The sequence below is a fragment of the Lachnoclostridium sp. An14 genome (assembly GCF_002160755.1).
Lineage (GTDB): Bacteria > Bacillota > Clostridia > Lachnospirales > Lachnospiraceae > Lachnoclostridium_A.
The window spans coordinates 1-57,671 of sequence record NZ_NFLE01000011.1; the positions used below are offsets into that span (position 1 = coordinate 1).

Annotated in this window: 52 protein-coding genes and 2 pseudogenes (1 of these 54 running past the window's edge); 40 read left to right on the forward strand and 14 right to left on the reverse strand. The window is 51.2% G+C overall.

Annotated elements, in window-relative coordinates:
* Nucleotides 1-237: 237 nt before the first annotated feature.
* Nucleotides 238-1,725: pseudogene (gene lysS, locus B5E84_RS07945) on the forward strand (lysine--tRNA ligase); the annotation flags it as partial.
* Between the two features lie 173 nt (nt 1,726-1,898).
* Here lysS and B5E84_RS07950 read toward each other — a convergent pair.
* Together B5E84_RS07950 and B5E84_RS07955 are read right to left on the reverse strand one after the other, a co-directional pair.
* On the reverse strand, nt 1,899-3,128 hold the full coding sequence (locus B5E84_RS07950) for a site-specific integrase (RefSeq protein ID WP_087221583.1): 1,230 nt from the start codon (nt 3,126-3,128) through the stop codon (nt 1,899-1,901).
* A 57-nt stretch (nt 3,129-3,185) separates the two neighbouring features.
* Complete coding sequence (locus tag B5E84_RS07955) at nt 3,186-3,386, reverse strand: hypothetical protein (RefSeq protein WP_006573960.1); 201 nt, start codon at nt 3,384-3,386, stop codon at nt 3,186-3,188.
* Between the two features lie 933 nt (nt 3,387-4,319).
* On the opposite strand from B5E84_RS07955, the gene B5E84_RS07960 reads away from it, so the two are divergent.
* The 16 genes from B5E84_RS07960 to B5E84_RS08035 all read left to right on the forward strand — a co-directional run bounded on the left by B5E84_RS07960 (nt 4,320) and on the right by B5E84_RS08035 (nt 23,355).
* Entirely contained in the window at nt 4,320-5,384 is a 1,065-nt protein-coding gene (locus tag B5E84_RS07960) for a YqaJ viral recombinase family nuclease (protein WP_087221585.1), read from the forward strand.
* A 16-nt stretch (nt 5,385-5,400) separates the two neighbouring features.
* Nucleotides 5,401-7,674, forward strand: a complete 2,274-nt coding sequence (gene recD2 / locus B5E84_RS07965) for an SF1B family DNA helicase RecD2 (protein ID WP_087221587.1) — start codon at nt 5,401-5,403, stop codon at nt 7,672-7,674.
* A 68-nt stretch (nt 7,675-7,742) separates the two neighbouring features.
* The gene (locus tag B5E84_RS07970; RefSeq protein WP_087221589.1) at nt 7,743-8,831 is read left to right on the forward strand and encodes a hypothetical protein; all 1,089 of its coding nucleotides are present in this window, start codon (nt 7,743-7,745) and stop codon (nt 8,829-8,831) included.
* Nucleotides 8,832-8,869: 38 nt separating this feature from the next.
* Entirely contained in the window at nt 8,870-10,648 is a 1,779-nt protein-coding gene (locus B5E84_RS07975; RefSeq protein WP_087221591.1) for a YodL domain-containing protein, read from the forward strand.
* Between the two features lie 10 nt (nt 10,649-10,658).
* On the forward strand, nt 10,659-10,910 hold the full coding sequence (locus tag B5E84_RS07980) for a hypothetical protein (RefSeq protein WP_058963802.1): 252 nt from the start codon (nt 10,659-10,661) through the stop codon (nt 10,908-10,910).
* Between the two features lie 73 nt (nt 10,911-10,983).
* The gene (locus B5E84_RS07985) at nt 10,984-11,958 is read left to right on the forward strand and encodes a Cas9 inhibitor AcrIIA9 family protein (RefSeq protein ID WP_058963801.1); all 975 of its coding nucleotides are present in this window, start codon (nt 10,984-10,986) and stop codon (nt 11,956-11,958) included.
* Between the two features lie 11 nt (nt 11,959-11,969).
* On the forward strand, nt 11,970-12,515 hold the full coding sequence (locus B5E84_RS07990; protein ID WP_058963800.1) for a DUF7666 domain-containing protein: 546 nt from the start codon (nt 11,970-11,972) through the stop codon (nt 12,513-12,515).
* 1 nt (nt 12,516) lies between these two features.
* Nucleotides 12,517-14,709: a PcfJ domain-containing protein gene (locus B5E84_RS07995; RefSeq protein ID WP_087221593.1), complete on the forward strand. Its 2,193-nt coding sequence runs from the start codon at nt 12,517-12,519 to the stop codon at nt 14,707-14,709.
* 65 nt (nt 14,710-14,774) lie between these two features.
* A complete protein-coding gene (locus tag B5E84_RS08000) occupies nt 14,775-15,257 on the forward strand; it encodes a hypothetical protein (protein WP_087221595.1) in 483 nt (160 codons plus the stop codon).
* Between the two features lie 11 nt (nt 15,258-15,268).
* On the forward strand, nt 15,269-15,487 hold the full coding sequence (locus B5E84_RS08005) for a hypothetical protein (RefSeq protein ID WP_087221597.1): 219 nt from the start codon (nt 15,269-15,271) through the stop codon (nt 15,485-15,487).
* On the forward strand, nt 15,480-15,800 hold the full coding sequence (locus B5E84_RS08010; RefSeq protein ID WP_087221599.1) for a hypothetical protein: 321 nt from the start codon (nt 15,480-15,482) through the stop codon (nt 15,798-15,800). The genes B5E84_RS08005 and B5E84_RS08010 overlap by 8 nt, the downstream gene beginning before the upstream one ends.
* A complete protein-coding gene (ligA, locus tag B5E84_RS08015) occupies nt 15,800-17,821 on the forward strand; it encodes an NAD-dependent DNA ligase LigA (RefSeq protein WP_087221601.1) in 2,022 nt (673 codons plus the stop codon). The genes B5E84_RS08010 and ligA overlap by 1 nt, the downstream gene beginning before the upstream one ends.
* 79 nt (nt 17,822-17,900) lie before the next feature.
* Nucleotides 17,901-18,125, forward strand: coding sequence for a hypothetical protein (locus B5E84_RS08020; RefSeq protein WP_087221603.1), 225 nt, complete (start codon nt 17,901-17,903; stop codon nt 18,123-18,125).
* 16 nt (nt 18,126-18,141) lie between these two features.
* Nucleotides 18,142-20,259 carry a hypothetical protein gene (locus B5E84_RS08025; RefSeq protein ID WP_087221605.1) on the forward strand — a complete coding sequence of 706 codons (2,118 nt, stop codon included), beginning with the start codon at nt 18,142-18,144 and terminating at the stop codon, nt 20,257-20,259.
* Complete coding sequence (locus B5E84_RS08030) at nt 20,256-22,730, forward strand: hypothetical protein (RefSeq protein ID WP_087221607.1); 2,475 nt, start codon at nt 20,256-20,258, stop codon at nt 22,728-22,730. The genes B5E84_RS08025 and B5E84_RS08030 overlap by 4 nt, the downstream gene beginning before the upstream one ends.
* Nucleotides 22,723-23,355: a hypothetical protein gene (locus B5E84_RS08035; protein WP_087221609.1), complete on the forward strand. Its 633-nt coding sequence runs from the start codon at nt 22,723-22,725 to the stop codon at nt 23,353-23,355. The genes B5E84_RS08030 and B5E84_RS08035 overlap by 8 nt, the downstream gene beginning before the upstream one ends.
* A gap of 265 nt (nt 23,356-23,620) precedes the next feature.
* Here the strand turns inward: B5E84_RS08035 and B5E84_RS08040 are convergent, their stop codons facing one another.
* The gene (locus B5E84_RS08040; protein WP_242963324.1) at nt 23,621-25,225 is read right to left on the reverse strand and encodes a recombinase family protein; all 1,605 of its coding nucleotides are present in this window, start codon (nt 25,223-25,225) and stop codon (nt 23,621-23,623) included.
* 77 nt (nt 25,226-25,302) lie between these two features.
* Here B5E84_RS08040 and B5E84_RS08045 point away from each other — a divergent pair, with 77 nt between their 5' ends.
* The 17 genes from B5E84_RS08045 (at nt 25,303) to B5E84_RS08125 (ending at nt 43,805) form a co-directional block, all read left to right on the forward strand.
* The gene (locus tag B5E84_RS08045) at nt 25,303-25,521 is read left to right on the forward strand and encodes a hypothetical protein (protein ID WP_058118389.1); all 219 of its coding nucleotides are present in this window, start codon (nt 25,303-25,305) and stop codon (nt 25,519-25,521) included.
* 128 nt (nt 25,522-25,649) lie between these two features.
* The gene (locus tag B5E84_RS08050) at nt 25,650-26,594 is read left to right on the forward strand and encodes a DUF6017 domain-containing protein (RefSeq protein WP_058118388.1); all 945 of its coding nucleotides are present in this window, start codon (nt 25,650-25,652) and stop codon (nt 26,592-26,594) included.
* A gap of 36 nt (nt 26,595-26,630) precedes the next feature.
* Nucleotides 26,631-27,104 (forward strand): PcfB family protein, encoded by a 474-nt coding sequence (locus tag B5E84_RS08055; RefSeq protein ID WP_002604484.1) that lies wholly within the window; start codon nt 26,631-26,633, stop codon nt 27,102-27,104.
* Entirely contained in the window at nt 27,101-28,885 is a 1,785-nt protein-coding gene (locus B5E84_RS08060) for a VirD4-like conjugal transfer protein, CD1115 family (RefSeq protein ID WP_087221611.1), read from the forward strand. Before B5E84_RS08055 ends, B5E84_RS08060 begins: the two co-directional genes overlap by 4 nt.
* Before the next feature lie 63 nt (nt 28,886-28,948).
* Complete coding sequence (locus tag B5E84_RS08065; protein WP_003508243.1) at nt 28,949-29,164, forward strand: Maff2 family mobile element protein; 216 nt, start codon at nt 28,949-28,951, stop codon at nt 29,162-29,164.
* An 82-nt stretch (nt 29,165-29,246) separates the two neighbouring features.
* A complete protein-coding gene (locus tag B5E84_RS08070) occupies nt 29,247-30,098 on the forward strand; it encodes a VirB6/TrbL-like conjugal transfer protein, CD1112 family (protein ID WP_003431220.1) in 852 nt (283 codons plus the stop codon).
* A gap of 16 nt (nt 30,099-30,114) precedes the next feature.
* A complete protein-coding gene (locus B5E84_RS08075; protein WP_171898515.1) occupies nt 30,115-31,011 on the forward strand; it encodes a radical SAM protein in 897 nt (298 codons plus the stop codon).
* Nucleotide 31,012: 1 nt separating this feature from the next.
* A complete protein-coding gene (locus tag B5E84_RS08080) occupies nt 31,013-31,405 on the forward strand; it encodes a PrgI family protein (RefSeq protein ID WP_006774460.1) in 393 nt (130 codons plus the stop codon).
* Nucleotides 31,365-33,761 carry a VirB4-like conjugal transfer ATPase, CD1110 family gene (locus B5E84_RS08085; RefSeq protein ID WP_087221613.1) on the forward strand — a complete coding sequence of 799 codons (2,397 nt, stop codon included), beginning with the start codon at nt 31,365-31,367 and terminating at the stop codon, nt 33,759-33,761. The genes B5E84_RS08080 and B5E84_RS08085 overlap by 41 nt, the downstream gene beginning before the upstream one ends.
* Complete coding sequence (locus B5E84_RS08090) at nt 33,758-34,714, forward strand: DNA-methyltransferase (protein WP_044942460.1); 957 nt, start codon at nt 33,758-33,760, stop codon at nt 34,712-34,714. Before B5E84_RS08085 ends, B5E84_RS08090 begins: the two co-directional genes overlap by 4 nt.
* A complete protein-coding gene (locus B5E84_RS08095; RefSeq protein WP_044942463.1) occupies nt 34,711-36,678 on the forward strand; it encodes a C40 family peptidase in 1,968 nt (655 codons plus the stop codon). The genes B5E84_RS08090 and B5E84_RS08095 overlap by 4 nt, the downstream gene beginning before the upstream one ends.
* Before the next feature lie 21 nt (nt 36,679-36,699).
* The gene (locus tag B5E84_RS08100; RefSeq protein WP_003508256.1) at nt 36,700-36,966 is read left to right on the forward strand and encodes a DUF4315 family protein; all 267 of its coding nucleotides are present in this window, start codon (nt 36,700-36,702) and stop codon (nt 36,964-36,966) included.
* Nucleotides 36,956-37,681: a DUF4366 domain-containing protein gene (locus B5E84_RS08105; protein ID WP_044942466.1), complete on the forward strand. Its 726-nt coding sequence runs from the start codon at nt 36,956-36,958 to the stop codon at nt 37,679-37,681. Before B5E84_RS08100 ends, B5E84_RS08105 begins: the two co-directional genes overlap by 11 nt.
* Entirely contained in the window at nt 37,678-39,753 is a 2,076-nt protein-coding gene (locus B5E84_RS08110; protein WP_044942468.1) for a type IA DNA topoisomerase, read from the forward strand. Before B5E84_RS08105 ends, B5E84_RS08110 begins: the two co-directional genes overlap by 4 nt.
* The gene (locus tag B5E84_RS08115; protein ID WP_002584962.1) at nt 39,750-40,118 is read left to right on the forward strand and encodes a cysteine-rich VLP domain-containing protein; all 369 of its coding nucleotides are present in this window, start codon (nt 39,750-39,752) and stop codon (nt 40,116-40,118) included. The genes B5E84_RS08110 and B5E84_RS08115 overlap by 4 nt, the downstream gene beginning before the upstream one ends.
* 125 nt (nt 40,119-40,243) lie before the next feature.
* Nucleotides 40,244-43,591, forward strand: a complete 3,348-nt coding sequence (locus B5E84_RS08120) for a YodL domain-containing protein (RefSeq protein WP_058118381.1) — start codon at nt 40,244-40,246, stop codon at nt 43,589-43,591.
* 4 nt (nt 43,592-43,595) lie between these two features.
* Nucleotides 43,596-43,805, forward strand: coding sequence for a transposon-transfer assisting family protein (locus B5E84_RS08125; RefSeq protein WP_002584960.1), 210 nt, complete (start codon nt 43,596-43,598; stop codon nt 43,803-43,805).
* Nucleotides 43,806-44,006: 201 nt separating this feature from the next.
* On the opposite strand, the gene B5E84_RS08130 is transcribed toward B5E84_RS08125, so the two are convergent.
* The 3 genes from B5E84_RS08130 to B5E84_RS08140 form a co-directional block, all read right to left on the reverse strand.
* On the reverse strand, nt 44,007-45,341 hold the full coding sequence (locus B5E84_RS08130; protein ID WP_002584959.1) for a relaxase/mobilization nuclease domain-containing protein: 1,335 nt from the start codon (nt 45,339-45,341) through the stop codon (nt 44,007-44,009).
* Complete coding sequence (locus B5E84_RS08135; RefSeq protein WP_002584958.1) at nt 45,302-45,631, reverse strand: plasmid mobilization protein; 330 nt, start codon at nt 45,629-45,631, stop codon at nt 45,302-45,304. Before B5E84_RS08135 ends, B5E84_RS08130 begins: the two co-directional genes overlap by 40 nt.
* Nucleotides 45,632-45,830: 199 nt before the next feature.
* On the reverse strand, nt 45,831-46,187 hold the full coding sequence (locus tag B5E84_RS08140; protein WP_044942672.1) for a helix-turn-helix transcriptional regulator: 357 nt from the start codon (nt 46,185-46,187) through the stop codon (nt 45,831-45,833).
* Nucleotides 46,188-46,585: 398 nt separating this feature from the next.
* Here B5E84_RS08140 and B5E84_RS08145 point away from each other — a divergent pair, with 398 nt between their 5' ends.
* The 6 genes from B5E84_RS08145 (at nt 46,586) to B5E84_RS08175 (ending at nt 51,288) form a co-directional block, all read left to right on the forward strand.
* A complete protein-coding gene (locus tag B5E84_RS08145) occupies nt 46,586-46,771 on the forward strand; it encodes a cysteine-rich KTR domain-containing protein (protein ID WP_003431289.1) in 186 nt (61 codons plus the stop codon).
* A gap of 16 nt (nt 46,772-46,787) precedes the next feature.
* Nucleotides 46,788-47,771 carry a 23S rRNA (adenine(2503)-C(2))-methyltransferase RlmN gene (rlmN, locus tag B5E84_RS08150; protein WP_002584956.1) on the forward strand — a complete coding sequence of 328 codons (984 nt, stop codon included), beginning with the start codon at nt 46,788-46,790 and terminating at the stop codon, nt 47,769-47,771.
* A 473-nt stretch (nt 47,772-48,244) separates the two neighbouring features.
* A complete protein-coding gene (locus tag B5E84_RS08155; RefSeq protein WP_003502131.1) occupies nt 48,245-48,682 on the forward strand; it encodes a sigma-70 family RNA polymerase sigma factor in 438 nt (145 codons plus the stop codon).
* The gene (locus B5E84_RS08160) at nt 48,666-48,908 is read left to right on the forward strand and encodes a helix-turn-helix domain-containing protein (protein ID WP_002604473.1); all 243 of its coding nucleotides are present in this window, start codon (nt 48,666-48,668) and stop codon (nt 48,906-48,908) included. Before B5E84_RS08155 ends, B5E84_RS08160 begins: the two co-directional genes overlap by 17 nt.
* Before the next feature lie 455 nt (nt 48,909-49,363).
* Nucleotides 49,364-49,537 (forward strand): transposon-encoded TnpW family protein, encoded by a 174-nt coding sequence (locus B5E84_RS08170; RefSeq protein ID WP_002604472.1) that lies wholly within the window; start codon nt 49,364-49,366, stop codon nt 49,535-49,537.
* A 77-nt stretch (nt 49,538-49,614) separates the two neighbouring features.
* Nucleotides 49,615-51,288 carry a recombinase family protein gene (locus B5E84_RS08175; RefSeq protein ID WP_058118380.1) on the forward strand — a complete coding sequence of 558 codons (1,674 nt, stop codon included), beginning with the start codon at nt 49,615-49,617 and terminating at the stop codon, nt 51,286-51,288.
* Between the two features lie 7 nt (nt 51,289-51,295).
* On the opposite strand, the pseudogene B5E84_RS08180 reads toward B5E84_RS08175, so the two are convergent.
* The 8 genes and pseudogenes from B5E84_RS08180 to B5E84_RS08215 form a co-directional block, all read right to left on the reverse strand.
* Nucleotides 51,296-51,505, reverse strand: a pseudogene (locus tag B5E84_RS08180) (recombinase family protein); the annotation flags it as partial.
* 147 nt (nt 51,506-51,652) lie between these two features.
* Nucleotides 51,653-51,814 carry a transposon-encoded TnpW family protein gene (locus B5E84_RS08185; RefSeq protein WP_087221615.1) on the reverse strand — a complete coding sequence of 54 codons (162 nt, stop codon included), beginning with the start codon at nt 51,812-51,814 and terminating at the stop codon, nt 51,653-51,655.
* Nucleotides 51,815-52,335: 521 nt separating this feature from the next.
* Nucleotides 52,336-52,731 carry an RNA polymerase sigma factor gene (locus B5E84_RS08190; protein ID WP_087221617.1) on the reverse strand — a complete coding sequence of 132 codons (396 nt, stop codon included), beginning with the start codon at nt 52,729-52,731 and terminating at the stop codon, nt 52,336-52,338.
* Nucleotides 52,732-53,067: 336 nt separating this feature from the next.
* Complete coding sequence (locus B5E84_RS08195) at nt 53,068-53,445, reverse strand: RNA polymerase sigma factor (RefSeq protein WP_087221619.1); 378 nt, start codon at nt 53,443-53,445, stop codon at nt 53,068-53,070.
* Nucleotides 53,446-53,983: 538 nt separating this feature from the next.
* The gene (locus tag B5E84_RS08200) at nt 53,984-54,727 is read right to left on the reverse strand and encodes an ABC transporter permease (protein ID WP_087221621.1); all 744 of its coding nucleotides are present in this window, start codon (nt 54,725-54,727) and stop codon (nt 53,984-53,986) included.
* The gene (locus B5E84_RS08205; protein ID WP_087221623.1) at nt 54,720-55,448 is read right to left on the reverse strand and encodes an ABC transporter ATP-binding protein; all 729 of its coding nucleotides are present in this window, start codon (nt 55,446-55,448) and stop codon (nt 54,720-54,722) included. Before B5E84_RS08205 ends, B5E84_RS08200 begins: the two co-directional genes overlap by 8 nt.
* 71 nt (nt 55,449-55,519) lie before the next feature.
* Complete coding sequence (locus B5E84_RS08210; RefSeq protein ID WP_087221625.1) at nt 55,520-56,269, reverse strand: MerR family transcriptional regulator; 750 nt, start codon at nt 56,267-56,269, stop codon at nt 55,520-55,522.
* A gap of 211 nt (nt 56,270-56,480) precedes the next feature.
* Nucleotides 56,481-57,671, reverse strand: the 3' portion of a protein-coding gene (locus B5E84_RS08215; protein ID WP_087221627.1) for an MFS transporter. 48 nt of this gene lie beyond the right edge of the window; 1,191 of the gene's 1,239 nt are visible here — the last part of the coding sequence; its start codon lies beyond the right edge, outside the window; the stop codon is at nt 56,481-56,483.

The following is a 57,671-nucleotide window of genomic DNA, read 5'->3' on the forward strand; positions in this document are numbered from 1 at the left end:
CAGAAAGAATAGTATGAGTATACCGCTAATGGGGAAGATGTGAAAGGATAAGAGCTATTTGTGAAAAGGTAAAAGCTAGACGGGGGTGTGAGAGTAGAATTTAACTTTACATTTCACATGGGCAGGAACGGCGCCCAAGACGCTTGACAAGGACGCGGCGTTTACGCTATAATACGTTGAATGTTGACAGAAATGACCAGATTGTATTAAATATAGGAAGATAAAGGAGTGAAGACAGTGGCAGAGCAGAATCAGGCAAAGAGCCAGGACGAGTTAAACCACGTGCTGCAGGCCCGCCGGGACAAGCTGGCAGAGCTGCAGGTTGCGGGCAAGGATCCGTTTGTGATTACCAAGTACGATGTGACGGCCCACAGCAGCGACGTGAAGGAGAACTATGAGGAGCTGGAAGGAAAGGAAGTAGCCGTTGCGGGCCGCATGATGTTTAAGCGGGTGATGGGCAAGGCGTCCTTCTGCAACCTTCAGGATCTGAAGGGAAGAATCCAGGTTTACGTGGCGAGAGACAGCGTAGGCGAGGAGCCTTATAAGGATTTCAAGAAAATGGACATCGGCGACATTGTAGGCGTGCGGGGCACGGTGTTTAAGACCAAGACCGGAGAGATCTCCATTCACGCGGAGGAGGTCACCCTGCTTTCTAAGAGCCTGCAGGTGCTGCCGGAGAAGTTCCACGGCCTGACGGATACGGATACCCGCTACCGCCAGAGATACGTGGATCTGATCATGAACGAGGACGTGAAGGACACCTTTATCAAGCGTTCCAAGATCCTGGCGGCCATCCGCCGTTATCTGGCGGGAGAGGGCTTTATTGAGGTGGAGACTCCCATGCTGGTGGCAAACGCCGGAGGCGCCGCGGCCAGACCCTTTGTGACCCATTCCAACGCTCTGGACGAGGATTTTAAGCTGCGGATTTCTCTGGAGCTCTACTTAAAGAGGCTGATCGTAGGTGGCCTGGAGCGTGTTTACGAGATCGGCCGCGTGTTCCGGAACGAGGGCGTAGACACCCGTCACAATCCGGAGTTTACTCTGATGGAGCTTTACCAGGCCTACACCGATTACCACGGCATGATGGATTTGACGGAGAATCTGTATCGTTACGTGGCCAAGGAGGTTCTGGGAACCACCACCATCGTTTACAACGGCATCGAGATGGATCTGGGACAGCCCTTTGCCCGGATGACCATGGTAGACGCGGTTAAGAAATACTCCGGCGTGGACTTTAACGAGATTCACAGCCTGGAGGAGGCCCGCGCGGCTGCAAAGGAGAAACACATCCAGTTTGAGGAGCGTCACAAGAAGGGCGACATCCTGAACCTGTTCTTCGAGGAGTTCGTGGAGGAGCACCTGGTGCAGCCCACCTTTATCATGGATCACCCGGTGGAGATTTCTCCCCTGACGAAGAAAAAACCGGAAAATCCGGAGTACGTGGAGCGTTTCGAGTTCTTTATGAATGGCTGGGAGATGGCAAACGCCTACTCCGAGTTAAACGATCCCATCGACCAGAGAGAGCGTTTCCGCGCCCAGGAGGAGCTGCTGGCTCAGGGCGACGAGGAGGCGAACCACACCGACGAGGACTTCTTAAATGCCCTGGAGATCGGTATGCCGCCCACCGGCGGAATCGGTTTCGGAATCGACCGGATGTGTATGCTGCTTACGGATTCCGCGGCCATCCGCGATGTTTTGCTGTTCCCGACGATGAAGCCCTTGGACTAAAATTCCACAATATATAGTGTCTGACGAAACCGGACGGCACAAGATGTAGCAAAAAGGGCTTACAACTACAACTTTTCTACAACTTTTGCTTGAAATCAGACGGCATCAGACGGGCCAAAATGAAGGGCAAATCCGTGTTTTTTATGCGGATTTGCCCTTTTTTGCAATTTTCACATTAGCACCAAATTACCCTTGATTGCCTCTGCTTTTTCCCTCATGTTTTCTTGCGTAATATGCGTGTAAATATCCATAGTTGTGGAAAAATCAGCGTGGCCCATCACTTGCTGGATAAACTTGATGTCGTTGGTGCTTTCACAGAGCCGCGTGCAGAATGTGTGTCTCATGTTATGTACGCTAAAATGCGGCAGCAGTTCCGGCTCACGATCTTCCAGTTCAGCCTGATCCATTTCTTCGGCGTTGTAGGCGATGGAGATACGCTGGATGGCCCGATTGATATTATGGGCACTGAGAAAGTAACCTTCCCGATTCCTAAAAAGGAAACCGTGATACCCATTCATCACAAGGTCTTCCGGATAGAGTGTGTCCATGACTTCAATCAATGTGCGGAGCTGTTCAGCAACCTGCGGATACAGGATAGGGATGGTGCGGGTGCCGCTGGCTGTTTTAGGGGTGGTGATATGAAAACCTGCTTTCCCATCAATCACGCGATAGATCAAGTTGTGATTGACAGAGATGGTGTTGTTCTCCAGGTCCACATCATTTTTAGTTAAGCCGGTACATTCCGCAACACGCATTCCCGTACCGAGCAGTACGACCATGACAGGCAGCCAGTGGCTATACATCGGTGACTTGGAAATGAACCGAAGGAAGTTCTTCTGCTGTGTCATGGTCAGCGCGATTCTTTTCTTCGGGGGCGCCCCGGCTCCCTCTGTTTTGAGAGAGCGGTAGACGCCTTTGCTTGGATTTTTTCGGATGTAGTCATCATCGACCGCCAATTCAAGCGTGGGGTGAATCAGGTTATTGATGCTTTCCAAGGAATTGACCGCAAAGCCTTTTTTCAAAAGCTTCGTGTAAAATGTCAGGATGTCGCTCTTTCGGATGTTGGGCAGGGGAATGTTGGCAAACGGCTCATCCTTCACATAGTTGCTCCAAAGATATTCGTAATTCGCCCGTGTAGAAGCCTTTAACTGGATCTTCGTATCCATGAGGACTTTGAACATATCATTTAGGGTGATTTTCATAGCCTCCTGGGTGCGAATACCGTCTTCGCTGTCACGGTTGAGCACTTTTTCTTTGGCCCGCAGGCTGGCAAGGTCAAAATCATAAATGTACTTTTTCTTCTTACCCAGCTTATAGACAAACATATAGCTGCCGTCTGAGCGTTGTGTTTCTCCTGGCCGCAGGTTGCGGCCTTTGTTGTCTTTTCTAACTTTTGGCATAGGCTGATACCTCCCGATGTTTTGTGTGTTGCTGTGCCCGGAATGGGCAAGGTTCTGTTAGCATGAGATCTCGTACAAATATTCCTTCACGCGCTGAACGCTCCAAAGGACACGAGAATTCATGGTAATGCGGGCGTGGGCCAGGTCGCCGATCTGGACGGCCGTGTGCCGCCCGCAGTCGAGCAGTTTGCAAAGCGATTCCGTATCGACCGCCAAGCACTGATCCGGTGAAAGGTCATTGGGTTTTCTTTTTTCCATAATTGCCCTCCTTTATTTGCAATTACATATATCCTTTACTGTTTGTAGAAGAAGGTTTTCAACAAAAACAATGAAGTCATTCAAATTCATCGGGAAGTGTAGTGTCTCTTCCAAAGGCCATTTCCTGCGCCGGGGCGTTCCGCCGCGTATTGCCAGGGCCCGCTGTGCGGTATTTCAATCGTGGGCGGGCTCCATGTGGTCATCGCACACTGTCCGCGATCCCTGTATAACTCCAATGGAAAAGGTTATGGGGCTTGTCAAGGTACAAAAAGAGCGTGCAGACCGGCTACGGAATCCCATGCCATGTCTGTACGCCCTATATATAGGAGATGGCGGCCAAATTTCTGCAAATCCTGTGCCTTTTGATGAGTTTTTTTGAGCGAGCCATTTTCAGTGGCAGAAAGATACTATATATAGATGATATTTCTTGACTAACGCAAGATATTGTGCTACACTGTTTCTGTAATTGATTTTTGTGCGTTTTCCCCTTGTGGGATACAGACTTAGTTTCTGTACCGCGGATTGAAAAATCTGCATTGCACACGCAGTCAAGATTGTACTTGTGCCAGTAGTATTACTGCGCCCCTCTGGGCCGGTATATTACTGGCTTTTTTATTTTTCCGGGACTTTTGCTCCCGTCAGCGAGGATGACTTTGGTTCATAGGCAGCTATGGACATCAGGCGTTACGCCCTTTGTCACCCTCGCTTTTTTTCTGCCCAAATGCCGGAAACGGCTTTGAGGATATACCACAATTACAGAAAGGCAGGTATGAACATGAATGTAAAAAAGCGGAGTCAGGAGTCTCTGACGAGTAAGAGGAAACCGGTGGCGAGCTGGCGGCAGTACCAGAAGCTGAACCAAACCGCACAGAAGCATTGCCCGGTGATTCGGGCACCCGTCATTCCCCGTAGAACGCGGAGGGGGTGTTGAGTATGCCGGTAGGCAGTGTGGCTGTCAAAGAGCGGCATCAGCCCCTGGTGCTGGTGGATACGGCAGGCTTGTCCGAAGAAGAATGGCTTGCCTACCGCCGGAAAGGTATTGGAGGCAGCGATGTTGCAGCTCTGCTGGGCATTTCACCGTGGCGGACGGCCCGGGATCTGTTTTATGACAAGCTGAACATTGCCGTGGTCGAGGACCATGAGGACAACTGGGTGGCCCTGGAGATGGGACACCTGTTGGAACCGCTGGTGGCGAAGATCTTCCAGCACCGGACCGGCTACAAGGTCTATCAGATCAAAAAGATGTTCCAGCACCCGAAGTATCCCTGGATGCTGGCGGATGTGGACTACTTTGTAGAACTGCCGGACGGCACCACCGCTATTCTGGAGATCAAGACCACAAACTACAACGCCAAAGACAACTGGTGGCTGGATGGTGAGGAAACCATTCCGGCCTACTATGAGTCCCAGGGGCGGCATTACATGGCTGTCATGGATGTGGACCGCTGTTTCTTCTGCTGCCTGTATGGCAACAACGAGCAGGAAAGTATTATCCGTGATATGCAGAGGGATCTGGCCTATGAGGATGAGATGATTTTTCTGGAACAGGATTTCTGGGAAAACCATGTGCTTACCAGAACACCGCCGCCTTACACCGAGGATGGAGACCTCGTGATCGAGAGCGTGCGCCGGTACACCGGCCCCGCTGACAAGGAGGCCCCCGCTGTGACACTCGATTTGTCTCTGACGGCCAAGCTGATGCGTTTTCTCCAGCTTCAGGAGCAGAAAAAAGGCGCAGAAGCCGGCAACAAGAAGATTGAGGAAGATATGAAGCGGCTGAAGGCTGCCATCATTGCCAAAATGGGGAAAAGCTGCAAAGCCATTTGCCAGCAGGATGGGGTGAACTATACCGTCACTTACAATCCGATACGAACCCCTGGTATCGACAAGGATAATCTGAAACGGTTGAAGCTGGACCACCCGGACATTTACGAACAATATGTGACTGTCTCAGTGTCACGCCGGTTCGTAGTCAAGTGTGACGGCGAGGCGGCATAAAAGGAGGGAAAAAGAAGTGATCCATAGAGGAACTTATGACGGGACGATCTACCACAACCCCGTAAACAGGTTCTGCATCATCAGCGTAAAAACCGCTGATAAGGAGGTGCCCCAGGAGGCTCGTTCCACCCGCCGGTACAGAGATCATCTGATCCGCTTTGTTGCGACGGGCTATGAACTGCCCCGCACGGACGCGGTAGAGCTGGAACTGGACGGCGAATGGACAAAGGGCAAATATGGTGTGCAGCTTCAGGTGGAACAGTGGCGTGAGATCGTTCCCAAGACCAAGGACGGCGTGGAAGGCTATCTGGCCTCCGGCCTCATCAAAGGCATCGGGCCGGCGACTGCCGCGCAGATCGTCTCCCGGTTTGGCGTGGAAACGCTGGATATTCTGCAAAACCATCCCGAGCGGCTGCTGGAGGTCAAGGGCATTACGGAAAGCAAGCTGGAGGACATCAAAACCTCGTATGCGGAGAGCCGGATGCTCCAAGACCTGATGACGCTGCTCTCCCCATTCAAGATCACGCCGAAAACGGCTCTGAAGATCTACCAGCACTTTGGACCCGCCAGCGTGGACATCTTGAAAAAGAGTCCCTTTGAACTTTGCCAGGTGTCCGGTTTTGGATTTCTCCGGGTAGATGCCATCGTTCAGAAAAACGGCGGCGACCTGCATGACCCCATGCGGGTCAAAGGCGCACTGTTCTGGGCGCTGGAGGACAGCAAGGGCGGCAAAGGACATTTGTTCCTGCCTGGTGAAGCTTTGCGGAAGGAGGCTCTTCGGCTTCTCAACGCAAAAATCCCCGTCCCGTCTCTCCGGCTTCATGAACAGGAGGTCGCGGATGTGCTTCAGGACATGATTCTTCATGGCGAGGTGGTATCCGTCAAAGATAACATCTACCTGCCCCGCACATTCGCACAGGAAGATGAAACGGCCCGGCGTATTGCCATGCGGCTAATAGAGCCGTCTGCGCCGGAGCGCATTGAGCAGGCGCTGGAGCAGGTCAAGCGTGAAATGGGGCTTGTGCTGTCTTCCAAACAGGAGGCAGCGGTCTACGCGGCTTACCGCCACAGCCTGTCCATTATCACAGGTTCTCCCGGCACCGGCAAGACAACGGTGCTCAAGACCATTTTGGAAGTCTACCGCCGCCTGCACCCGAAAGGTGAAATCGTTCTGATGGCACCGACCGGCCGTGCCAGCCGTCGCATGGCGGAAAGCACTGGCTTTGACAAGGCGCGGACGCTCCACAGCGGCCTGGGCCTTGGCAGTGAAGAAGATGACGCCAACCGCAGCAGACAGCAGGAGCCGTTGTCGGCGGACCTGATCATCGTGGACGAGTTTTCTATGGTGGATATGTGGCTGGCAGACAAATTTTTTTCCCGCATCAAGGATGGGGCCCGTGTCGTTCTTGTGGGCGACCCCGATCAGCTCCCCAGCGTGGGCGCCGGGAATGTGTTCCGCGAACTGATCGACTGCGGCCTGATTCCCGTCACGGTACTGGACCAGATCTTCCGCCAGTCCAAGGACAGCCTGATTGCTTATAACGCCAAGTTTATCAACGAGGGCAACACCAAGCTGTACTTTGGGCCGGACTTTGTATTTATGGCAAGCGATAACCAGGCAGAGGCCGCGGAGCGGATCATCGCCCGTTACTGCCGGGAAATCGCGGAAAGCGGCATTGACCGGGTGCAGATTTTGTCCCCCTTCCGTTCGGAAGGCGCCGCGTCGGCGGAACAACTCAACGAGGCCATCCGCGAGGTGGTCAACCCGTTCCGCTCTGCCGAGGAAGAAATCAAAATCGGCGTCAAAGTGTTCCGGGTAAACGACCGGATCATGCAGACCAAAAACACCGCCAAGGTGTCCAACGGCGACCTGGGATTTATCCGCTATATCAAAGACGATGAAGATGGCAAGCGTATCGGTCTGGACTTCGGTGTGGGCCGAGAACTGGAATACAGCGTAGAGGATATGGTCAATCTGGACCTTGCCTACGCCACCACCATCCACAAGGCAATGGGCTCTGAGTATGAAACGGTCATCATGCCGCTTTTGAAAGCGCACACCGTCATGCTCTACCGCAACCTGCTCTATACCGGCATCACCCGAGCCAAAAAGCGCGTGGTGCTGATCGGCCAAAAGCAGGTGCTGTTTATGGCGATCCACCGGAATGAAATCGTCAAGCGGAATACGCTTCTGGGCACGCGCATCGGTATGTACTATAAGGCCTATGCCAAGCGGGCCGGAATCCCGGTCCCGGCAGCTCTGGAAGAAGAACTGAAATACGCTGGTTAAAAAAGAGGCGCAAGGTGCAGAAAATTGCCCGGCGTCTCCTATTTATTACACAGGAAGGAGTATATAACATGAACGAAAACAATGCGAAAACGATGTACGAAGCTGTGCCTGCGGCCTCTGAACTGAACAAGGTGCCGGGCTTTGACCCGCTCAAGTTCCTCCGCCGCACCAAGGACACCTTGAAGCTGGATCTGCCTTATCAGAAACTCTGGTTCCGCATGGCCCATCCCAATGGCCGTATGAGTCTGACGGCGCTGCGGATCACAGAGCAAATGGCGATTTTTGAGGCCAAGGTGTTTCTGGACCGCAGTGACGCGGAGCCGTTCAGTATGAGCACGGCCCAGCAGACTACTCAGGACAGCCGCGATTTCGTAAAAGCCGCCCAGAATGAGGCGCTGAGTCAGGCCCTTACGGACGCCGGTTTTGGCATCCAGCTGATCAGCGCCGGCGCCCAGGCTGAACTGATGGAGAAAAGCTCCGGAGCGGCTGTCAAAAAGGCCGCAGAACCGCCTGCCGGGCCGACGGCACGCACGACACCGCCGCAGAAGCCCCACAGCGCCCCGCAGAAGGGCGATACGCCTGCTGAGGTGAAATCCCCTGCCAGCCCCATCAAAACGCCGCAGAGGGCGTTTGAGGCCGAAAAGGCGGCAACCGTGACAACGGCCCCGTCGAAGGAAAGCACTGCTTCGGAAGCGGTGGAGCAGCACCTGCCGGTAGAGCCTGAGAGGACATTCGATACGCTCCCGGTTGGGCCTTCGCCAAAGACAGAGCAGCCGGTGGCTGAGAGCGAACAGTCGCATGAATTGCCTGTCCGCGGCAATGTAACGGAGCTGCCGGTCCAGCACACGGAGGAATCCGAACCTGCCGCCGAGCCTATGCAGCCCGAAGATGACGCTGCCGGGGCGGCGGATACTGCGGTGGATACCCCCTCTTACACGAAGGACACGCCTATGGAGGATATTCTGCAGGTCATGACGCTGGAACAGGCCCAGCAGGTCATCGTAGACGATGGCATCTGCAAGGGCATGACGATTGCCCAGGTGGCTGAGAAGCGGCCTGTCAATCTGCGGTACTACCTGATCCCGGGCAAGAGCAAGAACAACATGGTCCGCGCGGCCGCACAGCTGGTTTTGGATTCGCTTCAAAAGGCCGGCTGATATGGCCGCCGGCGAGGGCATGAAGGGAGGAATGACAGATGGGCTCGTACCCGGATGAATTTCCCTTCGGTATCATGGAAGTTGTGGAACTGCTGCACCTGCGGGTCAGGCGCCAGCAGGCAAACAGCGTCTATGTGGACTGCCCGTTCTGCGGCGACCGCCGCGGGCGGATGAATGTCAATTTCGTCAAAAATGTCTGGCGGTGCAATCACTGCGACGAACATGGCGGAATGCTGGCGCTATATGCAAAATTGAATCACACGACGACCTCTGACGCTTATTGGGAAATTGCAGAAGCTCTGTGTGACAATACCCACGAGGAACACGCACGCTCCGGGAATGAAGCCCAACAGCAGCCGGTCAGCACCGGGTCCCCATCTTCGGGGGCCCGGGCGGCCGCTGCAGGTCATTCTTCTTCCGAGCGAAAAACTGTGCCGCAGTCGGACAAAGCCAGCCCGGCCGAGATCCACCAGACGCTATCCCTACTGCTGGCCCAGCTTACGCTGCGGCCGGCACATCGGGAACATCTGCGCTCACCAAAGCGTGGGCTGTCTGATGAACAAATCGAGGCGCTGGGCTTTAAGAGTACCCCGCCGCCCTTCTTATGCCGCTCTATCACGGACCGGCTGATCAGGCAGGGCTGCAGGGTGCAGGGCGTACCCGGATTTTACCGGGACGACAGCGGCCATTGGACAATGGCATTTTATAAGAAGACCTCCGGCATTCTGATCCCCGCCGTAGGCTTTGACGGGCGGCTGCAGGGATTCCAGATCATGCTGGATGTGCCGCTGAAACACAAGGATGACCCGCCGGAGAAACCGGGGGCCAAGTACATCTGGTTTTCCTCTTCCTCAAAGACAGACGGGACAGGCTCCGGCAGCCCGGTACATCTGATCGGTGACCCATCCGCCCGGGTGGTCTATGTGATCGAGGGGCTGCTGAAAGCAGATATTTCCCATTGTCTGACCGGGCGCACCTTTGCCGCGATTGCCGGGGCCAACAACACCAGCCCGCTGGACCCGTTGTTTGCCCTTTTGGCGCAGAACGGCACGGAGGAAATCATTGAAGCCCACGATATGGACAAGTACAACAATCAAATGACGATGGCCGGGGCGTCGAAAATTTATCTGACGGCCCGGAAGTATGGCATGAACTGCCGGAGGCTGACCTGGAATCCCAACTATAAGGGATTTGACGATTGGCAGCTGGCACTTCGCCGGGAAAATCAACGGAGAAAGGAGATCGATAGACTTAGTTTTAAGGCGCAGTACCTCCGCGGTTTGTGTGAACTGGCGCATATTGAGGACTGCATCGAACTATGGCAGCACTTGGCTGAAAACAAAACCTGCCTGACGGAGTATCTTGGTTTGACCAGAGAGGAACATGAAACCTTCCTGCGGCAAGGCAGGGATGCCCTCGGCACCCTGCTGGAACCCCAGCGGCGGAAACAGAGATTTGTGCTCTATCAGTTGGAACTGGACGAGCAAAAAGCGATCCCATTTGCTTTCAAGGAACTTGCGGCGCTGCAAAAGGCCGGCTATGAACAGCCGCCCGCCGCCATGTACCGCATGGCCGGGTCTGGCGAAGTCTACTGCCCGGTGGAACAGAGCGACGCAGAGATTTTGAAGCGCCTGTTTGCTGACTGCCGGGAGGAACTGCCGGAGGGCTGCCACGGGCGGCCAATGGCGCTCTCTGATGTGGTAGAACTGGACCATTCTCCACGAAGGATCTACTACTATGTCAATGGGGAGCATGAATTTCCGCAGGTCAAGTTTTCCCCCATGCTTGCCAAAAAGGACATCAAAGAAGGGACATAAAGAGGCTTCAATGGTTGTTGTGAATGAGACGAAGAGAGGGCAACTTCTGGCGCTTCTGGAGCAATGCGCCCATCTGAACGCTGATGTGCGGCCCCGCACGGATAAGGGATATTTTACGGTGACGGTCCCGCCGCCGTGGAATGGCCCGGCCCAGCGGAAAGCCCAGGAGGTGCAGGACAGGATCAAAAAGTGGTCGGAGCAGTATCCCAATGTGATATGTTACTGTTTCGACAGCTTCAGCACACTACTCTATGTGCTGTGACACAGGTAAACGATGGCATGGAACAGGTTTTATCCTGATCCATGCCATTTTTGTCAACGGAAAGGAGTTTATTATGGGATATTTTTCGGAAATGTCGCTGGATATGCAGGAAGGCCGCAAACCGTCTGCCGCCTCGCTCACCCGCGAGTGCGCTTTTGAGGACGGGGAGAACTTTGACGAGCTGCCGGTGCCGCCGGCTGACCGTCAGCCCGTACCGCCTGCCGCAGAGCCGGCGCCGCAGCCTGCTTTTGAGGACGATGAAGATTTGAGCGAGGTCCCGGAAAAGCAGGGACAGCCTGACGAGGCAGGGCCCCCCGCTGAAGAAACCGATGACGGGGACAATGCCGATGAGGGGCAGGCGGAGCCTGCCAAGGCCGATACCTCCAATGCGGACGCTGACGAGGAACAGCGACGTGCCGAGCATGAGGCCGCCGAAGCCAAACGGAAGGCTGAGTGGGAGGCGAAACAGGCGGAAAAGAAGAAGGCCCTGCAGGAACAGATGGACCGCTTGGCCGCCATGAGTGACGATGAGGTGGTGGCTGCCTCCATGCAGCGGGTCAGCGGCGATGTGGAAAAGCTGACCCGGCGCAATATGAAGGAGTGCGTGTCGGAGTATATCCAGACCAAGTGCCTGGAAGACCCGGCATTTGCCCGTCTCACCATGCACCCGAAGAAAACGATGGTCCATTGTTTCCAATACATCAGCCGCAAGGCATGGGAGTACATCCAGGACGAATTGAAAGCAAACGGCATCCAGCCGGGCCAGGGCAGCCAGGGGTATGGCTGCGATATTCCGGATGACCTGTGCTATCAGTGGTCGGAGGACTATTTCCGCGATCCGGACGCCAAAGAGGACCAGGAGCAGGAAGAAAAATTTGTCCCCCGCCCCTACTATGGCAAGTCTTCCGTGAAGTCCTCCAAGAAAAAGAAAACCGAGAAAAAACCTGCTGAGAAGAAAAAGCCGGAGCCTAAGCCGGCGCCGGAGAAAAAGCCTTCTGCTGACGGGCAGATGTCTCTGATGGATTTTGGCATGGCAAAAGCAGGCTGAGGAGGCAGAGCATGATTGCATATAAAGGGTTTCGTCCCGGCATGATCTGCATTGATTACCAGTTTCAGATGGGCCTCAATGTGACTGATAAGGCCAACTGCCGGCAAAATGGCTTCCACTGTGCGGAGAACCCGCTGGATTGCCTGAACTATTACGGAGATATCGACCATTCGGAATATTATATCGTCAATGCCGGCGGGGACATTGACGAGGACGAGGTAGATTCCAAAATCTCCTGCACTGAGCTGACGGTCCTCAAACGGCTGACGAAAGAGGAACTGCTTCTCCATGGCCTCGCTTTTATGGCAGACCATCCCAAGCGGGAATGGAACAGCCATGTGCGGAAAGACCAGGCAGAGGCGTGTGACGGTTATGCGGCCGTCCGCGGCGCTGATCCCATAGCCAAGGGCCGCCGGAAAGGCGATGTGTTGGCGTTTGCCAAGGAAGACCCGGCCACCGGCTGCATCCAGCAGATCGTGGTGGCTACCATTGATGGAAAGACACTTCTGCCCAATGTCTGGTATGGGGTGGATCTTGAGAAAAGGATGGTGAGTTAATTTGAAGAAATCCATGCTTCAAGCGATGCCGGCGCTGACGGCATCGCAGGAGATGAAAGAAGTGGCGATAGCGGATGAGCCAAAAAAGGAGACGACTTATTATGGCCACACCTATACTACCCGCACCTATTTCGCGTTTATGAACTGTCTGGTGCAGGATGGCGTTCTGAAAGCCGCCTTTTTTCTGCCGGATCATCTGCGGCTGGATGGTAATAATCCTGCTTATGAGGTATTTATCGACAAGGAAAACCGCCAGTTTTTGACCTACGATCACTTGGAGAAAAAGTGGCGGGATGCAAAACTGGACCGTTTGGAATGGCCTGGCAGGAACTACTACGCTACCTGCTGGGTCAGCGAGGAAGATGCGGCCTTGGTTCAAGACTATTTTTCCGGCGAGCGCGGTGGCGATCTCGGCATTCTCGACTTTCAGAGGAATGTGAGGGACGAACAGCTGGAACGGCGCCACAAACGGATCACTGACCCATGGGACAAGGATCTGGCGCAGGTGCCGAAATTGCCAAAAGATTGGAAGCGGTGGGCCGACAAGGTGGCCGTGCGGGAAAATTTTATATTTTACCATTACAAGCGCGGCGGAGCCAAAACCGGTTACTGCACTTTCTGCGGGAAGGAGGTGCCCATTTCCGGGCATCCCTACCACAACAAAGAGGGACGCTGTATCCGCTGCCGCCATCCTGTGGTGTTCAAGGCTTTGGGGCGCGCAGGCTATTTTCAAACAGATAAGTATTATGCTTATCTGGTCCAGCGGTGCAGGGATGGATTTGTCGTTCGGGAATTCCGGGCGGACAGGACCTACCGAAAGGATACCCTGCCGCACAGCGAGCCCTATTGGCATGAGTTCCGGCGTTCGATTTATGACCGCACCGGCGAAATCCGTTCCTATTACTGGGGGATGTACTGCCAGCGGGAAACACGCTGGATCGCGGGAAGCCCCTGCTATTATGCTTATTATGGTGATCAATCCGGCCGGGTATATGGAAAGACTTTGCCCAGCCTGGAGAAAAAAGAACTTCGTCAAACCGGCTTGGCCGAGTGGATACGAAGCCATCCGATCACTGATCCCGAAAAATACCTGGCAGTCTGGAAAAGGCTTCCCCAGATGGAGCAGATCTGGAAGGCTGGACTGCAGCGGCTGACAAAGGAGTGTTTCCATAACTGCGACAACGTGCGGAAGCTGGTGCTGAACCCCAGTGAGCCCGGGCTGATCCGCGCTCTGGGCCTGGATGCCTCAAAATTCCGCCGCCTGCGTCAGATGGATGGAGACACAGAAACTTTGGCCTGGCTGCAGCTTGAGAAGCGGACCGGACAGCGTATTACGGACGACATGCTGCGCTGGAGCAAAAAGGAACAGATCAGCGCCAAGGATCTGGTGTTTATCGCAGACCGAATGAGCCTGGTGCAGATCAAAAATTATCTGGAGCGGCAAAAAGAGTATTTTGATGGCAGCTGCCAGCAGGCGCTGACCACCTGGCAGGACTATCTTGCTATGGCGGAACGGCTGCACTATGACACCAGCGATGAGATCGTCTACCGTGTGCGCAAACTGCGCCAGCGGCACGATGAACTGGTCCTTCAGAGTGAAGCCGGGAGCCTGGAAGAGCAGGCGTCGAAAATGGCGGCGAAATATCCCCATGTCAATGCCATCTGTGTGGAACTGCAGGAAAAATATGCCTACAGCGATGACGACTACACGGTGCTTGCGCCCCAAGACATCTTTGAAATCATCAAGGAGGGGCGGATGCTTCATCACTGTGTCGGCAATGATGGCGCCGGCGAGCGGTACTATGACCGCATGGAACGCCGGGAAAGCTTCATCATGTTCCTGCGCCGGACGGAGGAACCTAACGATCCCTACTATACTCTGGAGATTGAACCAGATGGAACAGTTCGTCAGAAGCGCACTTTGTTTGATCGGCAGTATGAAGATATTGAACAGGCAACAGAATTCCTGATCAAATGGCAGAAGGTCATTGCGGCCCGCCTTACCGGCCGCGACCTGAAGCTGGCCGAACGGAGCCGTGAGCTGCGGAAAGAGGAATTTATCCAGATGCGAAAAGACCGTGTGATTATCCACACCGGGCATCTGGCTGGCCGTCTGCTGGCAGATGTGCTGCTGGCCGACTTAATGGAAAATACGGAAGTCATGCAGCCGCAGGCGTTACCTGCCGCCGCGTGAGACAGGTTCAATGGCCGGGCGTCCTTTGGGGCGTCCGGCCCACTTTTATAGAATGGAGGTCCCTGATGGGGAAAAAAGGATTTGAGTATGAGATACGCGGTTACAGATATGCGCCTGAGAGTTTCCGTGCTTTTAAAGGGCTGCCGGGACAGAAAATGGAGCAGATCCCATTGTCAGACGAACAGCGTCAGAAGATGGGCTATCTCTGCCTGACCCAAGGCGGCAAAGCCGGCATGGCCTATGTAAAACGCATCGAGCGGGAACGGGCGCGAAAATGCCATTACTACAAAACCTATGGCTTTTTTCTCAAAGACGAACCGCACAGGTATGTGTATTGCCCCAGCCTTTGGTGCAGGGAGAGCGATACTCCAGAGGCACGACTGGATATCCTGCGCCTCTATCGGGAGCATCTGGCCCAGACCGGCGGGCGTATCGAACAGAGTACGCAATGTGAGTTTGACGAACATTTCCGCCCAGTTCATGTGCGGAAAAATTATGTGGTTGCCGATTTGAGCCGGCCGCTTGTGGTCTGGCTCTATGCGGCGTGAAAGGAGAGAAAATGAAACAGCTTGGCAATTTGGCTGTGGTCTGCGCCCAGCGCCCTGATGTGCTGATGCAGATTTATGGCAGCGAGGTAAGCGTTCATGTGAGAGAAGGGCCGGAACGGGCCGTCTTCTCCACAAAATGGGATGATGATGAGGCGATCCAGCACATCATCCGGGAACTGAATTTTGGCCGGTATGCCCCGGACAGGGAAAGGATGGTGCGGCATGATTAAAAACCTGAACCAGCTCAAACGCGCTCTTCGGCCTGGTATTCGTCTGGAAGTCACCGGCCATTGCCGCCCTTCCTGTATCGGGCAGCTGCGGGAAGTCACATGGGTCAACACCCAGGGCTTCTACACCAAGATACTGACCCCGCCTGATCCCCGGATCAATGCGGCAAATGACGGGCGCGGTTCCCTCATTTGGTGGGGGCCGGCCGGCACATGGGAATTTGAGGACGGCGTATGCAGTTCTTATACTTACGGCAAACATACGGCGGAGGCACTGATTATGGCCTTTCGCGTTTTAGAAAAGGAGGCGGCCTGATGGACCAGAATTTGTTAATGAAGCAGCGGGAGCTGAACGACCGGCTCAACCGCTACCGGAATGAGTATTACAATCTCAACAGCCCCAGCGTCAGCGATGCGGTCTATGACCGATTGTTTGAGGAGCTGCAGGACCTGGAAAGTGCAACGGGCGTCCAGATGTCAAATTCGCCCACCAATACCGTGGGATACCCGGCGGTCAGCAAACTGGAAAAAACAAATCACTCGATTCCGCTGCTGTCTCTGGATAAAGTGAAGAATGCGGAGGATTTGTGCCGCTTTATGGGAGAGCATCAGGTGATGTTCATGCTCAAGTTGGACGGCCTTACCATCAAGCTGACCTATGAAGGGGGCAAATTGGTGGAGGCAGCTACCCGGGGCGACGGTGATGTGGGCGAAATCGTGACCCACAACACCCGCGCTATTGGCGGCATCCCCGAGAATATCCAATATGAAGACCGCCTGGTGGTCACCGGCGAGGCGTTCATCCGCCCCAGCGATTTTGAACAGCTGAAGACCACTCTGGTGGACAGCGATGGGAAACCCTACAAGAACGGCCGCAATCTGGCGGCCGGCTCAGTGCGCCTGTTTGACGCCGGGACCTGTCTGGGACGGCGACTGATGTTCATGCCGTTCAATGTGCTGGAGGGCATGGAGGAATTGCCTCGCAAGTCGGAGCGCCTCAAGGCGCTGCGGCCGCTGGGCTTTCTGCCCTGCAAGTACATGGTCACCAAGCGCCCTTTGACGCAGAAGGAAACCGAGGACGGTATCCGTCAGCTCAAGGAGTATGCGGCGGACGCTGATATTCCCATCGACGGTATCGTTATTACTTACAACGACATCGCGCTGTCCAAAAGCTGCGGGCGCACGGGCCATCACTACAAGGACGGCCTTGCCTTCAAATTTGAGGATGATTTGTTCCAGACAAAGCTCCAGACGATTGAATGGACGCCCGGCCGCACCGGCGAGATTGCCCCGGTTGCCATTTTTGAGCCGGTGGAGATCGACGGATGCGAAGTGTCCAGAGCCAGCCTGCACAACCTGTCCTTCATTGAGGATCTGGAATTGGCGCCGGGCTGCCGTATCCTGGTGAGCAAACGAAACATGATCATTCCCCATGTGGAGGAAAACCTGGACCGGGGCAATTTTTCTATGGATGCCGTGATCCCGCACCAGTGCCCCTGCTGCGGAGAGCCGACCAGAATCCACGAAACCAGTGGCCGCGGTGAAAACGGTGAGGAACGGGTCATCAAGACCCTGTTCTGCGACAACGCCGCCTGCGAGACCCGGCGCCTTAAACAATTCGTCCATTTTGTGAGCAAAAAGGCCATGAACATTGAGGGACTGTCGGAAGGAACGCTGGAAAAGCTGATTGGCCGCGGCTGGATTCACAGCTATCTGGACATTTACCGCCTGGACCAGCATAGGGACGAGATCATCCGAATGGAAGGCTTTGGCGAAAAATCCTGGCAGCGTCTTTGGGACGCCATCCAGCAGAGCCGCAGCACGACATTCGAGCGGTATGTTATCGCTATGGACATCCCGATGATTGGCAATACCGCCAGCAGAGCACTTTGCCGGGAATTTCACGGCAGTCTGGATGAATTCCGGGATGCCGTCTATGGAGGCTATGACTTCCGGCAGCTCCCGGACTTTGGGGAGACGCTGCACAACAACATTCAGGAATGGTTCAACGAGGAAGAAAATTTCTGTATTTGGGAGGAATTGCAGCTGATGATGAACATTCAGAAACCGGTGGAGGCCAACAACCAGACTATCAACAGGGACAATTCTTTTTCCGGAAAGACCATTGTGGTCACGGGAAAGGTCGAGCCTTACACCCGCAACGAGATGAACAGCCTGATCGCCTCATTGGGGGCAGTGGCCGGCAGTTCGGTGACCCGCAAGACCGATTATCTGGTCTGCGGCGAGAAAGCCGGCAGCAAGCTGTCCAAGGCGCGGGAACTGGGTATCCCGGTGCTGACGCCGGAAGAATTTTTCTGCATGGCCGGTGTGGCTTAACACGCCGGGTCATCAGAGTTTGACAATGGGGAGAGGGCGATCTGCGCCCTCTCCCTATATTTTTATGGAGGAACACCATATGGAAAGAAAGTATTTCATCCCTGTTGTCAATCGCGTTTACACCAACCGCAATGACAGGCAATACCGCTGCACCGGCGTTGTAGAGAGCAGCCGCCCGTGGGAAACGGTAGCCTATTTCACAAGGCTGTCCGACGGCTGGAGCCTGACTGCGCACGGACCGCAAATTTACGAAGATGGGACGATTGAATGGAACTATTCTACCGGCGGGCATTGGCCGCAGTGAAAAGGAGGGAAATATTGTGACCCAAGAAATTATACCTGCATACAGCACCTTCCAGAAGGACATAGATCTTACGCTGTATCACGCCTTTTCTGAATTGGTCGTACAGACAGCCCAGGACGGTGAGGCGAGAATCCTTTACCGTCAGCTGGAAGCGAGACAAATCTGGCAGGAAGATCAGAATGTTTCCAGCTATTTTGAAGCTTACAGCCTGCGCTATCCCGGCGAAGTGCTGGAACGCTTCGAGGAAAAACTGGGGACAGACATACGCATCCTGCGCGCGCTGGCGCTGGCCCTGGGCTACACCCGCCGATGCCAGGCCGACACAATGTTTGTGGGCAATCAGCGGAACGATTTTATTCAAAAACTTCGCAGGACCGCCGGGACGGATGTTTACCTGCAAGGTGCGCTCTATCTGCTGGAAACCGACGCTTTCCGGCGCCGCACGCGGCTGGATGAACTGGCCGCCAGGGAATACGCCAGGACGGAGGAGGCTCTGTTTGTGCTCTCCCTGTTTAATGATCCGGAGACCGGCTATCAGGCCATGCGGCCGCAGCTGACGCGGCTGTTTGGACCAGAAAGGACGATTTCTATGGCACGGGATTTCGGCGTGCTGGAATGGTTCATCCGTTTCTACGCTGAAGAGGCAAAACGCTATCGGGGAAAAAACGATCTGGTATTGCGGACGCTGATGAAGCTGCCCTACATGAACATGAAGCCGGACAGCCGGGAATTTTCGGTTTTGCATACTGCCGGGTACAGCATGGAAGAGATCACAATGGCAAATTCCCTGGCGGTGTGGGCCGACCGGATACCGGACCGGCTCTCATCCAAAGGCATTGTGGCGGAAAAGATCGCGGTGGCCTGCGTCCGAATGCTGCTGAACGGCCCGGATGGACAGCCGGAAGAGATCTATGCGTACATCAGCTGGCTGTTCCAGGTTTACAAGAAATTTGAGGTCAGGTACGAGGGATATCAGGATCTCTGGGCAGCCATCCAGACGGGGCTTGCACCCACAGCCCCCCAGACTATCCTCTGGATGAATCAAACAATTAAAAGACAGTTCCCTTATCGCTTCGATGTCTTCGACCCGCGATACGACATTCTGGCAAACGAGCTGAGTAATGAGGAATATGCGGAACTGTTTACCATGCAGATGCTCCGTTCCCGTGCGGCGATCCCGCTGCGGCGCTGGCTTACGCGGTATCAGGCCCTGACTGGTGTGGAGTATATTGAGTATTTTAACAAGCGCCATTGGCTTACGCTTCGCAGCTTTGTTTTGCTGGTGGAGCGAAAGGAGATCAATTTGTGGCAGTTTTTTGAGCAGCACAAGGGGGACGGGGCTCGTGCCCATCCTCTGGAGCTTTTAGAGGAATATGCGCTGAAAATCTCCAGCTGGCGGTGCTTTCGGTTCGCGCAAAAGCTGTTCAGCCAGTACACTTTCTCCCAGCTACAGGAAATTTTCGGAGATAACTTTTATTTCCACCAGAAGTTTGTCAAGAAGGAAAGCTATTATAACAAAAAAGTCCAATCATTCTCTATGGTCCGGCCATTCTTGACAGCGGAGCAGCACCGCCAGCTTTATGACTGGATCGATGCCTCGCTCTTTCAGACAGAGCCGGAATACTATGATTCGTTTGTCCTCTGTGCCCTGAAGGCCCCGGTGATCCAGCGCATCTATGACAAACCGCTGCTGGCGTCTGTGCTGCGGCAGCTTCTGACACACGATGCCTGCGGTGGCTACGAAGTAAATCAGTTAAAGGAGCGGTTCTATTCCAAGGAAGAAATGGAGGCCGACCGAAAAGCCACCGCCGAACAGGAAGAACAGGAAAAGGAACGCCAGTGGCAGCAGCAGGTCATGAAATGTCAGGAGAAACTGGCAAGTTGCTATAATGGCAGCGCGGAATCCCTGATCCAGTTCATGCACGGATATCATTTTGGTGAGATCAGGAAAGCTGCGCTGGGTATGGTCTATGAAAAATTGCTGGAATGGCCGGCAGGCTGCGCTCAGACCCTTGAGGCGGCGGAAATGTGGAAATTTTTTGAGCTGTGCGGAAGTCTTGTGATGTATGAGCCTCGGCCGCGCAGAGAGATATTGACAATGGTGCAAACCATCGTAGGAGGTGAAGCAGCATGACAAACACATTGAAACATTTAGCCCTGCTCGCCCGCATGGAGAGCAGCGGCCTGAAATTGGGATTGACGGGAAAATTCCCGGAGGATGCCCTGGACCAGACCTGCGAGCGGGTGGAGTCTTTTCAATTACAGAACAGGCTCCGCACCGGCAATGACAATGCGCAAATTCAGAAGGAACTTGTACGGACGCCGGAATTTGCGGCGCTCTACCATGCGCTGTGCAATGATGGGGTGGATGACCGGTCGATCACAAGTATGCTCCAGTCGGCTATAACCTGCGATGAGCAGTTGACGCAGTATCCCAAAGAACAAGTGCTGGCGGCAGCGGGAACGGATATCCCTTTGTCCCTGCGATTTTATTACATGAAATTCTACCTGCCGTTTATCAAGTATGAGGAAGAAGGAGAGGCCATCATTGACAACATCAATGCCTTCCCGGCCACAGAACGGGAGGAATTATCCGCATTGACGGACGCACAGAAGAACATGATGCGGCAGCCGTTTCTCGGCCCGTACCTGTTCAACTGGAACAACAATACGCGCGAGGCGCTGGAGCTGCTGGAACAGAACCAGCCTCTTCAGCGGGTCCTGACACTGCTCTACCGGCAGGGGGTGGCGCTTGATCTGAACGCGGCACGGCTCAAAGACCTTTGCTGGGTAGAGACGGCCGATGTGATGAAATTCCGCCGCCTGCTGGCCGCCTTTGAATATGATACCGAAGACCTCGATGCCTTTTTTGAGCGGTGGCTGGAAAATCATGCGGGGCAGTATGACCTTAACTGGTTTATCTCGCACACAGCGCCGCTGGACAAAGGACAGCGGCAGGAGATCCTGCGAAATGACCTGAGCTATCTCAACGCCCTGTACTCCGGGAGGCTCCATCTGGATTTCAGCTCTATCCGGCGCCATCAATTCCCTATCCTCACTTATGCAGTGCGGCATGGGAAGAAGCATTTTCTGGATCTGGTGAGTGAGCACAGCGAGCTGTTCCTTTCGCTGGGACGGTATGCGCTGCTGTTTGAGGATAAGTTCTGTGAACACTGCAACCTCAACAGCCTCACAGCCAGGAACCTGCAGGCGTGCGATACAGTAGAACGCGGCAGCAGCCATTTTGACCTGCTGGAAGACGGCAGGCAGTACACCTTTGAAGAGATGTGGCTGCTGTGGCAGCAGGATGAAATCTATGTCCGGCTCTACGCCATGCTGACGCCCCTTTCCGTGGACAGACGGCTGCTCACTTTGCGCCAGCTATTGAAGCATGGGCTGGTCAGCCACCACATGGAAGACCAGGAACTGGAACAGCTTGCCCGGTGTCTGCTGGAAAAGCCGTTCAGTGAGTGGTATCGAGGCGCTTTTGGACACATCCGCGGCCTGACCAGGAGGACGGCCATGTGGCTTCTGCGGAAATATGAGCAGCTGCGGGTATTTATCCCGGAGATGCAGTCCGAGGCGGACGCGATCTTTGCGCTCAACAACGGGGCGGTGATTGCCGGACAGAAAAACTGGACGCAGGTTCGTGCCGCTGTTTTGACGATGGATCGGGACTGGCTTGACCTGAAAGAAAGGTTTTCCATTACCGATGAATTTGTGGAGCAGCACAGGGAGCCGGTCACCAATTTCCTGCTGCGCGGCGGCAGTGCGATGGTGCGTGCTCTGTACGGCTACCTGCAGGGTGACGATAAGGCTATCGAGGCCCTGAGAAGGATCGTACAGGCCGAACTGATGGGCCAATTCTATGCGTTGAAATATTTTGCCGATGACCTGCAGAGGGAGATTCGCTATCCCATCAGCGAGGTGCAGGAGGCAGCATGGAAACGCAATCTCACGCTGGATAGGGGGCCGTTCTCTGCGGAAGAAGCGGATGATTTCTACTTTACGATGCAGTTAGGCGAACTGCCCCACAGCACCTGCCTCTCCTGCTGGACGGGAAACCAGAGGGACTGCCTGCTGGCAGACTTCGATTCCAACAAGAAGATGATCTTGATTCGGAAAGGTGAAGACATTGTGGGCCGCGCCTGCATCCGGCTGACAAAAGGGGCGTTTCAACGACCTGCGGACTTTAATTTTTCTTTTGCTGATCTGGCTCAAGTGCAGTCGGCGGATAAAAAGCGCGCTGCTGACGAAATGCTGGTTCTGTTTTTGGAGCGCATCTATACTTCCAGATTGAACGATGAAGAAGTGAAAACCGCAATGAAGCTGGCCGTTTCCCTGGTGACGCAGAAAGCGGCGGCCATCGGCGCCATCGCTGTGCTGGCGCGGCGCTATCTGGGCTGCTATGACCGCGATCAGTATGTTGGCAGCCAGTTCTATGTGTATATCTCAAAATCCAAAAACGGACAGCAGTATCTGGATTCAATGGGAGGCGCCGCGGTGACTTCCCACAAAGAGCAATATACGGGGGCTGTTTTCCTCGTAGAACACGCGGCGATGCGCACAGCAGCGCCGCAGAAGGAGGATGAATTTTATGAATGACCGTACTCTGGTAAAATTACGATGCAATAAGGAAATGTTGGATATTCGGACTGTATCCTGGACCCGAAAATCCCCCTACAGTTTTTCCATTTTGAGAAGCGAACTCCAGCAGCTGGAGCAACGGCCACAAAACCGGCTGATTTCCGGTGACTGCGGTTCCTTTGCCGTCCTGCGGCTGACGCAGAGGCCAGGTGACATGAAGATGCTGGAGATCCGGTTCACCTGGCTTCAGGAGATCGGCGCCGGTAAAGTACACGGCTGGCAGGAGAATATTCGGCTACCCTATGAGCCGTTCCATGTCTTTGTGGAAAATGGCGAGGATATGGATGGCGCAGAGTGGCACCACCTTTCCGTCCCGGAAATGCTCATGCCTCGTTATGAGTTCCACAGCCGGAAAAATCTCCATGAGGTTGCCCGGAGGCCCGTTCTCCGGCGCAAGCTGGGACGAGTCCTGGGGCGGCATTTTCAGTGGCGCGGCACAGAAAAGATCGTCATTTATGATGACGGGCTGCCGTACAGCTTCTTCTTTGAAGAATACACGCCTTATGGCAGAGGGATCTGCGGCGGCATCATCCTGCATGGCGCCGAGGACTTGGCAAAGGCCCAGTACAGCGTACATACCTAAACAGTACGCTGATTTCGTGTAACAAGCGCAGCGCCGCCGGGCAGAGGGATTTTCCTTCTGCCCGGCGGTTTTCTTATGGATGGGATTCGACTTCCTGCTCTTATGCTATATCGGCCAGATATTTTGCTTGTTGGGGCATATCCCACCTATTTCTCTTCGTGTTCACAATTTCCATGTTTCAAAAAGTTGCTTTCGCTGATACAATTAAAGAAAAGTATAGTAGTGATAGGGACACCCTAAGGGTGGAATGTAAGTCGGCGGTATTTCACGCCGACTTTTTACTTCTTCGGCTCTCACGTTTCGGCAATTCAACGGGCTTAGATGCTTCTTCGTGAGTCGCTTCTTCCGGCAGTTCCACGCTGCCTATGAAATTGTAGACGATTTCAATTTCCTGATGTTTTTTACCCTCGGCATCAATTTCTACTTCGTGAACAAGAATTTTTTCGATGAAGGTATTGAGCAGAGTTGGTGTCAGTTCCTCAAAAGAGGTGTGTTTCTTAACCAGCTTCATAAAGCGGTCAATGTTGATGGTCTTATCTGTCTTTTGGGTGATCTGTTCAGAAAGCTCCTTGATAGTCCCTTCCAGACCTTTTTGCTCTGCTTCGTAACCGGCTGACAACTTTGCAAAGCGTTCATCCGTCAACTGTCCTTTTATCTTATCTTCATAAAGGTGTTGGATAATGTTGTCCAGTTCGTCATATCGGTTCTGGCTGCTTTCCAGTTCCCGCTGCATTTCTGCCAATGCCCGCTTCTGCTCTCGCATAGAGCAGGATACCAACATCGTAACAAATTCTCGCTCATTCTCGGCAGCAAAATGTGTTACCCTGCGAAGATCATCGGTTACCAGCTTCTTCAGGTTTTTCACGCTGATGTGATGAGTAGTGCAGGGATTTACCCGTTTGCTATAGCCAGCACAAGTGTAATATTCATAGCTCTCCTTAATGCCAGACCCGCGATGATGGTACATTTTCGAGCCGCAGTCTGCACAGAACAGCAGACCAGAGAACAGTCCAACAGAGCCAATTTTGGTGTGTCGGCATTTACCCTTACGAATAGCCTGAACACGGTCGAATGTGTCCTGATCAATCAGGGCAGGATGTGTGTTCTTGAAAACCATCCGTTTGTCATCGCCATTGATAATGACCTTCTTGCTCTTGTACGACTTCTTAGTAGTCTTAAAATTGACCGTATGCCCCAGATACTCGACTCTTTCCAGAATGTTGCTGACGGTCTGATAAACCCATTTACAAGGAGCCTGCGGGCAGTAGCCTTGCTTATTCCCATATCGCCGGTAGTTAATTGTACCGGGGGTAGGAATATTTCTGGCAGTGAGAATATTCGCAATCTTTGTCGGGCCTAAACCTGACAGACATAACGCAAAAATCTCTTTTACAACAGGGCCGGTTTCTTCGTCAATCACCCAATTTCCTTCATCCCCCATAATATAACCATAAGGCGGGAGATGGGAAAGGCGTTTCCCGGACATTCCTTTGGCTTTTACCACCGCACGGATCTTCTTGCTGGTGTCACGGGCATACCATTCATTGAAAAGGTTTCGCAGAGGGGTGAAATCATTATCGCCCTTCTCGCTGTCTACCCCGTCGTTGATAGCAACGAAGTGTATATCCTTCTCAGGGAACAGCACTTCCGTGTACATTCCAACCTGAAGGTAATCGCGGCCGAAGCGGGACATATCTTTTACGACAACCATGTTGACATATCCGGCTTCAATATCGGCTAACATTTCCTGGAACCCAGGTCGGTTAAATAATGAGGTGTGATAGCGATAGCGGCAAAAAGCTAATAAAATCAATGGTTTTGCGGACAGCGGATAGACAGGGAATGTGTTAAAAACTGAATACGCACACAAGCGGCGTTACCTTAACCCCTTTTGGGGAGAAAGTAACGCCGTTTTTTTATGCCCGCAGGAAAGGAGGTACAGCCGGAATGTATTTCATAAAAGGCAAGCAGCGGGCATTTGAACTGCTCATGCAGCAGAAGCCGGGATTTGACCGCTATCAATCCGGTTGTGCCGGAGATGATGAAGATTGCGGCACTTGCCGTTTCTACCGCCCCGGGTGGAAATATGAGTTTTGCGTTTTCAAAGAGTGTCCCTATTGCCCCGGCAAAAGGACGCGGAAAACGCCCGCCAGCATGGACAAATAGACGGGCAAAAGCCCTTGTGTCATGCGGCTTTGCAGACGCGAAAACGGCAAAGGGCATATTGCAATACCAAAACAGCCGAAAACGGCTTTCTAATTGTCCACGCAGACCAAGAGAGGAAGTGAGGAAAAATGGCAGTTTTCAGAGTGGAGCGAAATACGGGATATACCGTTATGAGCAACCACCACTTGCGAAACAAGGAATTGTCCTTAAAAGCAAAAGGCTTGCTTTCGCAAATGCTGTCCTTGCCGGAGGATTGGGATTATACCCTTGCGGGCTTATCCCATATCAACCGGGAGAAGATCGACGCAATCCGCGAAGCGGTAAAGGAACTCGAAAAAGCCGGATATATCGTGCGCAGCCGGGAACGCGACGAAAAGGGACGCTTGCGGGGCGCGGATTACGTCATATACGAGCAGCCGCAGCCGCGAGAGCCGGAAGCAGCTACCAGCGTCGGACAGCCGCCTATATTGGATTTACCTGCGTTGGAAAATCCAACATTGGAAAATCCAACGTTGGAAAAACCTACGCAGGAAAAACCTACGTTGGAAAATCCAACGCAATTAAATAAAGATATATCAAGTAAAGAAAAATCAATTACTGATTTATCAAGTACCCATTCCTTTCCATTCCATTCCCTAAATCCCTTGCCCTTTGAGCAGGGCGAAGCGGCTTCGCCGCCGGAAAGGAAAAGAACGGAAGCGAAAAGCAATAGCGCAGTAGAGATTTACAGGGAGATTATCAAGGACAATATCGAGTATGACATTCTCATTCAAGACCCCAAAATGGACAAAGACCGCCTAAATGAGATTGTTGACCTCATGCTGGAAACCGTCTGCACAGCGCGAAAGACAATCCGTATTGCCGGGGACGACTACCCCGCCGAACTGGTGAAATCCAAATTTTTGAAGCTGAACAGCAGCCATATTGAGTTTGTTTTGGATTGCATGAGGGAGAACACAACCAAAGTGCGCAACATCAAGCAGTATCTAAAAGCGGTGCTGTTCAACGCGCCGAGTACCATTGACAGCTACTATACCGCCCTTGTCAATCACGACTTATACGGCGGCGAATGAGCATAGCCGCATTTTACCGGGAAAGGAGTTGATACCTTGCAGGAGGAAGTAACCCAAAAAACGATTGCCCTATACGTCAAAGTGGGAAAAGGCGCGGCGCGGCTTACCGAACAGGCGTTGCAGAAAGCAATCCAAAAGTTTTTGGAGCAGAAAAGCAAGCCCGCGCATGGGAAACAGACCATGCGGCAGCTTATGAAGCAGAACGCGGGTGTTTCCAACATCGAGATCACCGACAGCAATATTAAAGCCTTTGAGAGTACGGCGAAGAAATACAACATAGATTTTTCGCTGAAAAAGGTTAAGGGCGAGCAGACCCGCTACCTTGTGTTTTTCAAAGGCCGGGACGCAGACGTTATGACCGCAGCGTTTCAAGAGTTTTCCGCAAAGAAGCTGAACAGGGAGAAAAAGCCCTCTATCCGCAAAGCCCTTGCCGCTGCAAAGGACAAGGCAAAGCAGCTTAACGCCGCCCGCGACAAGGTAAAGAAAATGGACAGGGGGCGCGAGATATGAAGCAGATTAACTACAAAAAGCTAATACTTCCGAATATCCCCTATGTGTTCTTTGTCTATCTCTTTGATAAAGTCGGACAGGCGGTGCGGCTTGCCCCCGGCGCGGATATTTCCGCAAAGATACTGAATATCACGCAGGGATTTTCCGCAGCCTTTGAAAGTGCCTTGCCGAGCATTTACCCGCTGGATTTGCTTGTCGGCATTGTCGGCGCGGTGATTATCCGCTTGATTGTCTATGTCAAAGGGAAAAACGCGAAGAAATACCGCAAGGGCGCGGAGTACGGCTCTGCCCGATGGGGAAACGCCGAAGATATTAAGCCCTACATAGACCCGGAGTTTCAAAACAACATCATTTTGACACAGACGGAACGCCTTACCATGAACAGCCGCCCGAAGCAGCCGAAGTACGCAAGAAATAAGAACGTCGTCGTGATCGGCGGCAGCGGCAGCGGAAAAACAAGGTTTTTCGTCAAGCCGAATTTAATGCAGCTTCATTCCTCTTACGTCTTGACAGACCCGAAAGGTACGGTTTTGGTTGAGTGCGGGAAGCTGCTGCAACGGGCGGGCTACCGCATTAAGGTACTGAATACGATTAACTTCAAAAAATCTATGCACTACAACCCCTTTGTGTATATCCGCAGCGAGAAAGATATTTTGAAGCTGGTAAACACGTTGATAGCGAATACCAAAGGCGAGGGAGAAAAAAGTGCGGAGGATTTTTGGGTAAAAGCGGAAAGGTTATTGTATTGCGCATTGGTTGGCTACATCTGGTATGAAGCCCCCGCCGAGGAAATGAACTTTATTACCCTGTTGGAACTTATCAACGCCAGCGAAGCCCGCGAGGACGACGAGGAATATCAAAGCCCCGTCGATCTGCTGTTTGCCGACTTGGAAGAACGCGACCCCGACCATTTCGCGGTGAAGCAGTACCGAAAATATAAATTGGCGGCGGGCAAAACAGCAAAATCAATCCTCATTTCTTGCGGTGCGAGGCTTGCGCCTTTTGATATTAAGGAATTGCGCGATCTCATGTCCTACGACGAATTAGAACTTGACACGTTAGGCGACAGAAAGAGCGCACTTTTCCTCATAATGAGCGATACGGACAGCACGTTTAATTTTGTTATCGCTATGCTGCAATCGCAGCTTTTCAATTTGCTTTGCGACAAAGCGGACGACGAATATAACGGCAAATTGCCTGTTCACGTCCGCTTTTTGCTTGACGAGTTTGCGAACATCGGACAGATACCCCGATTTGATAAACTGATTGCCACAATCCGCAGCCGGGAAATGTCCGCTTCTATCATTCTGCAATCGCAGAGCCAGCTAAAAGCCATTTACAAGGACGCGGCAGAAATCATACTTGATAATGCCGACAGCACCTTGTTTTTGGGAGGACGTGGGAAAAATGCAAAGGATATTTCGGATAACTTGGGACGGGAAACAATTGACAGTTTCAACACTTCCGAAAATCGCGGCACGCAGGTTTCTCATGGACTTACTTATCAAAAATTAGGAAAGGAGTTGATGACACAGGACGAAATAGCAGTTATGGACGGTGGGAAATGTATTTTGCAGCTACGCGGTGTACGTCCCTTTTTAAGCGACAAATACGATATAACGAAACACCCGAACTACAAATACCTTTCCGACTTCGACAAGAAAAACGCTTTTGATGTGGAACGGTATATGTCTACCCGCCCGGCAATAGTAAAGCCCGATGAAGCCTTTGACATATACGAAATAGATTTGTCCGACGAGGACGCAGCCGCCGAGGAATAACGGCGGCATTTTCATTTTCAACAACATTTTTTGAGCCGCAAAGCGGCAGAAAGCGAGGTTTATATGGATTTCTTTAACAGCGCAGTTGGTGTATTGCAGACTTTGGTTATCGCGCTTGGCGCAGGTCTTGGCATTTGGGGGGCTATCAACCTCATGGAGGGTTACGGCAACGACAATCCGGGCGCAAAGAGCCAGGGCATGAAGCAGCTTATGGCGGGCGGTGGCGTCGCGTTGATCGGCGGCACCCTTGTTCCGCTTCTTTCCAAACTTTTTGGATAATGCCTAAAACAAATACCACCCGCCGCGCCCTCTCGGAAACGGGAGGGCGCGGGAAAGGAGGGATTAACTTTTGATATGGCAGATGATTGAAGATTGGTTTCGCGGCATTTTGACAGACGGGATTTTATCGAACCTCTCCGGCTTGTTTGACAGCGTAAATACAGAGGTTGGAGAAATTGCAACGCAAGTCGGCACGACCCCCGCCGGGTGGAACGCGGGCATATTCAACATGATACGCAGCCTTTCGGAAAACGTCATTGTACCGATTGCGGGCGTTATCATTACCTTTGTCATGTGTTATGAACTAATCCAGCTTGTAATTGAAAAAAACAATCTGCACGATCTCGACACTTGGATTTTTTTCAAATGGATTTTCAAAACCTTTGTTGCGGTGCTGCTGGTAACAAATACTTGGAATATCGTCATGGGAGTTTTTGACGTTACGCAGAGCGTCGTCAATCAGAGCGCGGGGGTTATCATATCCGATACAAGCATAGACGTTACCACTGTCATTACCGACATTGAAGCAAAACTCGACGCTATGAGCGTGGGCGGTCTTTTGGGGTTATGGTTTCAATCCCTCTTTGTAGGGCTTACCATGAAAGCCCTGTCAATCTGCATTATGCTTGTGGTGTATGGGCGCATGATTGAAATATATCTTGTAACGAGCGTTGCCCCTATCCCGATGGCAACAATGGTAAATCACGAATGGGGCAGCATGGGACAGAATTACTTAAAATCTTTGCTTGCGCTTGGTTTTCAAGCGTTTTTGATTTTGGTGTGTGTCGGCATTTATGCGGTGTTGATACAGACAATCGCAGCGACCGACGACATATCCGGCGCGATCTGGGCTTGCATGGGCTATACCGTCCTCTTGTGCTTTACCCTTTTCAAAACAGGGAGCCTTGCAAAGAGCGTCTTTTCGGCACATTAAGGGGGTGAGTTATGATTTGAAAATCGGCTTAATCGACGTTGACAGCCATAATTTCCCCAACCTCTGCTTGATGAAGCTATCCGCGTATCATAAAGCAAAGGGGCATACGGTGGAATGGTGGAACACAAAGGAGCGGTACGACCTTGTATATAAAAGCCGCGTCTTTACGGACACCTATTCCAAAGACACGATAACCGTTACCAACGCGGAACAGGTCATTTTCGGCGGTACGGGCTACGACACGAAAAACCGCTTGCCGCCGGAAGTGGAACACAGTTACCCGGATTATTCAATCTACCCGCAGTTTTTCGGGATTGCTTACGGCTTTTTAAGCCGGGGTTGTCCGAGAAATTGCGGGTTTTGCATTGTCAGCGGTAAAGAGGGACGCAAAAGCGTTAAGGTTGCGGATTTGTCCGAGTTTTGGAAATGGCAGCCGGAAATAAAAATCATGGACGCTAATCTGCTTGCCTGTCCCGACCATGAAAATCTCATTGAGCAGCTTATACGAAGCCGCGCATGGGTGGATTTTTCGCAAGGGCTGGATATTCGCCTTGTGAACAGGGATAATGTCAGCCTGTTAAATCGGGTACGGATAAAAGCGGTACATTTTGCATGGGATAATCCCGACGAGGACTTGACCGGGTATTTCCAACGTTTTTTGGATTTGACAGCTATTAAGAGCAGCCGCCAGCGGCGCGTGTATGTTCTTACCAACTACGGCAGCACTCACGAACAGGATTTATACCGCGTGAACACCTTGCGGGCTATGGGCTTTGACCCGTATGTGATGATTTACGAGCGTCCAACCGCCCCGCCTGTTACCCGCCATTTGCAACGGTGGGTAAACAACAAGCGGCTTTTCTATGCTGTTCCCCGCTTTGAAGATTACATTCCGGGCAGAAAGGAGGTTTGAAATGGCGTATGTAACCGTCCCAAAGGACTTAACAAAAATCAAAAGCAAGGTAATGTTCAACCTTACCAAACGACAGCTAATTTGTTTCAGCGCGGCGGTAGCAATCGGACTGCCGCTGTTCTTTTTGGTAAAAGGCAGCGTTGGAACGAGCGCAGCGGCATTGTGCATGGTGCTTGCCATGCTGCCTATGTTTTTGCTTGCCATGTACGAGAAAAACGGGCAACCGCTGGAAGTGATTATTCGGCAATTTGTGGAAGTGAAGTTTCTTCGCCCCAAAGAGCGACCTTATCAGACCAACAATTTTTATGCCGCCCTTGCGCGGCAAGAGCAATTAGATAAGGAGGTACGGGCGATTGTCAAAGGAAAAGAAAAACACCCAAAACGAAAAGCGTAAACTTTCCCGACAGGAAAGAAAACAGATAGATACCCTTATCCGACAGGCAAAGGGCGACGGGAAGCCCCATACGGCGCAGGACAGCATACCGTTTGAGCGAATGTATAAGGACGGGATTTGCCGCCTTGCAAACGGGCGGTATTCCAAGTGCATTGAGTTTGAGGATATAAATTATCAGCTTGCGCAGCCGGACGACAAAACCGCCATTTTTGAAGCCCTTTGCGATATGTATAACTCGTTCGACGCTTCTATCAGCGTGCAGCTTTCCCTAATCAGCCGCCATGCGAACAAGGACGATTTTAAGAACAGTATCACGATTGCACCGCAGAATGACGACTTCGACAGTATCAGAGCAGAATACACCGAAATGCTTAGGACGCAGCTTGAACGCGGAAACAACGGGCTTATCAAAACCAAGTTTCTCACCTTTACCGTTGAAGCAAAGGACATTAGATCGGCGCGGGCGCGTCTTGCCCGCATTGAAACGGACACCCTCAACCATTTTAAGGTGATCGGCGCGGCGGCGCGGGTATTGGACGGGAAACAGCGTCTTGAAGTGCTGCATGGGATTTTTCACCCGGACGGGGAACGCTTTAACTTTGCGTGGGAATGGCTACCCGCAAGTGGGCTTTCCGTCAAGGACTTTATCGCCCCGTCCTCTTTCCGATTTGGCGACGGGCGAATGTTTCAAATGGGCGGCAAGTTTGGTGCGGTTTCCTTTTTGCAGATCGTCGCGCCGGAACTCTCCGACCGTATGCTTGCCGACTTCATGGACGCGGAAAACGGGATTATCGTTAATCTGCACATTCAGAGTATCGACCACAACGAAGCAATCAAGACGATTAAGCGCAAGATCACCGACCTTGACCGCATGAAGATTGAGGAACAAAAGAAAGCAATCCGCAGCGGCTACGACATGGATATTATTCCGTCTGACCTTGCCACCTACGGCGGGGAAGCAAAAAACCTACTCCGCGATTTGCAGAGCCGCAACGAAAGAATGTTTCTGCTCACGCTGCTTGTCTTAAACCTTGCAGATACCAAGCAGAAATTGGATAACGAAGTATTTGGGGCGGCGGCAATCGCACAGAAATACAACTGCATTTTGACCCGCCTTGACTACCGGCAGGAACAGGGGCTTATGTCCTCTATCCCGTTGGGGGAAAACCTTATCCATATCCAGCGCGGCTTGACGACCAGCAGCACCGCCGTTTTCGTTCCCTTTACGGTGCAAGAGCTGTTCCAAAGCGGCGAAGCATTGTATTACGGCTTAAACGCCCTTTCCAACAACATGATTTTGTGCGACCGAAAGAAGCTGAAAAACCCCAACGGCTTGATACTCGGCACACCGGGCAGCGGCAAAAGTTTTTCTGCAAAACGCGAAATCACAAACGCTTTTCTTATCACGTCCGACGACATTATCATTTGCGACCCCGAAGCCGAATATTATCCCCTTGTCGGACGTTTGAAAGGACAGGTTATCAAGGTTTCGCAGAACAGCACGCAGTACATTAACCCTATGGATATTAACCTCAATTACAGCGAGGGCGACACGCCCATAGCCTTAAAGAGCGATTTTATCCTTTCCTTTTGTGAGTTGATTATGGGAGGTAAAAACGGGCTGGAAGCTGTTGAAAAGACCTTGATTGACCGCGCTGTTATCAGCGTGTACCGCAACTACCTTGCCGACCCGAAGCCTAAAAATATGCCGATTTTGGGCGACCTCTACGACGAAATCAAGAAGCAGCCGGAAAAGGAAGCGCAGCGTATCGCGGCGGCATTGGAACTCTATGTAAACGGCAGCTTGAACATTTTTAACCACAGGACAAACGTTGACATTCATAACCGCCTTGTCTGCTTTGATATTAAGGAACTCGGTACGCAGCTTAAAAAAGTCGGTATGCTTATCGTCCAAGACCAAGTATGGAACAGAGTAACGGTAAACCGCAGCGAGGGCAAGGCGACGCGGTATTACATCGACGAGTTTCATTTGCTGCTCAAAGAGGAACAGACCGCAGCGTACAGCGTTGAGATTTGGAAGCGTTTTAGAAAGTGGGGCGGTATTCCGACAGGTATCACCCAAAACGTGAAAGATTTGTTGTCGTCCCGCGAGGTGGAGAACATCTTTGAAAACTCGGACTTTGTGTATATGCTCAACCAAGCCCAGGGCGACAGGGAAATCCTTGCAAAGCAGCTTAACATTTCGCAGCAGCAAATGACCTATGTAACCCATTCCGAAGCGGGCGAGGGGCTTATTTTCTACGGCAACGTGATTTTGCCCTTTATTGACCGTTTCCCGCAAAATACAGAACTCTATCGCGTCATGACGACCAAACCCGGCGAGGTGTCGGCATGAGGATAGAAACGGACAAAATCTATTGCGGCGACAGCTTGCAGGTACTTCAAACCTTGCCGGATAACTGTATGGATTGTTGCGTAACGTCCCCGCCCTACTATGCTTTGCGCGATTACGGCACAGACGGGCAGATCGGGCGGGAAGCAACGCCGGAGGAATATGTTTCCCGCATTACGGCGGTTTTCCATGAGGTAAAGCGGGTGCTTACGCCGGAGGGTACTTGTTGGCTGAATATCGCGGACACTTATTGCGGCACAGGCAGCAAAGCCGACCACCAAGACCCGAAATACCCCAAAGGCAGGAACGGGCAGCAAGTGGCGGTAAACCACCGCGCCCCCGGCTGCAAGCCGAAAGACCTAATCGGTATTCCGTGGCTTGTAGCCCTTGCCTTGCGGGGCGACGGTTGGTATTTGCGCAGTTCTATCATTTGGCATAAGGGGAACCCCATGCCGGAAAGCACGCGGGACAGGCCGACCCGCTGCTATGAATATGTGTTTCTGCTTACCAAGTCAAAGAAGTATTTTTACGATTGGCAAGCGGTAGCCGAGCCGATAGCCCTCACAACGGCGGGTCGGCTGAAAAGCGGAGTTAGCAAAGGAAACAAGTATAACGTTACTGTTCCGGGGCAAAACCAACCGCAGAAAATCAACCGCCCCCGCGAAAAGGGCGCATACGCCGATGAGTTGATATGCCCCGTCCGCAGCCGCCGCAACGTTTGGCAGATCAACACAGCTTCCTATCGCGGCGGGCATTTCGCAGCTTTCCCGCCGAAACTTGCGGAAACGTGCATTTTGGCGGGCTGTCCCGTCGGCGGGATTGTCCTTGACCCGTTTTTAGGCAGCGGAACCACCGCAGCGGCGGCAAAAAGCCTTGACCGCCGCTATATTGGTATTGAGATCAACCCCGAATACTGTAACCTTGCGAAACAGCGGATTGGAGGTGAAAGCCCATGAGCAAGGAATGGAAAGCCCCGGACAAGGTAACGCAGAAAATGACCCGCGACGGTGCGGTTGCGGAAAACCTCACGACGGGCGAAACGTCCAGTATCAGCGAAAGGCCGCAGGAGGAAAACTATTCAGCCCCCGCAGGCGCGGCAGCGGAAAAGGTTGTGCAGCATATCGGCGCAGAGATTGAGCGACACGCAGCAAAAGGCGCGGAGAAAAAAGCCCTTGACGCGGCGCAGCCTAAAACCCATTCTTCCCGCTTGCAGTTTTCCGAAGCGGAACGGGCAACGCCGGACCTGCAAAAGGCAATCAAAAAATCCGATACGGCGGCTGACCGTTTAGACAAAGCGCGGGCAGCTATCCCCAAACAGACCAAAATCAAGAAAGAGCGCGTTTTTGACGAAGCCAAAGGCAAAGCAAAGACGCGCCTTGCTTTTGAAAAAACGGATAAGCCCCCAAACGGCAAGTTGCGTCATAACCCGTTATCCCGTCCGGCGCAGGAATTGGACGCCGCCGTACATGGAAAAATCTATGAGGTGGAGAAAGAAAACGTCGGTGTGGAAAGCGGACACAGGATAGAACTTGTGGGCGAGAAAGCGGGCGGCATGACGACGCGGGCAGTAAAACGCGGCATACGCAGCCATAAGCTGAAACCTTACCGGGCGGCGGCAGCAGCCGAGAAAAAGGCAGCAAAGGCAAACGCCGATTTTCTCTATCAAAAGGCGCTGCATGATAACCCCGCCCTTGCGCACTCTAACCCGATTTCCCGTTTTTGGCAAAAGCAGCGCATTAAAAAGCAGTATGCAAAGGCGTTGAAAACGGGCGGCAAGGTGAAAAAGACCGCCGAAGCCACCGCAAAGGCAGCAAAGAAAACGGCGCAGGAAACCAAACGGGCGACGTTCTTTGTCGTCCGGCATTGGAAAGGCTGTTTGATCGTGGGCGGGATTGCCTTTATCGTGCTTCTGTTTTTCGGCGGTTTGTCCTCTTGTTCCCTGTTCGGCGGCAACAGCGGAAGCGGCTTGATTGCGTCGTCCTATCTCTCCGAGGACGCGGATATTACAGGCGCAGAAAGCGCGTATGTCGCTATGGAAGCCGAGTTACAGGATATGCTGGATAACATCGAAAGCGAATACCCCGGCTATGACGAATACCGGGTAACGGCTGACGAGATCGAGCATGACCCGTATGTGCTAATCTCTATCCTCTCCGCTTGGCATGAGGGCGTGTTTACTCTCGATGAAGCGCAAAGCACCCTTGAAATGCTCTTTGATAAACAGTATATCTTGACGGTTACGGAGGAAGTCGAGGTACGCTACCGCACCGAAACGCGGACGGACAGCGAGGGCAACGAATACGACGTTGAAGTAGCCTATAACTATTACATTCTCAATGTGGATTTGGAAAACTTCAACCTCTCCCATGTTCCCGTTTACATTATGGGCGAGGAACAGCTATCCATGTACGCTATGTATATGTCGTCGCTTGGGAACAGACCCGACCTTTTCCCGCAATCCGGCTATATTTCAAAATACTATGAAAACCCGCCAGCGGATTATGAAATCCCGCCCGCCTATCTGGAAGATGAACAGTTTGCGCGGCTCATTGAGGAAGCGGAAAAGTATGTCGGTTTTCCTTATGTGTGGGGCGGCAGCAGCCCGGAAACCTCTTTTGATTGCAGCGGTTTTGTTAGCTATGTGCTGACGAACAGCGGCCTATACAATACGGGCAGACTTGGGGCACAGGGGCTTTACAACATTTCAACCCGCGTTTCCAACCCGCAGCCGGGGGATTTGGTTTTCTTTACGGGTACATACGACACACCGGGCGTATCTCATGTGGGTATCTACGTTGGCGAGGACGGGGACGGAAGCCCCGTCATGCTGCATTGTGGCGACCCGATACAATACGCAAAACTTGATACAAGCTATTGGCAATCCCATTTTTACGCCTATGGGCGGCTACATTACAACTGACTTTGAAAGGAGTTTATTTCTATGGCAAACACGAAACTTGACCGTATCGAACGGGATATTGAGAAAACGAGGGCGAAAATCCTTGAATACCAAAAAAGACTGAAAGACCTTGAAGCGCAGAAAATCGAGGAAGAAAATGCGCAGATCGTTCAAATGGTGAAAGCGGTACACCTTGACGGGGCGCAGCTTGCCGCGTTCCTCTCCGCTTACGCCAGCGGCGAAATTGCTTTGCCGCAGCCGGACGCAGACTATACCGACGAACAGGAGGAAACCGAAGATGAAGCATAAAAAACTGTTCCGCAGCGTTACCGCTTTGCTTGCCGCCCTTGTACTCATGGGCGGCTTTTCTGTTACCGCTTTTGCGGGCGGCGGTGACGTGAGCGACGAGCCGCCTACCCCCGTAACCGAAACCGAGCCGGAAGAAACGACGGGCGGCTATGAGCCGCAGCCTTTAACGCCGGAGGGCAACATGAGCCTTGTGGACGACATAACGGGCGAAGCGTCCGGCGATAAGCAGTTTATTACCGTCGTTACGAAAAACGGAAACTATTTTTACATCATCATTGACCGCGCCGAGGACGGAGAAAACACCGTCCATTTCCTCAATCAAGTTGATGAAAAAGACCTTTTGCAGCTTATGGAGGACGAACAGACCGAAGCCCCCGCTTGTAGCTGTACTGAAAAATGCGTTGCCGGAAGCGTCAACACCGATTGCCCCGTTTGCAGCGTCAATATGAGCGAGTGCGCGGGCAAGGAAGCCGAGCCGGAGCCGGAAGAAACCGAGCAGCCGGAGCCGGAGGAAGATAAAGGCGGCGGCATGGGCGGTGCTATTCTGCTTGTCGTGCTGCTTCTTGCCGCAGTAAGCGGCGGCGCGTTCTATTACTTTAAGATTATGAAGCCCAAAAAGGACGCGGCAAAAGGCAGCAGCAACCTTGACGATCTCGATTTTGACGAGGACGACGAGGAAGAATTAGAAACCGAGCAGGAGGACGAGGAAGTATGAAACTTGTAATTGCAGAGAAACCGAGCGTCGGGGCGGCGATTGCCGCCGTTATTGGCGCGAATGAAAAGCGCAGCGGATATTTTGAGGGCAGCGGCTACCTTGTGTCGTGGTGTATCGGGCATTTGATTAGCCTTGCAGACGCGGCAACCTACAACGAGCAGTACCGAAAATGGAAGTATGACGATCTCCCCATTGTCCCGCAGGATTGGCAGTTTACCGTTGCCAGCGGCAAGGAGCAGCAGTTTTCCGTACTCAAAGACCTTATGCAGCGCAGCGACGTTTCCGAGATTGTCAATGCGTGCGACAGCGGGCGCGAGGGAGAACTCATTTTTCGATTTGTCTACGAACAGGTAAATTGCCAAAAGCCCTTTTCCCGCCTTTGGATTAGCAGCATGGAAGAAAGCGCAATCCGCGAGGGCTTTTCAAACCTCAAAGACGGGCGCAGCTATGACAACCTCTATCAATCCGCGCTTTGCAGAGCAAAGGCAGATTGGCTTGTCGGGATTAACGCGACCCGCCTTTTCTCTATCCTCTATCACAAAACGCTGAATGTCGGCAGAGTGCAGACGCCCACCCTTACCATGCTGGTAAACCGCGACTATGCGATCAGCAGCTTTAAGAAAGAAAAATATCATGTTGTCCGTCTGGACGCGGGCGGTGTTTCGGCTTTGTCCGAAAGGCTGAACGAAGAAGCGGCGGCGCAGCAGATGAAAGCGGCTTGCGAGAAATCGCAAGCCGTTTGTACTTCCCTCAAAAAAGAGAAAAAGACCGTTGCACCGCCGAAGCTGTTTGACCTTACCGCGTTGCAGCGCGAAGCCAACCGCCTGTACGGGTTTACGGCGAAACAGACCCTTGATTATGCGCAAGCCCTCTACGAAAAGCGGCTTTTGACCTATCCCCGCACCGACAGCAAATATATCACTTCCGATATGCAGCGCAGCACAAAGGAACTCATTACCGGGCTTTGTTCGCTGCTTCCCTTTATGCGGGACGTGAAGCTGCAAGCAGACCTTACAAGGGTTTGCGACAACAGCAAAGTAACCGACCACCACGCTATTTTGCCGACAGCCGAGTTTTTGAAAACGGGCTTTTCTTCCCTTACCGACAGCGAAACAAAACTTATGACCCTTGTATGCGCGAAGCTGCTTTGCGCCGCAGCCGCGCCCTATGAATATGAAGCGGTTACGGCGGTTATCTCTTGCGGCGGTTATACCTTTACCGCAAAGGGAAAGACGACGCTTTGCGAGGGGTGGCGTGAGATTGAAAAGCTGTCCCGCGCCGCGTCCGAGGAACAGGACGAGGACGCAGAGCCGGAAACCGTTTTGCCGCCGCTTGCCGAGGGGCAGACCTTTGACAATCCGGCAGCGGAGATCTCCGAGCGTTACACGCAGCCCCCAAAGGCATTTACCGAAGATACGCTTCTGTCCGCTATGGAGAACGCGGGCAAGGAAGAAACGCCGGAGGACGCAGAGCGCAAAGGGTTAGGCACTACCGCAACGCGGGCGGGTATCATTGAAAAACTCATTAGCGCGGGCTTTGCCGAGCGCAAGGGCAAAAAGCTAATCCCCACAAAGGACGGGTATAACCTTGCCGCTATCCTGCCCGAAGTCCTTACGTCCCCGCAGCTTACGGCAGAATGGGAAACCCGCCTTACCGGGATTGCCAAAGGCAGCGACAGCCCGGACGATTTCATGCGCAGCATTGAGGAAATGACAGCGGGGCTTGTCAAGACCTATTCCGCGATTTCCGAGGATAAAGCGAAGCTGTTTACCCCGCAGCGGGAAGCAATCGGCACTTGCCCCCGTTGCGGCGCGGCGGTTTACGAGGGCAAGAAAAACTTTTACTGCTCCGACAGGGCTTGCAGCTTTGTGATGTGGAAGAATGACCGCTTTTTTGAGCAGCGCAAAAAGGCTTTCACAAAGGCGATTGCCGCCGCCCTTTTGAAAGACGGAAAGGTAAAAATCAAAGGTATGTACTCGACCAAGACGGGAAAGACCTTTGACGGAGTTGTGCTGCTTGCCGACACAGGCGGCAAGTATGTAAACTTCCGCGTCGAGCAGAACCGAAAATGATAAGGCTTGATGAAAAGCAATACCGCGCCGTAAAGAAAATGACCCGCGCCGCTTGTGCAAACAACGATTGCGGGAATTGTCTGCTGCTGGACGACGGGGAAACTTGCGTTTGTGTGCAGAGTATCAGCTATTCGCTGCTATGCCGCTATTTCCGCGAAGCGGTATTACCCGCCGACAGGCAGCTTTGCGAACAGATCACCCGCAGCGGGGAAACCGATTTGAAGCGTTGCGCGGTATGCGGCAGCACGTTTGCGGCGGGCAGCAACCGGGCGAAATACTGCCCCGATTGCGCGGCAAAGATACGCCGCAGACAGAAAGCCCAAAGCGAGAGAAACAGGCGTTTACGGATAAAAACAACTACATAGCAAGCACAGCAAACGAGTACCCGTTTGCGAGAAATGCCCGCGCTTCCCATAGAGAGCGCGGGCATTTTGCTTGTTGGGATAGTCCCAAACCCTTATATGACCGAGAAAGGACGTGATGAAAGAATATGCCGTATTCCTCATACGACCATGACAAATTGGAAACCGCCGAAACCATGCGGATAGAACGCCGGATATATTTTGAAGCAAAGGACAGGGAGATTGCCCCTTATGCTTCCTTGCCGATTGCGCAGCTACTTTCCATGCGCAGCGAAAGCGCGGCGGCAGAACAGGCGATTTTTGACGACCTTAAAGAACGCGCCGCCGCATGGGAAGAACAGGCGGGAAGAACGCTTTTGCTGGATAAAACACTTGAATATGTGAGAACGCCGCACGTCCAGCACACCGCTAACGAGTGGCAGACCACCGAGCATAACCGCCATATTCGCAGCAACCGGGTATATCAGATGAATTACTACATTTACGAGAATACCCGCTACGACAAAGAAGCGCAGAAATCTATCCCGTATTCATGGACGCTTACATGGAGCGTGCGCACCAACAGCCCAAGCAGAACCCAAGCGAAGATTGCCGGACAAGATAGAAAGGTTTTCACCGACAAGGCAGCTATGGAAAAGTATCTGAATGGGCGTATCAAAGCGTATGACCGTCTGTTTACGGAAATCTCCCCGCCTATCCCGCAGGAGTACGCCGACTATTTCAAAGTAAACGGTATGCTCATGCCGGACTACACCATAGAGGGCGAAGAACCCCCGCAGCAGCAACAGGCGGCAGCTATCCCCGAAAATACCGGGCAGGAAAAGGAGCGTGAACACATGAGCGAACAGTTTTCTATTATGATAGGCAACCGCAGCCGCTTTGACGCGGGCGACCCCGGCGGCTATTGGCTGGATATGCCCGCCACAAAGGAGCAGTTGCACGAAGCTATGCGGAACGTCGGCATTACCGCCGACAACCCGCAGGATTTTTCCATTCGCGGCTATTCCGACGACCCGGAGAAACATATTGCCTTGCCTTATGAAATGGTATGCGCCGCCGACGTGGACGAACTCAATTTTCTTGCGGCGCGGCTCGAACAGCTTGACCCCGCCGAGGTTGGCAAGCTGAACGCAGCCTTGCAGCAGAAAAACGGGCTTGCAAATATTGGACAGGTAATTGACTTCACCTACAACGTGGATTTCTACGTCCATATCCCCGAAGTACATAACTACCACGATTTGGGCGACTATTACTTAAATCAATCCGGCATGGTACAAATGCCCGAAGAATGGAAAGGCGGCATTGACCTTTCTACTTTTGGCAGGAACGCTGCCGCGCAGGAAAAAGGCGCGTTTACCGAGTACGGCTATATCGTGGAAAGCGGCGACGAGTGGGAACGGCAGTTTGAGGGGCGCGAAGTGCCGGAAGAATACCGCATTATGAGTTACCCACAGCCGGAGCGCGGCGAACAGGACAAAGCCTATATGGACGCAGCCGAAACGCAGCAAGCAGACGCACAGGCCGCAGAGCCGCAGCAGCCCCGCCCCGTCGTCCCCATTATCCTTACTTCCGAAAAGCCCGCCGAAAAGGTAAAGGAGATCACCGCGCGTTTGGAACAGGGCGTACAGGCGATTTTTGACAGCGACCGCTACAAAGAGTTTCTTACTGCCATGTCGAAGTTTCACGATTACAGCTTGAATAACACTATCCTAATTGCCATGCAGGGCGGCAATTTGGTAAAGGGCTATTCACAATGGCAGAAAGAGTTTGACCGCCATGTAAAGAAAGGCGAGAAAGGCATTAAAATCTTTGCCCCCGCGCCCTACAAGGTGAAAAAGCTGGTTGATAAAATCGACCCCGAAACGAGAAAGCCCATGCTTGACCGCGAGGGAAAAGTGGTAAAGGAAGAAAAGGAAATCACCGTCCCCGCCTTTAAGGTTATAACCGTCTTTGATATTTCGCAGACCGAGGGCAAGGAGTTTCCCGACCTTTCCGTTAAACCGCTGCTTGCCGATGTGGAGCAGTACGAGGATTTTTTCGCCGCCCTTGAAAAAGCGTCCCCCGTCCCGATTGCATTTGAGCAGATCACAAACGGCGCAAATGGGTATTTCAGTTTGACCGACAAGCGTATTGCAATCAAAGAGGGCGTGAGTGAATTACAGGCGGTAAAGACCGCCATTCACGAAATCGCCCATGCGAAGCTGCACGACGTAGACTTAAACGCCCCGCCGGAGCAGCAAAACCGCGTTGACCGCCATACCTGCGAGGTAGAAGCGGAAAGCGTCGCTTATACGGTTTGCCAGCATTTCGGCCTTGATACTTCCGATTACTCTTTCGGCTATGTGGCTGGTTGGAGCAGCGGCAAGGAAATGACCGAGTTAAAAGCGTCCCTTGAAACAATACAGACCACCGCAAAGGAACTCATTACCGAGATTGAGGGGCATTTTACCGAGTTGCAGCAGCAGCGGCAAGCCGAGCAGGAGCAGGGCGATACCTTTTCCATTTATCAGTTAAAGCGCGGGGACGAAACAAGGGACTTGCGCTTTGAGCCTTATGACCGTCTGCAAGCGGCTGGACTTACCATTGACCGGGTAAATTATGAACTCGTCTATACTGCACCGCTTACAAAGGATATGACGCTGGGCGACATTTGGGAAAGGTTTAATATCGACCACCCCGCCGATTTCAAGGGGCATAGCCTTTCCGTTTCCGACATTGTTGTGCTTCATCAGAACGACGAGGACACCGCCCACTATGTAGACAGTATCGGTTTTCAGCAAGTGCCGGAGTTTTTGCAGGAGCAGCAGACCCCCGTATTTGACAAGCTGCCGCCCGAACAGCAGCAAGCCTTGTCCGACACCGTACAAGACACTTTGCAAATGCTGGTTGACGCAGACAAGCGGATTTATGGCGACGTTACGGGCAAGACCCTTGAAGCAATCGCGGCGCAAGGATATTCCTACAAGGACGGGCAGCTTGAAAAGCAGCAGCCGGAAGCGACCCCCGACAGCCTTTTGACGGGTGAAACCGTCAGAACGCCGAGGGGCAATTTTCATATTACCGATATGAGCCGTGAACAGATCGAAGCGGCGGGATTTGGTTTTCACCATGCGTCGGAGGACGGGAAGTATCTCATTATGGGGAATGGCACACAGGCTTATGCCATAGCCGCCGAGCAGCCGCAGCGGGATAATCCCTTAAAGCACGTCGAGGACACCATAGAGCAGAACGACAACAATTTTGACGGGCTTATCAACAATACGCCGCAAACGCCCACCGTTGCAGATTTTGAGCAGCGGGCAAAGGCGGGGGAAGCGATTTCCGTTACCGACCTTGCAAAAGCGGTAAAAGCCGAGAAACGGGAACAGCCGCAGAAAAAACCGTCCATTTTGAAGAAGCTGGACGAATACAAGAAACAGGCGGCGCAGCAGCCGAAAGATAAACAGAAAGAGCATAAAAAGGATTTGGAGGTTTGATAGCATGAATACCCGCTTTACCATTGAGGAAGAAAACATTGTTGCGATCTACGCCGAGGACAGCCGGGAAACAACGCTTGAAAATATCCTTGCCGCCATGCCCTACATGGACGAGGATATGCGCCAGCTTGCCGCCGCAGCGGTGAACAAGCTGCAAGCCATGACGGACAGCGAGTTTTCCGAAAGGGAGTTTATCTTGACCGACGAGGAATAGCCCATAGAGAACAGGGGCGCGGTTGCCGATTTCCGGCACCGCGCCCCTGTTCTTTTTTTGTCCTTGCGTGGACAATTAGAAAGCCGTTTTTGCGGGTTTGAATATACTTTATCGTCTATGTCGTTTTCATGCGCTGGAAGCCGCAGAAACACAGGCGTTTTCAGCCCTTAACATTCCACTTGCCACCCCATGTTTTGCGCCTTATCGCTCCTGCTCCCGCGCCCTGCTTTGGGACGGGTAAAGAATACTATCGACGTTCTTTTTGACAACGCCGTATTCCTGCATTTGCTTCTTGGCTTGCCGATAATCTTCATACAATTTGGTTTTCCTGTCGTTTAAGCTTCTATACTCCTTGCGCAGCGCGGCGAGATCGGGCAGCTTCTTTATCTGCATTTCCTTTAATGCCCTTGCCGCAGCTTCAAACAGGATAATTTCGCTTTCATGCCCCCGCAGATACTTTTCCTTGTCCGGCGATTTTCGGTATTCATCGTAAATCGGTTTTAACTGTCGGTATGTGGTGGTGTGCTTGATAAGCAGCGACAAATCAGACATACGCTGTTCCACTTCCTTAACCGCCTTTGCCGCCGCGTCATGAGCGGTCATAATATCGGCTATCTTGCTTTCAAGTTCGCTATAATACTCAATCTTGTTTTCGGTTAGGAAGTTCATGCTTTTAGCAGCCTGTTTCAGATTATGGATTTTTGCCCACCGTTCATAGCCCGCCGACTGTTGGGCTTTGATACTGTTTTCAAGATCGACGACAAGCCGGATTTTCTTATCTTCCCGCAGCGTTTTTGTTTTGGCAACATACACGCCCTTGATACGCTCCTTTATCGCTTCTTCCGTATAGGCCGCGCCGAGCGTCTTTGTGCGGGTAAACCGTTCCTGTCCGGCAGCGCGAAAGGAAATGTATTTGCCCTGTTTGATTTCATACCCCATTTCCTGCAAGCGGCGCAGCAGTTCGTCAAAATCTTTCACTTGGGGAATGAGAGTATCTATCGCCGTTTTCAGCTTTGCTTTGTAGCTTGTCCCTTGCTTTTCGGCGGTGTATTCTGCATAGCTTTTTCCCTTGTCCTGTCCCGGTACGACGACGGATAGCCCATGCTCTTTACATATCCTGTCGCTGGTGCGCCGGATAAAGTGATAGCTTTGCTTGTTGGAATGGTACTTTTTGTAGTCAACGAAGCTAACCGCGTTGAAAATCAAGTGATTATGCAGATGGTCTTTATCGACGTGAGTTGTCAAAACAAACTCATACTTGCCGCCTAATACCGCCCCGGCAAGTTCCATGCCGATTTTGTGCGCTTCTTCCGGTGTGGTTTCTCCCACCGCAAAGGATTGTATCAAGTGCCGCCCTAAATGTGTGCCGCGATCTCCGGCAGCTTCCCGCGTCCATGCAAACTCAATATCGGCGGTTTCCAGCCCGCAGCCGAAAGAGGACGCAAGCAGCTTCCCGTCTGTCTTTTCGGGATTTAAGATATAGTCTATCGCAGCCTTTAAGGTTGATTTAATAGGGTGCGTCTTTGTAACCGCCATATCTCGTCCACCGCCTTTTTAATGTCCTCTATATCCTGCCTGTAAACCGTCCCCGTCGCATTGGCGCGTTTTGCAATCTGGTTGATGTTCCGGCTCACCGCTTGCAGTTCCCGGATATATGCTTTTGTGTCGCTTCGGTCAACGACAAGAATATACCCGTCTATCGCCATTTTACGGAAGTATGCCCCATACTGCTTTATGGGAAGCTGCTTCATCTTCTCGTCGATCAGCCGCTTTTCTTCTTCCGTAACGTAAAACTTCATCTGTATATTTCTCTTTCGGTTTTCCATTTCCGCACCGCCTTTCGGTATAAGGGTTTGGGATTATCCCAACAAGCACTTTTCGCAAACGGGTACTCGTTTGCTGTGCTTGCTATCTACTCCTTATCCCGTTTCAAAGGCAGCGTTTGTTGCACTCTCTTTCTAATTTGGCGCAAAAAAAGATTGCAGCCCCTATGCGCTGCAATCTCCTGCTTCCCATATTGTGAGGTTAGTCCTCTGCTTGTTCGACTTCTGTTATCTCCCTTGCCGTTGCGGTTACAATCCGTATGCCTTTATCGCTCATACCGTCCAGCAGCGCGTCAAGCTGCCGCCGCCCGGTGGATTTCTCCGCATTGCTGTTCGGGAAGAAAAATTGATCTACCGAAATATGATACCGGGTTACAAGGTCATAGAATACCTGTAAACTCGGCTGTTGTCCCTTGTTCTCGATATTCGCAAGGTAGCGCGGGGAAATATATAACTCGTCGCTTACCTTTTTGCGGCTCTCGCCGTATTCATTTCTCGCGGCTTTTATAGCTGCCCCGAAAGCCTTAAAGTCGTACAATGGTACGGGTCTTTTTGCCATTTTCATTCACCCTGTTACATTTTACAGTTCACCTTTCTTTTTGGATATGTCCACACAATTCATATCATTAGGTTAAATACTTCCTGTTGTGTATTGACAGTAGACTGATTTTCTGATAAAATAAAATTTATGTAAAAGGAGGCGGCGTTTATGTTGCATAGCATGCGTATTAGATAAGCATTGAAAAAAAGGATTTTCCCATTTTCAACATGGGCTTTTTTGTCATGCTTATTTTGCGGATGCTATACAAAAAACTAACGACGTATAGATATAGTATAGACATAGTGCAAGCTATGCCTTAGTTTTGTTGTACTGCTCTGTGCATTATAAATGCAGGTCAATGCTCATGTTGAGGATTGACCTGCATTTTTTTGTGTAAAAAGGACGAGTGAAATATAATGCTTAAAAAATATTGGATAAAATGTCCGATTTGTAACGGAAAGACGAGAGTTCAAGTATTTCATAATACTGTATTAAAAGATTTTCCTCTTTTCTGCCCTAAATGCAAATTGACGCATATCATTGATGTAGAAAAATTAGAGATTGTAATCAAAAATACAGAAAAACAAACTTTTATTATTTAGAAGAAAGGATATAAAAATGAAACGTTTACCTAAATATACGCCTGCGGAAGTACGGAATGATCCATACGGATTTACTTACAAAGAAATGTCGGAAGTTATTGGCGAGAATGAAGCAAAAGCCTTATATGAAGAATTATATAAGCAATTACCACGCAAAAAAAATCTATCAATGTTGGTAAAAAATATTTGCAAAAGCAGTGATACTGAAAAGTATGTTTACGAACTGAAAGACAACAAATACATTGAAACGGTTTTTATCAAGCGGCGAGATGGTGGAACTGTTTGCGTGAGCACACAAGTCGGTTGTCCTGTTGGTTGTATTTTTTGTGAGTCCGGGCGAAATGGCTTTGTTCGTAATCTAACATCGTCAGAAATCGTACAACAGATTATATTGTTGCGTCGAAAAGTAAACCGTATCGTTTTTATGGGTATGGGAGAGCCTTTATTCAATTATGACAACTTGATAAAAGCAATCCATATTCTCCGAGATAGATATGGGCTCAACTTTCCAACTGACGGCATTACCATATCAACAGTTGGTCCGGTCGATCAATTAAAAAAATTGCGCGAGGAACATCTTAAAATTCAGTTGACAATATCTTTACACGCAGCAACACAATCTGCAAGAAATCGTATTATTCCTCACATGCGCATATATGCTATTGAAGATGTTGTTAAGCAAGCCTTATCCTATTCTGAAAGGCATAATCGCAAAATTGTCTTTGCGTATTTGCTTTTACCGGGTATAAATGACCGGCCCTCAGATGTAAGACAACTTGCAAAATGGTTTCGGGGCAAAAAAGTTATGATTAACGTGTTACAATACAACCCAACAAGCAATTCAAGAATTAAAGCACCACAGAAACGGGAAATAGTTGCATTCAAACATCAATTAGAGCAAGCAGGACTTGAAGTTACTATGAGAGTTTCTCATGGCAGAGAGATTAACGCGGCTTGTGGACAGTTAGCTAACACATATAATAAATTCAAAAAAAAATGATTAAAAGTGCCAGACGCATAGACGCAGAGCCGATAACGCATTAGGTCAAAAAACCTATGTGTTATCGGCTTTTTTATTTAATATTGCGCAAAAGCCGCTGTTCCCTATTATAGAATGGATTGCGGGTAGTGTATTAAAGTCGCCCTTTTTTAAGGATACGGCGGTATCGGGGAGGTATCGCCGTGTCCATTTTTATTTACTGTAACCCGCCTAATGCTTTGCGGTCAAAAAAAGCTATGCTCCGCAAGCGGGATATTCCGGCTATGATTATGAACTGTCAATACATCTAAATACTTCTTACATTTCCTTTGCGCTCGTCCGCGTCTTGCGGACGGGCGCATTTTGCTTTTTTCAACTTTTTTCTGAAAAACGCACTCAAGAGCCATCTCCCGAACGGGTACGGAGCGAAAGGGGCAGAGAGGACAAGCCCTTAACTCCCGTCCTCTACTCCACGCGGGAAGGAGGTGAACTCTATGGAGCTATCTTCTTCCGACAAGGAAAGAATACAACATCAGTACGACGCATTAGCAAAGAAAACTTTGGTTGGCGAAGCGAAAAGCCACCGCCGCACTCTTGCGAAACGCGCAGCACGCGAAGTACCTTTTTCGGATTTGAGCGAAAGCGAACTCGCGCAGCTTTTCACAACGGACGAATACAAAAGCGATTATTTCCGTTTTCAAGTGTCCGGCTTTGATGTACTCGTCAAAAATGAACTGCTTGCCGAAGCCCTTAACGCTTTGCCCGAAAGGAAACGCGACATTATCCTTTTGTCCTACTTCTTGGACATGAGCGACGCGGAAATTGCTGAACTGCTGAATGTTGTACGCACGACGGTTTTCCGGCACAGGAAATCCGCGCTTGCGAAAATCAAACAGTATTTGGAGGGAAAAGCAGATGATGAATACCGTTAGGAAATCTGAAAATCTGTTGCCGTTCCCTGTCATTTCCGCAGCGGCAAACGGCGACACAACCGCCATGTGCGCGATCTTGAAGCATTACGAGGGTTACATAGCGAAACTTTGTACCCGCACGCTGAAAGACGACGCGGGCAATACCTATTCCTATGTGGACGAGGAAATGCGTAACAGGCTGCAAGTGCGCCTTATTACCCGCACCCTTGCTTTTCATGTAGGATAATCTTTTAGCCCATGCGGGGAGCGTGTCCCCTTTCCACGCTTCCCGTTATGGGCTATTTGTCGTTCCGTAACAGCACATCGGAAACGGTGTACTGTTACAGGCCGACAAAGCCTATTGTTCCTTGACAAAGAAAGCGGCCTTTGGTGCGCAGCATAACAGGCAACGGGTACATTCCGTCTGTACCGAGCCGGGCGGCGGGTACGCCATGACCGCTTTTCCCCGTTGGGGAAAAGTCGAGCGAGAACTACCGCGCCGTAAAACAAGTTTAGCAGCTTGTGGGCGACGACATACAAGGCGGCACAATGATACTCCCGCGTTGAACACCCTCAAAGTATTGCGCGGCGCACCCATAAGCATGGGCCGGGGTGAAACTCCCGTGAGGTTGCAGCTAACAACCGCCCGTTTTGCCTTTTGACGAATATAGTTTATCCATACAGGAAAAGGAGGTTTTTCTAATGGATAAAAAACAGACAATTACAACCGAACGCAAAATAGGGAAAATCACCTATCTTGTTCAAGCGTTGCCGAGTGAAAAGGCAACCGATACAATCCATAAAAAGATTGAAAAACTCATTGTAAAGGATTTGCAGAAAAAGCCCGGAAATCCGGGCTTTTTAGCGTCCGAGTAGTGCATTAGGCGGCGGGATATGGTATAATGATAGCAACACATTATACCTGTTTATTCGGCTGTCGGAAAGGAGGACTAATGTTACAGTCGAATAAAATCACCGCCCTTTACTGCCGTTTAAGTCAAGAGGATATGCAGGCCGGAGAAAGCGGAAGCATACAGCACCAAAAAATGATACTTCAACGCTATGCGGACGAACACCATTTTTTGAACACAAAGTTTTTTGTGGACGACGGATTTTCCGGCGTGAGTTTTGAGCGCGAGGGGCTGCAAGCGATGTTGCAGGAAGTGGAAGCCGGACGAGTGGCGACGGTTATTACCAAAGACCTCTCCCGTCTTGGCAGAAACTATCTGAAAACGGGCGAACTCATAGAGATTGTATTTCCCGAAAACGGAGTGCGCTATATCGCGATTAACGACGGAGTTGACACAGCGCGGGAGGATAACGAGTTTACCCCCTTGCGGAACTGGTTTAACGAGTTTTACGCCCGCGATACAAGCAAGAAAATCCGTGCAGTTAAACAGGCACAGGCGCAAAAAGGCGAGCGTGTCAACGGGGAATATCCATACGGCTATATCCCAGACCCGAACAACCGCCACCACCTTATACCCGACCCGGAAACCGCGCCGATTGTCAAACAGGTTTTCGCTATGTTTGTTAGCGGCGTGCGTATGTGCGAAATCCAAAAATGGCTTGCGGAAAACAAAGTCTTGACGATTGGAGCGTTGCGCTATCAGCGCACAGGACAGGCGCGGTATCAGCGGGCAATGATCGCCCCCTATACTTGGCCGGACAAAACGCTCTATGACATATTAGCAAGGCAGGAATATTTAGGGCATACCATAACCGCGAAAACTCACAAGGTATCCTACAAGTCGAAAAAGACCCGGAAGAACGAAGAAGAACAACGCTATTTCTTCCCAAACACCCATGAGCCGCTTGTTGACGAGGAAACCTTTGAACTTGCGCAAAAGCGGATTGCTACCCGCCACCGCCCGACAAAAGCAGCGGAGATTGATATTTTTTCCGGCTTGCTGTTTTGCGCTGGTTGCGGACATAAGATGTATTACCAACAGGGCGTAAATATCGAGCCGCGCAAGTTTTCCTATTCTTGCGGCGCATGGCGCAACAGGGCAAGGACAGGCAGCGAGTGTACCTCTCATTATATCCGCAAAAACGTACTTCTTGATTTAGTGCTGGAAGATATGCGGCGGATTTTGCGGTATGTTAAGGAACACGAACAGGACTTTATCTGTAAAGCTACCGAGTACGGCGACATGGAAGCGAGAAAGGCATTAGCGCAGCAGCAAAAGGAACTTTCCAAAGCACAGGCGCGTATGACCGAACTTGACACGCTTTTCCGCAAGCTGTATGAGGACAACGCATTAGGCAGACTGACAGATGAACGGTTTGTGTTTCTAACTTCCGGCTATGAGGACGAAAAGAAATCCCTTGCCGCAAGGATAGACGAGTTACAACAGCAGATCGCAACCGTTACCGAGCGAAAAAGGGATATATCAAGGTTTATTCAGATTGTCGGGAAATACAGCGACATACAGGAATTGACCTATGAAAACGTCCATGAGTTTATCGACCGTATCTTGATACACGAATTGGATCGGGAAACCAACACCCGGAAAATCGAAATCCATTACAGCTTTGTCGGACAGGTTGATACCGAGCAGGAGCCGACGCAAGTTGTCAACCATGACCGCCGTAACATGGTTGATGTAAAAAGTATCGCTATCTAACCTCAGCAAAAGTCGTACCGCTGATTCCGTCGTCTACATAAAATTTATACCTGGTAATGCCGTGTTCTTTTGCGTACCGCTCTAAGATTTGCTTTTGATGTTGGATACTGTTTGATTCACCATCCAGACCATCGTCCTGACTTAACCGGCAGTAGAAGGCCGCCCAGGGTTCCGTATCGAATGAACGGCGAGGAGAGATATTCAGTACGTTAAGCATACCCGGCATTTGAAATTGCGTGGCTGTCTGTTTCATAAAAGCCTCCATTCCGACAGCCCCGCAAAATTGTGTGGGTTTTGCGAGTCCTATTATACACCAGACAGGCCGCCGCGAAAAGTAGTTTAACACATTAAAGTGATAAATTTTTTATGAACGCTTTTTATCGCCACGCAATTCGTTTTTTAATACCTTTGCCATCTTTGACACCGCTGTTTCGGTGCAGCCTTCTTTAAAGCTGGAACGGACAGTATAGGTCACGCCATTGATTTTCGTTTCTGTAATCATGGCGGGGTTACTCTGTTCCGCCATAGTTGCATCACACCTTTCTATAATCAAAGAAGTGCTGCGCCAGTTAGTTCGACGCAGCACCGCTTTTCTTTTATTTTTTGTATCGTATTATCTGGACAGCAGGACTGTCCATCGGCACACCCCCGATACAGGGAATATTCAAGCCGGTTCAGGGTTGGTCAGCCGGATGGCTGCTGAAGCCGCCGCATACCGCCGATAGGTGGTTGGCACCATATTCGCAGTAAGTTTCGGTGAGTGGCACGGTTCCTTGCGCTGCGCGTCCTGGCACTTTCCAGCCCACCATAGGCTAGTCATCAGCCACCAAATTACCGCTCGGCCCCTTTGATGTTATCGTATTGACGGACGCTCTGACCATCCGCAGGGGGTTATGGCGTTTGTGCTATGCGATGCTCGACGCAGCACTCAAAAACTTGAATACTGAATATGAGCGGATTGCCCGCTGTTTTTCAAGGTACATAGTCAAAGGGGTTCTTTAAAATCCCTTTCACTATATAGGAGGGAAAATGGGCAATCGTTGATAGTTACGCGGCAATATTTTTCCGGACTTTTTTCAAGGCCGACTGCACGGAACGCATGACCGCTGATTTATTGCAATCTTGCATTTTCGCTATCTCCGAATAAGAATAGCCGTAGAAAAAATGGAGAATGAAACGCCACCGCTGCAACGGAGGAAGTTTCTCCAGCACCTGGCCGATTTCCAGCAAAGTTTCCAGACGCTCCGCAGTTTCTTCCAATGGCTCCGTAGCCAAATCGAACATCAGGCAGTCATCAAAAGACTTTCCTTCGATATGTTTCCGGCGCTCATACCGCTGCCGTTCTTCCTGCTTTCGGCTTTCCTCATAAACGCGGTAGATTTCAAGGGATACTTCCACATCGACGGGACGGTGATCAGCATTCAGGATTTTGACAAGATACATAGTGTGCCCTCCCTTATGCAACACGAAACAGAGCGACGATTTTATTATCGTCGTGGGGGTCAACAAGAAGCGGGCATGGCTGGGCGGCCGCGGCGTCAGGCGGCGACACAGGGTTCGGCCCGTTATCGGTCAGGATAAGAAGTGACTCACCAGGGGCCAGACGAACTACTTTGACGGTTTTCAGCATATTAAAACACCTCCGATTTTTTTCTGAGGGCTTGTCCCTCTATCCATCGGAGATCCCAGAGCCTTGTAATTAAGGGGTACTGCCAATTTTATTGAACTGAATAGGCAAAGGCAAGGACAGCATCATGAGAATGCTGCCCTTGCTTTCACTTATTCAGCTAAGAAGCTGCGAAGCCGGTGAAAGGCCCTTTGAAGCAGAAGCGTGACCGCTGCCGGTGAGCAGTCAAGGATAACTGCAATTTCCTTGTACTGATACCCTTCCCAAAAGGCCAGCTCGATGGCGTACCGCTGCCGGTCTGTCAGGCGGCGTAAGCCGTATGCCAGCTTTTCGTTCCGGACAGTATCAATGAAGTTTTCTACCATCAGTTGTTCGGTGAAATCATCCTGGATATAGATAGACCGCTCCTTGTATGTAAGTTCCTCGCTCATACTCTCCAGAGAGTAGCAGTGATACCGGAACCGGCGGTCAGAGTTTGCAATGATACGATCCTCGCCTTTGAGGATCGCAGCCCAATTTTTTTCGGCCATAAGCCTGTTCTCCTTTCTGATGTTTGTCTGCATGGGCGGGCAGACAAACGGAGGAGAACGGCACCCGACAGAAACACATAGTAGGCAATAAAAAGCGTCTGGCTGTTCGTCAATCAGCCAGACGCCATCTAATGTATTTTGGTGTTTTCTTTCAAATAGGGTTTTGTACTTGTTCCCCTGTTTAGGGGATAGGCTTTTTTTGACGGTGCATACTCCGTCATATTTTGTCGAAACACTGTTTGCTTCATGGCGGCTCCCTCCTCAAGCCGCCGTGATCTTTAGCGTGTGGTCGTCATCCCTTCGAGGGTATAAAAGAGCGGCGGCCTTGATTTGTTCAAAGCCGCCGCGAAATGTAATGATGGCACGGTGATTGTCTGCTGAACGGCGGCTTTTTTTCTTTTGCCGTCGCTCGGCAGATGAAACTAGTTATTTCACTTTTTAGATGAATTGGGTCGATCCGTACAAGGCAGACTGGCCCATTTTGGTAGGTAGTTGGCTCGCCTTGCTGTAAATGAAAGTCCTTTGGATTTTTACTACCTTATTCCCACTTGAAGAATCTCACTGCAATTCCTCCGCAAATAATAATCAGAGCCACCATGACAACCAGAGGGAGCCAAGCAACTTCTATCGGTAAGCCCAGCGAAGTTGCTTTCAGCAATTTGATCCCCTGCGTCAGCGGAAGAATATCTGCAATTCTCTGTAATGCTGTCGGCATTACCTCGTATGGGAGAGTAGCCCCGGAGAAGATCAACATAGGAAAATACAAAATACTGGCAACAATACTGGCGACCTTCATGTTCGGAGCGACTCCGCCGACCATCATTCCAATGCTGAATGTGGAAAGCATCACCAGAAGATAAGAAGCCAGAAAGATTCCCACAGAACCGGGCAACCGCACGCAGAAGAACAGACTTCCTACCAGATAGACCAGTATCAAAGAAAGCAGCGAGTAAATGGCGTAAATAGAAACCTGTACTGTCAAAAGCAAAATGGGGCTGGTTGGCGTTACCTTATAACGTTTCAGTATTTTCTTCTGCCGATAGTCAGAAATCACCAATGGGAGCCCCATAACGCCACCCGCACAGATCGAAATCGTGGAAATTGCTCCAAAGGACTGCTCCAAAAAGGAATAGCTTGCTCCCTCGAAAGCGGGCTGATTTCCATAAATGATGCCGAGCAGTACCACTACCACAACCGGCAGGCAAAGTGCGAAGATCACCATGTCCATACCTCGAAAAGACAGCTTGATTTCTGTTTTCAGCATTGTAACATATTTATTCATCGTCCGTTTCCTCCTCTCCGGTAAACCACAAATAGGCTTCTTCCAAATTATTATATGGGCTTTGGTGAATTGCCTCTTGAACGGTTCCTGTGAAAATGAAATTTCCGTCCTTCAAAATGGCGATTGTATCGCACAGGACTTCCACCTCGTCCATAAAATGTGAGGAAAGAAAGATGGTCAGCCCCTTTTGTTTCAATGTGTTCAGACTTTTCCAAACACTCCTGCGCGCTTTTGTATCAAGACCCGTTGTAAGCTCATCCAGAAAGACGACCTTCGGATCAGGCAAGAGCGCTAAAACAATAAATAGCCGCTGTTTTTGTCCACCCGATAGCTCATTTACGAAAGCGCCTCGTTTCTCCCACAGGTCAAACTGCCTCAAAAGATCCTCGTAATTTGCAGCTTTCCGGTAAAGGCAGGCGGTTTCTTCGCACAGCTCCCAAACCTTAATTTTGTCCGAGTAGCCGGTTTCCTGAAATTGTACGCCAACCTGTTCAAAGAGCTGTTTTCGGTCTTTTCGAGAGTCTAATCCTAAAATAGAAACAGATCCCGCGTCTGCCTTCCGAGTGCCTAAGATACACTCTATCGTGGTAGTTTTGCCCGCGCCATTCGCTCCGAGCAGGCCGAACACCTGACCTGTTCCAATCGAAAGCTCAATGTTACTGATTACTTTGTTTCCGGCGTAAGATTTACTCAAACCGGTTACTTTGATGGTTTCATCCATGCCTTTATACCTCCTATCTTGATGTATAAAGGTTAGCATGGTCCGGTGGTATGGTGGGTCAATGTAGGCTTTTATTTTGTCATTTTCTGCATTTTTTCAATTTGTCTGGCCACATAAACCGCATTTTTCCGGGCCTCGGCCAGAGAGGTAAGCAGCTTGTCGCACGCCTTAATAATATCGTCATCCTCATTCGGCGTATCAATGACTGTACGGATATTTGCGGCGGGATCGGCGTTGATCGCCCGCAGCATCCGTAAAATAGCTGCCAGCGAGTAATTCGCGCAGCGAAGGGAACGGATGATCTTCAAGCGTTGTATATCCTTCTCAGAATAGACACGATAACCGTTCTCTCTGCGCTTGATTGTGAACAGGCCATTCAATTCCCAGTTCCGCAGCGTGTCTATGGTAACATCGAGAAAATCTGCTGCTTCTTTTCGTGTGAAGTAAATACTCGTATGTTCTTCTCCATCCAACCCAGCAAGTATTTTTCGGGTAATCTGAATTGCTTCCTCAGCATTTTTTCGTTCCTGCTCCACCTGCTGGATATAGCGGCGGGTCAATGCGGCAGCTTCTTCATAATTTCCAGCAGCGGAAACCTTTATGATATTCACCGCTTGCTTTCTTAGCCCATTTTGAAGTACCTCCACCCGAAGGGCTGCACGCGCCAGCTTGAATTGCTCTATATGAAGGTCAGTAAACACTCTGTATCCATTTGGTAAACGTTCCGGCTTAGGAATAAGAGCGCATTTTTCATAGAGCCGGACGGTATTCACATGGATGCCAATCCGTCTGGCGATGTCGATGGTTTTGTACTGCTTCATCCTATCACCTCCCATTCTGTTATACCACACTTTATAAGTCTGGTGTTTAAGTGTAGGGTTTACAGTATAACGGATTTTTTATAAAAAAGGCAAGCCTGCCATAATGGGTTGGCCAATCCACACAAGGCAGACTGGTTTATTACGTCGTGGCAGATAGCAGGCCTGCCTTGCCATAAGTTGAATGTTTAAAATTTCTTTCCCAACATAAATATTACTTGCTAGTCTCTAATCTACCAAATATTTTCTTTGAATAAAGAGAAACCAAAAATGCAGCTATCGCAGCCCCAATTAAAACCATCCATGTATGTGCTGCAAGAATGTCAAACAGAACACCGTAAATCGCCTGTCCGATCGGTTGTCCACACATAGCAATAGAAATTAGTGCCGCCATGATTTTGCCGACTAATTGAGGTGGGGTCTGTGTCTGTATCAGTGTGTAAATCTGAACCATAAAGAGTGTAGAGGCTCCCATAGCGGTGAAGCTCATTAAAGTAATTGCCCAATACGATACAATGACGGGCATATTCAGTAAAAGGGAAACACCCATAACCGCCACAGCAATCGAACAAATCAACAGTAGCACATACGAATTTTGGATTTTCAGCTTTTCCGATACGATGGCGGTTAAAATTCCGCCGCACAGACCGCCCAACGCCAGTGCCCCCTGTGTGAAGCCGTACATGGTATCAGACATCCCTAACACCTGTGTGATGAGAATAGGGGTTCCAACAATCATTACCGCACTCAAAACCAAATTGAAGATGGATACCAGAAAGACCACTGAAAAGAAAATGGGCTTTTCTGTTTTTACAAACTGATAGCTTTCTTTCAAGTCCATTCCAACTACCCGAAACACGCTGACTTCACGCGGGCGTTTATTATGCGGGATGCGAATAAAGATTTCCATGATGGCGGAGAAAGTAAAACACGCTGCACTCAAAAGCAAAATCGGATAGATGCCCCAAAGGGTAAACATCACGCCACCGATCACAGGCCCCAGCAACCCGGAAAGGGTATTGACCTGATTGATTACCGCGTTTCCGGCCATCAGTTTATCTTTCACAACCAGAAGTGGAACGCTTGCCTGTACTGCTGGCTGGTATGTGCCGGAAATACCATAGAGCAACATCAAGACAACGATAAAAAGCGGAACAGTAGGAATTTTCCCCAGCGAAAAGTAAAACAGCATGATAATGGCAGCCGTGGAGAAGTCCAGCCCTACCATAATGTCACGCTTGTTCACACGGTCAGCCAGTACACCGCCAACCATCGAAAGAATAACCATTGGAGCAAAGGAGCAGGCGGTCACAACGCCAAATAGCGTTGAAGAACCTGTTTCCCGCAATAAATACAGCGGTAAGGCAAATCGCAAGATGGCGTTGCCAAAAAGGGAAATGATCTG

What these genes read in the sequence shown, in the direction of transcription:
- B5E84_RS07970 (WP_087221589.1), top strand. Translation starts at nt 7,743, where the DNA reads ATGAACGAAAACAATGCGAAAACGATGTACGAAGCTGTGCCTGCGGCC.
- B5E84_RS08205 (WP_087221623.1), bottom strand. Translation starts at nt 55,448, where the DNA reads ATGGATGAAACCATCAAAGTAACCGGTTTGAGTAAATCTTACGCCGGA.
- B5E84_RS07975 (WP_087221591.1), top strand. Translation starts at nt 8,870, where the DNA reads ATGGGCTCGTACCCGGATGAATTTCCCTTCGGTATCATGGAAGTTGTG.
- B5E84_RS08035 (WP_087221609.1), top strand. Translation starts at nt 22,723, where the DNA reads ATGAATGACCGTACTCTGGTAAAATTACGATGCAATAAGGAAATGTTG.
- B5E84_RS08115 (WP_002584962.1), top strand. Translation starts at nt 39,750, where the DNA reads ATGATAAGGCTTGATGAAAAGCAATACCGCGCCGTAAAGAAAATGACC.
- B5E84_RS07960 (WP_087221585.1), top strand. Translation starts at nt 4,320, where the DNA reads ATGCCGGTAGGCAGTGTGGCTGTCAAAGAGCGGCATCAGCCCCTGGTG.
- B5E84_RS08110 (WP_044942468.1), top strand. Translation starts at nt 37,678, where the DNA reads ATGAAACTTGTAATTGCAGAGAAACCGAGCGTCGGGGCGGCGATTGCC.
- B5E84_RS08130 (WP_002584959.1), bottom strand. Translation starts at nt 45,341, where the DNA reads ATGGCGGTTACAAAGACGCACCCTATTAAATCAACCTTAAAGGCTGCG.
- B5E84_RS07990 (WP_058963800.1), top strand. Translation starts at nt 11,970, where the DNA reads ATGATTGCATATAAAGGGTTTCGTCCCGGCATGATCTGCATTGATTAC.
- B5E84_RS08185 (WP_087221615.1), bottom strand. Translation starts at nt 51,814, where the DNA reads ATGGCGGAACAGAGTAACCCCGCCATGATTACAGAAACGAAAATCAAT.
- B5E84_RS08135 (WP_002584958.1), bottom strand. Translation starts at nt 45,631, where the DNA reads ATGGAAAACCGAAAGAGAAATATACAGATGAAGTTTTACGTTACGGAA.
- B5E84_RS07955 (WP_006573960.1), bottom strand. Translation starts at nt 3,386, where the DNA reads ATGGAAAAAAGAAAACCCAATGACCTTTCACCGGATCAGTGCTTGGCG.
- B5E84_RS07985 (WP_058963801.1), top strand. Translation starts at nt 10,984, where the DNA reads ATGGGATATTTTTCGGAAATGTCGCTGGATATGCAGGAAGGCCGCAAA.
- B5E84_RS08070 (WP_003431220.1), top strand. Translation starts at nt 29,247, where the DNA reads ATGATTGAAGATTGGTTTCGCGGCATTTTGACAGACGGGATTTTATCG.
- B5E84_RS08125 (WP_002584960.1), top strand. Translation starts at nt 43,596, where the DNA reads ATGAATACCCGCTTTACCATTGAGGAAGAAAACATTGTTGCGATCTAC.
- B5E84_RS07980 (WP_058963802.1), top strand. Translation starts at nt 10,659, where the DNA reads ATGGTTGTTGTGAATGAGACGAAGAGAGGGCAACTTCTGGCGCTTCTG.
- B5E84_RS08175 (WP_058118380.1), top strand. Translation starts at nt 49,615, where the DNA reads ATGTTACAGTCGAATAAAATCACCGCCCTTTACTGCCGTTTAAGTCAA.
- B5E84_RS08170 (WP_002604472.1), top strand. Translation starts at nt 49,364, where the DNA reads ATGGATAAAAAACAGACAATTACAACCGAACGCAAAATAGGGAAAATC.
- B5E84_RS08000 (WP_087221595.1), top strand. Translation starts at nt 14,775, where the DNA reads ATGGGGAAAAAAGGATTTGAGTATGAGATACGCGGTTACAGATATGCG.
- ligA (WP_087221601.1), top strand. Translation starts at nt 15,800, where the DNA reads ATGGACCAGAATTTGTTAATGAAGCAGCGGGAGCTGAACGACCGGCTC.
- B5E84_RS08090 (WP_044942460.1), top strand. Translation starts at nt 33,758, where the DNA reads ATGAGGATAGAAACGGACAAAATCTATTGCGGCGACAGCTTGCAGGTA.
- B5E84_RS08060 (WP_087221611.1), top strand. Translation starts at nt 27,101, where the DNA reads ATGAAGCAGATTAACTACAAAAAGCTAATACTTCCGAATATCCCCTAT.
- B5E84_RS08190 (WP_087221617.1), bottom strand. Translation starts at nt 52,731, where the DNA reads ATGTATCTTGTCAAAATCCTGAATGCTGATCACCGTCCCGTCGATGTG.
- B5E84_RS08045 (WP_058118389.1), top strand. Translation starts at nt 25,303, where the DNA reads ATGTATTTCATAAAAGGCAAGCAGCGGGCATTTGAACTGCTCATGCAG.
- B5E84_RS08005 (WP_087221597.1), top strand. Translation starts at nt 15,269, where the DNA reads ATGAAACAGCTTGGCAATTTGGCTGTGGTCTGCGCCCAGCGCCCTGAT.
- B5E84_RS08105 (WP_044942466.1), top strand. Translation starts at nt 36,956, where the DNA reads ATGAAGCATAAAAAACTGTTCCGCAGCGTTACCGCTTTGCTTGCCGCC.
- B5E84_RS08095 (WP_044942463.1), top strand. Translation starts at nt 34,711, where the DNA reads ATGAGCAAGGAATGGAAAGCCCCGGACAAGGTAACGCAGAAAATGACC.
- B5E84_RS08065 (WP_003508243.1), top strand. Translation starts at nt 28,949, where the DNA reads ATGGATTTCTTTAACAGCGCAGTTGGTGTATTGCAGACTTTGGTTATC.
- B5E84_RS08020 (WP_087221603.1), top strand. Translation starts at nt 17,901, where the DNA reads ATGGAAAGAAAGTATTTCATCCCTGTTGTCAATCGCGTTTACACCAAC.
- B5E84_RS08210 (WP_087221625.1), bottom strand. Translation starts at nt 56,269, where the DNA reads ATGAAGCAGTACAAAACCATCGACATCGCCAGACGGATTGGCATCCAT.
- B5E84_RS07950 (WP_087221583.1), bottom strand. Translation starts at nt 3,128, where the DNA reads ATGCCAAAAGTTAGAAAAGACAACAAAGGCCGCAACCTGCGGCCAGGA.
- B5E84_RS08160 (WP_002604473.1), top strand. Translation starts at nt 48,666, where the DNA reads ATGATGAATACCGTTAGGAAATCTGAAAATCTGTTGCCGTTCCCTGTC.
- B5E84_RS08200 (WP_087221621.1), bottom strand. Translation starts at nt 54,727, where the DNA reads ATGAATAAATATGTTACAATGCTGAAAACAGAAATCAAGCTGTCTTTT.
- B5E84_RS08145 (WP_003431289.1), top strand. Translation starts at nt 46,586, where the DNA reads ATGCTTAAAAAATATTGGATAAAATGTCCGATTTGTAACGGAAAGACG.
- B5E84_RS08010 (WP_087221599.1), top strand. Translation starts at nt 15,480, where the DNA reads ATGATTAAAAACCTGAACCAGCTCAAACGCGCTCTTCGGCCTGGTATT.
- B5E84_RS08120 (WP_058118381.1), top strand. Translation starts at nt 40,244, where the DNA reads ATGCCGTATTCCTCATACGACCATGACAAATTGGAAACCGCCGAAACC.
- B5E84_RS08050 (WP_058118388.1), top strand. Translation starts at nt 25,650, where the DNA reads ATGGCAGTTTTCAGAGTGGAGCGAAATACGGGATATACCGTTATGAGC.
- B5E84_RS08140 (WP_044942672.1), bottom strand. Translation starts at nt 46,187, where the DNA reads ATGGCAAAAAGACCCGTACCATTGTACGACTTTAAGGCTTTCGGGGCA.
- rlmN (WP_002584956.1), top strand. Translation starts at nt 46,788, where the DNA reads ATGAAACGTTTACCTAAATATACGCCTGCGGAAGTACGGAATGATCCA.
- B5E84_RS08195 (WP_087221619.1), bottom strand. Translation starts at nt 53,445, where the DNA reads ATGGCCGAAAAAAATTGGGCTGCGATCCTCAAAGGCGAGGATCGTATC.
- B5E84_RS08080 (WP_006774460.1), top strand. Translation starts at nt 31,013, where the DNA reads ATGGCGTATGTAACCGTCCCAAAGGACTTAACAAAAATCAAAAGCAAG.
- B5E84_RS08030 (WP_087221607.1), top strand. Translation starts at nt 20,256, where the DNA reads ATGACAAACACATTGAAACATTTAGCCCTGCTCGCCCGCATGGAGAGC.
- B5E84_RS08155 (WP_003502131.1), top strand. Translation starts at nt 48,245, where the DNA reads ATGGAGCTATCTTCTTCCGACAAGGAAAGAATACAACATCAGTACGAC.
- B5E84_RS08100 (WP_003508256.1), top strand. Translation starts at nt 36,700, where the DNA reads ATGGCAAACACGAAACTTGACCGTATCGAACGGGATATTGAGAAAACG.